Below are 57,671 nucleotides of genomic sequence, written 5' to 3' on the forward strand. Positions count from 1 at the left end.
CACCCAAGCCATCAAGGATCGAGAAGAGTACGCCAAACGATTTGACGTCTTAGAGGATTATGAATCCGGATTGGATTATACCTCTTTGCCTGCTGAGTTGGCATTGATTGAGAAAGATACTACCTTAGGCGAGAATAGAAAGCGCTGGCATAAGAACCTCAGAAGCGATATTTACGTGGAAGAGGCCGTTAGCGTTTTGGAAGACCTGAAGTTAAACAACATTAGACAAGGTAGCTTTGCCAAGATCAAAGACTAAAGACATTTATGGGGAAATCTGATTCCTTAACAGCACAAGCGCTCCGAAAATTCAAAAAGAATTTTTGGGGCGTTTTTAGTTTGGCCATATTGGTGCTTGCTGTGCTGGTGGCGATCTTTGCTTATGGCTTGGCGCCAGATAATTCTCAGAATGCTAATCAAATGCACGTGTCTATCCATTCGCAGTCTCCTGGCTTTGCAGTGGATCTATTAACGCTTCCGTCTGATTTTGTGCAAGAGCAATCGGCTATCAGTGCTTTTTTTACCGGTCGCAAGACCAGTGATTCAGAAATTCCAATTTCCAGTTATTCTCTAACGGATTCTGGCATAGAGATCACCGAGTACGCTCAAGACGGCTTGGAAGGTTTGCAAAAGGAATATCATTTAAAGAAGTTTCCCAAAGCAAGCACGCCAGAAGAAATTGTCACCTACTATATTCGGAATCAGAAGTTCACGTTAGGAACGGATAAATACGGGCGAGACCTGTTGAGTAGGATGCTTGTGGGTATTCGGATTTCATTGGCCATTGGCTTTGTATCTGTTCTGATCTCTTTATTGATCGGGATGTCTCTTGGAGCCATTGCAGGTTATTTTGGAGGTCGTGTAGATACCGCCATCATGTGGATCATTAACGTTACATGGTCCATTCCCACCTTGCTATTGGTCATTGCAATAACCTTGGCCTTAGGCAAAGGCTTTTGGCAGGTTTTTATTGCCGTTGGACTCACCATGTGGGTAGAAGTAGCTCGTGTAGTTCGTGGGCAAGTGATGAGTGTAAAGAATATGCAATACGTTACCGCAGCCAAAGCTTTAGGATATGGCAATTGGCGTGTAATCACTAAGCACATCATCCCCAATATTTTGGCGCCAGTGATCGTAATTTCTGCAGCGAACTTTGCGGCGGCCATACTCATTGAGAGCGGCTTGAGCTTTTTAGGAATAGGAGCACAACCTCCCATGCCCAGCTGGGGTGGTATGATCAAAGATCATTACAACTATATTGTTTTGGGCAAACCCTATTTGGCCATAGTTCCCGGATTAGCCATTATGACCTTAGTGATGGCCTTTATGCTAATTGGGAATGCGCTGAGAGACGCACTCGATGTTAAGATGTAGCTAGAACAACCCACGCAGTTGGTAAAAGAACCGCTCTAAAAGACGCAGATCTTCCGTGACAATATTGGCGGTTCCGTTGAGTTCAGACTTGAAAGGAATAGCAATATCATAAGTGGTCACCAAAGAAGATTCTAAAGAAGCGTTGACCAGATAGAATCCGTTTTCATTAGGAATTGCAGACATGGATTCAATTTTAGCGCTCAGCATGCCGTATTCCTCTTCAGGATAATTGAAAAGCAGTATGTTCACGTCTTGTCCCGTTTTAATTTTGCCAGAATTCGCAATTGGCGCTTTGATCTTAGCTACATAGTTCTGTTGGGTGTCAGGAACTATACTAAAAAGCAATTCTCCTGCTTGTACGTATTGATTCTTGTTCCAAATATTCAGCAGAGAGACCGTCCCGGCCATGTTGGCTTTAAGCAGGTATTTCAGCTCCCAAGTAGTGATGGCTTCCCGCAGGGCAAGAAAGGCCTGTAGAGCATTTTTAAAGCGCTTGGAGTGCTCCAGAGTATGATTGATCTGACTGTCTTTGGTATTCATCTGAGCTTGACTGATCTGCTGATTGAGCTGCGACAGACTGATCTCCAAATTCTTTAAGGCTCGTTGCTTGTCTAAGAAACTGATCTTCTTGGCTTCAAACTCATTTAAAGAGATCACTCCTTTATCATACAAAGTTTTATTCCGCTCAAACTCATTGCTGCTCAGTTCAAACTTCTTTAGGTCGAGTTCGCGTTGGCGCTCCAAATTAGCCTTGCGCAGTTGCAATTCACTCACAGAATATTGATTGACCTGTATTTGATTACTGATGGGATCCAGATCTTTATTGAGCACATAGTCTAAATAATCACTTTCAAAGAGGGTATAAGCTGTAGCGATTTCACCCAAGTTTAGCGCCGGAATAGACTCGATAGGAAATGCAAACGCATCCTTATCCAAGGAAATAGTATCTGTAATGGCCTTGAGCAAAAGCACATCCTTCAAGCTCGCCGTATTTTCAAGCATGGCCAGAATTTCTCCAGATAGAACCTCTTCTTTATCCTTTACTAAAAGGGTGTCTATCTTCCCGCTGATCTGTGCGTATTCTTTTTGTGGTGGTTGTTCTGAGGTGATCAAGGCTTCAGTCTCTATCACATCCGGGTATTTGATAAACCAAGAGAATAAGAAAAACAGCACCAGCATCCCCAGTATGATCAAATTGCCACCAAAAAGCATCCAGTGTGGGGCTTTAGTGAGTATGTCTTTTACCGCTTGCGAACGGTCAATCGTATCGTTTTCCATCAGATTGAATTTTTAAACAAGAGAGGCCAAAGGCCCCTCTTGAAGGTTGTTTATAGAAACCAGAATCCACAACCATTTCCGGTACACTCTGCAGCATAACCGTTGATGGTACATGGGTGATTTTTTGGCTTACCTATGCATACAGAGGCACATCCTTCTGTGAAATGTCCTCCTGTTCCAGAACCGTTGCATCGCGTGGCGGCGAGACCGCTTCCTTTGATGTCTTGAAGTTCAGATTTGTTGAGCTTTTGAGCTCCTTTTAGATTTACTAGCTTTTTCATAGTTATATGAATTAAAAACGTCAATTCGCGAACCATTATAGACAGCCGCGACTCTGTCTTTCCTTGCAAGAATATTTTGTCAGGCACCCAACTCCAGCTGGTTCTTTACTAGCTCGTAGTAATTTTTACGCTGTGCAACCAACTGTTTGTGGGTTCCCTGTTCTATTATTTTTCCTTGATCCAGCACCACAATATTATCTGCGTTTTTTACCGTACTCAAACGGTGCGCAATAACCACCACAGTCTTGTTTTCAAAAAACCGATTTAGGTTTTCCATGATGGTCTTTTCGTTGTTGGTGTCTAGAGCTGATGTAGCCTCGTCAAAAAAGAGGTAATCCGGGTTTTTATATACAGCCCGGGCAATGAGGATTCGCTGTTTCTGTCCGGTACTCAGCCCAATGCCTTCCATCCCTATCTCAGTATCAAATCGCTTGGGTAGCTCTTCTACAAACTCTGTAATATTGGCAACGCCAGCTGCATGATTCAAACGCTCAGTATCTATATGATTATCTCCTACGGCGATATTGCGTGCAATGGAATCGTTGAAAATATAGCCCTCCTGCATCACTACGCCCACTCGTGATCTCCAAGCTCTGCTAGAGATGTTTTCAAAGGGGAGATTGCCTATCTCAATTCGCCCATGGGTGGGCTCGTAAAACTTAAGTAGCATTTTCATTAGGGTGGTTTTGCCACTCCCACTAGTACCGACAATGGCCGTAATTTTATTGGCTGGAATGGTCAAACTCAGATCCTTTAAAACCATATTGGGACTACCTGTGTATCGAAAATCCACTTCGTCTAAATTGATATCCTGATCCTTAGGGGCCTGAGTGAGTTTCCCGCGATCTTGACTGAGTTCGTCTTCTTTGCTGTGAATCTCTGCCAAACGCTCTAAAGAGATCTTAGCGTCTTGCAATTCTCTAATAAAGTTGATGAATTGCTGGACTGGGGCGTTGAGCTGCCCAACGATATACGTAATGGCCAACATCATCCCTAAGGTGATGCTCCCCTTGACCACGAGTTGAGCAGACACAACGACTATAACTATATTCTTAAGCTCATTGATCAGTGAAGAACCCACAGCTTGAAACTGTTCCAGACTCAAGTTTTTTATGGAGATCTTAAAAAGACGGGCTTGAACTCCTTCCCAGTTCCAACGCTTTTGACGTTCTGCATTGTGGAGTTTGATCTCCTGCATGCCGTTGATCATTTCAATGACCTGACTTTGTTCTTTGCTGATCTGCGAGAAACGCTTGTAATCCAGTTCTTTGCGTTTTTTCAAAAAGATGACGATCCACCCAAAATAGGCCACCGTAGCTATGGCAAAGATTCCAAAGATGCTCACATCGTAATAAAGTAGAACCAGAGAGAAGATCACAAAGTTTACGGCAGAGAAAACTGTGGTCAAGGATGAGGTTGTCAATATCTTTTCGATGCGTTGATGGTCATTGATGCGCTGCATGATATCGCCGGTCATCTTGGTGTCAAAAAAGGCGATGGGCAAATTCATCAGTTTGATGAAAAAATCAGAGATGATTGATATGTTGATGCGTGTACTGAGATGAAGCAGGATCCAACTGCGAATGATCTCAATAGTGCTGCGTCCAAAGAATAGTGCGATCTGCGCAAAAAGGATCAGATAGACAAAATCCAGATCTCGATTTTTGATTCCGACATCTACCAAACTCTGCGTGAGAAATGGCACTACTAAGGCTAAAAGGCTTCCGCAGAATAGACCGAGAACCAATTGCCAGATAAATTTCTTATAACGCAAAACGTATTGCGCCAGGTATAAAAAGCCAAATTTTAATTCTTCTTCAGGGTCCTCGCTGTCAAAGTTTTTAAGCTGAGGGGTGGCTTCAAGAAGCAATGCTATTCCTTGATCTTCTTGATGATCTGCATTGGCACCCAACCAGGCTGTTGTGAATTCTTGCTGATTGTATACGATCAATCCGTGGGCCGGATCGGAGACGTAATACTTGCCTTTTCTGATCTTGTATAAGACTACAAAGTGATCGTCGTTCCAATGCAGTACGCACGGAAGATTGGCCTTGTTTAAGGTGTCTAAATTTAGCTTTACACCCAAACTTCTCAATCCGATCTTTTCTGCAGTTTCACTCAAGGCCAATAAGGAGCTGCCTTCACGGGTGGTTTCACTTAAAGCACGCAGTACGGGCAAGGAAATACTTTTTCCGTAGAATTTGGCCACAATGCGCAAGCAAGTTGGTCCACAGTCCTTACTATCGGGTTGTTGGTATGTCGGGAATTTTTTCACAGGGATTGTTTAAAAAGGGGCAGCGTACTGCCCCTTGTGATTATTAGAGGCAGTAGTTTTTACAACGACCTCTGATACAAAGCCAGCATCCTCCTGATCCACAGTCGGTTGCCATGTCACATTGGTAGTCAACAAAACCACCACCTTGTACCGCTTTTTGCTCTGTAGCCGATAGTTTTGTTGCTCCGTTTAGGTTCAATAGATTTTTCATTTTAAATCCTTTTTAAGCGGCCCAAACAAATAAGACACTTGAGCCATGTGTCAAATAGTTGCGGTGTTCTTAGTCCACACACCAGTCACATGGACGTCCTAGTTTAAAAGGACAACCTGTGCGGCATTCTGCGAATCCACCGTTAACAGCTTTCAATTGTTCGTTGCTCAATGCTTGAGCTCCATTTAGGTTCAATAGATTTTTCATCTTGAATGATTTAAGAGATTTGATTTTCGCGATCCTTTTGAGACACTCGCGATATGTGTCTGATAAATCTTATGCGCTTGCAGCAGGGATTTGTCCTGATGTCTCTTGACTAGTCTTTAGGTCTTCTATAAAGCCGATCAGATCTGTGCGTTCGTATTGCTGCGGGTAGTGATAGCCACCAACAATTAAGGCTGGTGTAAAGTTGATCTGATGTTCTCTTGCCCAATGGTCATGATTGGAGATCACCGAGTCATAGGCTGGGTTGCAGTGTATATTGGTTGTGTCTACCCATGCCTTGAGATCTATATCTGTGCTGTAAAGGGCATCCAATAAATGCATCACTGCTTTCTGACCTCTGGTATGATAGACATGTAAGACCTCAGAAGCGATCTTATACATCGCACTTTCTTTATTCTCTCCAACCAAAAAGCGGAGGCTTACAGCTATTTGATCTCCAGCTTGATCTAGGATCTTGTGCAGGTCCTTATGCGCATCTTTGCAATAGAAACAATAAGGACTAGTGACAATTGCTAGTCGTAGCCTTGCATAAGGGTTCCCTAGAACGATTTCATTTTTAACCTCGGGCACAGGACTGAACTTCTGTTGCTGTAACAAGGCAGTGAAGACAGAATAGTTTCTTTTGAATTTGTGGTAGAGGATGCTTGTCTGTCGACCTTTTTTGAGTTGCTGAATCTGAGGCTTGACAATAAACCAAACACTATAGACTACAGTCAAGGCTAGCGCCATCAATGAAATCGACCCCAAAGAAAAAACAATGGACAATCCATACAGACCGCCCATTGCGCCGAGCGCTGCTTGCGCTCCTAATACTGCTACTACTCCCAAACACAATGGACACCATTGTTTAACCACAAAAGCTTGGGTGTATAGCGAATAGATCACCATAGGAATGCCAGCAAAACAGCAGAATATCAATAGTCCTTCTACAGAAATGTTTAAAGCAAGACTTATCAGTGTGAATAGGCTAAAGGTTCCAAAGGAAACTAAGCTCAAATCGCTCAATTTGATACGGCCAAATAGTTTGGAACTCGCAGCGTTCAGTACTGAATCACAGTTGGTCTTTTCTCCACTTTGACACAATTTTTCGGTAAGCGTAGATTTGAGTCCCAATTCATGTCTGACTATCAAAATACTGATTGCCAATCCGCATAAACTCAGTGTAAAATAGAAGGCTGTAAATAGAGACCCTTGTTGACTAAAGAACCACAACAGGGTTGCGAAGCCAGCTAGTACAAGTCCTATTTTAGGTAAAAGACTTGGCTGTTTGTACTCCAGGGCTTGGGTTTCATCTTTTTCAATAGCGATGATGATCCCATCCCAACGGTTTAAAAATTCCGCAGTTGAAAGAACCTCTTTCTTATCGGCTCCCGCCACACAGATCAACCGCTGCTTTTTCTTTTGAACAAAAACAAGATCCGAACCTGTTTCCTGTTGCATATTGGCAATGAAGGTTTGCGGCAATTGTTCCAATACTTCTGATGCAGTCGGAACACGCAAAGCAAGGTTGGGTATGTTGAAATGATCGAGTACTCCGGTTACTGCATGAAGGCTTGGATAAGAAGGGTGACTCATGATCTGCAGGTGCAGTTCTTCTGGATTGAGCTGGATTCCGTTTGCTTTGATCAAGCGGTTAACCAGGATGTATAATTGCTCTTTCATGACACTTAGCATTACAGGGATTTCGTGTTTTGTTTTACTAAGGTGCCTTGTATTTACGGGGCTTACAAGGGTCAATGTGCAAGTGTAGCCATCTGTTTCAAATTCGTATAAGCTGGGCTAAAAACTGTTATTAATGAAAAAAGCCACCGCAAGGGTGGCTTTTCTAATGATTTATGGGAGACTTGATTAGTCTAGAAAAAGTGTAAAATCTAAACCACCCAGGTCAGAATAGCTGCAGTTGCTGCCAAAGTAAAATGGGCGTGCTACTATGATATTGGTCTCTGCACTCACGTAGGCAGGATTGACCGTTACACTGGCGGTGTAACCGTCTGAGGTGTAAGGCATGTTCTTGTGTTTGCGTTTAATTCCGGCGTTAAAGGAATCGCTATTCAATGGATGAGCTGTTGTCGTTATATAATTATTAGGGTTGTTTGCAACAAGGCCAAAGGCATTGTAAAAGATTTGTCCATTTGGGAAATACAATTCCAGGCAGTGTTGGTTCTGCAAATAATCCATAAATGCCTCTACTTGTTCGTCATTTGTGTTTAACCCGTCGCCGCCCAAGGTCTCATCTGCTTTGGCCAAGTTGGCTGGGTCTAACACTACATTCTCAATGAATCCATTGCCTCCGGAGCCTCCGATAGGTGGAATCGGCTTGTCTCTATCATGATCAGGATCTGGATGAACAACATAGATCTCTCGCCACAACAGCTCGCGAAACGCGGTCTCGAATCCGGGATTCTGACTGCCAAAAAGATCTTTGAGTTTGATGGTGTTTGCCGCGCTCATCAAATTATTGATCTGGGTGATCTTGCTTGCATCGTTATCTAAGACTTTAGCAGATAGAAAGGCCAACCATTCCATTCTATTTTCTAAGAGTTCGTTGTCTGACATGCTTTTCTCTAAAGCTGTTGTTTTTAATGTGAGGGCTTCAGTGTTCGGATTGATTTCCGTTTGGTCGATAACCTCTTTTTCGCAGGAGCTCACTACCACCAAAAGGAGCAAACTCAGTACAGGGAATAATTTTTTCATGACTTAAATTTTTACGTTAGTGCAAATATTTGGATTGACGTCAAATTGGAAAAGCTACATTATATATACGTAAGCTTTGATTGCAAATTCGTCAGTGCTTATTTCAAATTGGTTTTAATCAAAAATCATCTTCAAGGTGTAATCCTTGCGTCTGCTAGAGACGGGCACCTGAATGTCCATGTGTACAATCAACACGCCTTTTTTGTTGTACTTCAGCACGTGTTGTTTGTTGACAATATAAGACTGATGGCAACGGATAAAGTGAGACTCAGACAAGATCTCTTCTATCTTTTTAAGCGGTTTAGATACTACGATCTTCTCCATCTGCCGCGTGTAAAAGGTGGTGTAATTTCCGTCGGATCGGCAATAGATGATATCATCCTCATAGATCGCATATACGGTATCTGTGGTCTTTAAGATCACTCGTTTCTTTTCACTACCTCGGAAGTATTCTCCAGAGACCTCCAAGAGTTTTTCCAAGTGCGAGTCAGACTGTCTGCTGTTTACACTTTTATCAATCGCAGCAAGGAGCTCATCGTCATCAATAGGTTTTAGAATATAATCCAAAGCGCCTACTTTGATTGCTTTAATAGCGTGCTCGTCAAAACCAGTTATAAAGATCAAATCAAAGTTTTTCTGAGGAATTTTATCCAGCAGGTCAAAGCCGGTACCATCGCCCATATTCACATCCAGAAAGAGCAGATCCGGATCGAATTTTTCAATGGCCTCAAGGCCTTTTTCAACTCCATGGGCTTCTGCGACCACAACAATTTCTTTGGAGTAGTTTTCCTCCAATATCTCACGTACGTGATCGCGCACAAAGGCTTCGTCGTCAATAATAATGGCTTTAATGGTCATCGGTTGTGCTATAGGGGATTTGAATACTTATTCGAGTTCCAGATTCCTCGTCGCCAGATTCCACGACGATATCGGACTTGGTCGTTTTTAATAAAAACTCGCGGATCAATCCGATGGAAGAATTCTCGCGCGTCTCAAACTTTCCTTCACTTAAGCCTTTACCATTATCGGCTATTGTACATTTCAGGATCTTTTGCTCGCGACACAATTGCAACTCGATACGTCCAAGATAATCAATATCCTTAAATCCGTGCTCAATAGCGTTCTCTACAAAGGGTTGAATGAGCATGGGAGGAATGTAAATAGGATCATCTTCTTGAAAATTCTCGTAATTGATTTTGTACTCCAAACCGCGCGTAAGCCGCAGCTTTTGCAATTCGAGATAGCCTTTAAGGGCCGTCATCTCATCTTCGAAAAGCACCCTGTTCTTTAGCGAATTCTCCATCACTTGTCGTAATTGTCTGGAAAATTTGGTAAGCAGGTTAGAGGCCTGCTCCGGACTTTTTTTGATGAGTCTGCCAATAGCGTACAAGGAATTTGAAGTGTAATGCGGATTCATTTGAGTACGTAACAAACGCTGCTGTAGCTGCAATTGCGTGCGTTGAAATTTTGTGTTGCGGTAACGCAAATACCAAAAACCGATAGTCAAGAGAACTAGCGCGATGACCACAGTAATGAGAATACGTGTTTGCAACTGCAGATTCTCTATTTGAGTTGCAGTATTGCGCTGTATCAGGTCTTGTTCGGTCCTAGAGGCTTCGTTCAGCGCTTTGAGTTCATTGGTGAATTTTTGTGTGTATTGATCATCTAGGGCATAGATGACCGAATCTAAAAGGCGCATGACTTCTTTGCTCTCGTTCTCAGTAAGTCGATTGAGGTTGTAGGTGTACTTGAGCAAGCTGCTTTGAACACCTCTATCTATATTGGCAAAGCCTAAGGCCACCGCAGAGTCGAGATATTTTTCAGCTTCTTCATAACGTTCTAAGTCGATCAACACCTCGGCTATATTGGCATAGGGATAGGCTAAAAGTGTTATTTTGTCGGGAGAGTCCGGAGTTTTCTTAGCGGCTTCAAGTCCTTTAATATAATACTTTAAAGCCTCTTGTTTTCTGTCCTCGTAGTATAAGAAAACCCCGTAATTACCGTAAAGTTGTCTTCCTAGTTCCGGAATTTTTTCTACCGAACTCGCCTCAATACTATCGAGAATTGCAAATGTGCCTTCGCTGTCACCAAAATCGTAATAGAGGTATTGTGCACGTGAAATTTTTGCAGGAAAGGTTGAGATTTCGTCCTCTGTGCGCGCTAAGGCTTCAAGGCGCTTCTTATTGTAAAAAAAGGCGCTATCGTACTGTCTTAACCCCTTAAAAGTATTTTCTTTCATGTAATAGAGACTCGCCACTTGCTGATGATCTGAACTCTTGATAAGAGGAGCATATTTGTCACAAATGGTCAGGCAATCTCCGTAGTTTTTAAGCGTGTAATAGGCCTCCCAACCCGAATAAAACAAGCTGTCAAGTCGCTGTTGGGTGTTTTCGCCGGTTAAACTGATTGCGTTATAGAACTGATTGGCAGCACTGTCAATGATACCTCTTTTTCGATAGTACAGCCCCAGCCGGTTAAAATTGTCAATACGTATAGAGTCGTCACCAACTTTTGAGTTTAAAAGTAAGTACCGCGCCTCGAGCAAATATTTGTGTTGCGTTGCACTAACTGCTGTATCGGCGGTTTGGTGCAGCCCATAAATGCGTTTTAGAAGCTTTTCCTCTCGTTGTTGGCAGGAGATCGCGAGGATAGAAATCAGGATCGTTAAAAAGAGTCGCATAGTTCGAAAATAAGCAAATTCAACGCATGCCAGTATCTCCCGATAGTAATTTACAGTGGGAAGTTTTACTTTTACTGCGGATTAGATGCCACATTTATGTCTCGAAAATACGTTTACCCCATTTTAATTGTAGTAGTAACCATTGCCTTGTATTATTTGGAGGATTATATCGATAATAACCCGGTGGGAACAACAGAAGTGTCTGTTGATTCCAGTTCAGATACTTTTGGAGCGACGCTATTTCCCGCTGGAGATGCTTTGGTGTCTCGTGATTATTACACCTTGTCCTATAATGAAACTCATGAGCAGGCCAATTGGGTGGCTTATACCTTACGAGAAGAGCAGGTGGTGAACAACGACTTTGATCGCCCGTATTTTGAGCAGGATCCAAAGGTGAAATCCAAGTCGGCACATTGGCGCAACTATAAGAATTCGGGCTATGACCGTGGACATTTAGTAGCGGCAGCCGATATGGAATTTAGCTACGATGCTTTTAAAGACACTTTCTACACTAGTAACATCAGCCCGCAATTGCATGACTTTAACAGCGGTGTTTGGAATTATTTAGAACAGCGCGTTCGCAGATGGGCCAAGGAAAATGATGACGTCTTTGTCATCACTGGTGGCGTGCTAAAAAACCCAATGGATGCCATTGGTTCTGAGCAGGTGAGCGTTCCTAATGCTTTTTATAAAATTGTGGTGGATAGCTATCGCGGAGAGTATCGCGTCATTGCTTTTTTGATTCCGCATCGGGAGGACATCACGCGCTATTCGGATTATATCGTTTCTGTGGATGAAATTGAGCAGGCCACAGGGATCGACTTTTTTGCAAAACTTCCTTCGTCTCAACAAAAAGAGCTGCAATCCCGTATTGATCGTCTTTACTACGACATTGACTAGCGGTTGATAAAGTTGCTGGAGTCTAGTTTAACAAAGATGAACAGCAAAATCGTAAAGCCCCAAAGGGCAGAACCTCCGTAGGAAAAGAAGGGAAGTGGTATCCCAACGGTAGGGAACAGACCAGTCACCATCCCAATGTTTACAAAGAAGTGAAAGAACAGTATCGCAGCCACGCTGTATCCATAAACGCGGGCAAACTGTTGCTTTTGCCTTTCTGCTAAGATCAGTAGGCGAATGATCAACCATAAAAATAGGATCACCACAAAGATGCTTCCCAAGAAGCCCCATTCTTCACCTACTGTGCTAAAAATATAGTCGGTGTGCTGTTCCGGGACAAAATTTCCTTTGGTCTGGGTTCCTTTGGTCCAGCCTTTACCTAAAAAGCCGCCGCTACCAATAGCAATCTCACTTTGATTGGTGTTGTATCCAATGCCTCGGGTATCTACTTCTTTGCCCAATACAATATTAAAACGGTCCCGGTGGCGCTGTTCAAACACATTGTTGAAGATATAGCTTACAGAAAATGCGAAGGCCACACAGGCTCCAGTAATGATGACATATTTGCCCAAGTTGCGTTTCTTCTTCCTGTTCTTGAACCAAAGCAGCAGGGCAATTACAGCTACGGCTGCAGCCACCCAATAAACCCCAATGAGCAGAGTGGCAATAAATAAGAAGGCCGCAATGAATCCTAAGAGCAGATAAATGAAATGGAGACCTTCTCTGTAGAGCGGAAAGATCAAGGCTGTAAAGATCAAAGCGCTCCCAGGGTCAGGTTGAGGTACGATCAACAAGGCGGGGAGCAGAATGATCAAAAAGGCTTTTAATTGATGGTCGAACAGCTTTACGTTGGTCTGAATATCGCTGAGATATTTACTCAAGGCAAGTGCTGCTGCGGCTTTAGCGAATTCGGACGGTTGTAATCCAAAGGAACCAAAAGAATACCAGCTACGTGCCCCATTGATGTCTTTTCCAAATATAAATAGCCCCAACAGACTGGCTAGGGCTATCAGGTAGATCACGCTGGAGAAGCGTTCGTAAAACTTGGCGTCTACTGCTAGAATAAAAACTATGAGCACCAGACTCAAGCCAATAAAGAACAGTTGCTTGGCGTAAATATTGTCCAGATTAGTAAAAGAGACGGCGGTATCTGAAAGTGAGGCCGAGTAAATATTCATCCAGCCGGCTGCAACCAAAAGCAAGTAAAGGATCACGGTGATCCAGTCGATATTTTGAAGCGTGCTATTGCGTTGCATTATTGATTGATTATAAAGGGCTCGCCAGAGAATGGTTTGGCGTATTCGTCTTCCAAACTGCCGTTGATCACAAAATCCTCCATGTCTTGGCGCGAGATCTCACCGCGTAAATATTTTTCAATCATCAGTCCTGCAATACGCCCTGCCCAACGAGATCCCCAATATCCGTTCTCCACAAACACGGCAATGGCAATCTTCGGGTCGTCTTTAGGCGCGAAGGCCACAAAAATGGAGTGGTCCGTCAATTGTACAACCTCTCCGTCAATTCGGGTAAAGTTCTCTGCAGTACCGGTCTTTCCACAGATTTCAATTCCAGGGATTTGAATATATTCCGCAGTACCTTCATTGTACACGTCAAACATTCCTTCAATCACAGGGTCAAAGTGCTCTGCTGAGATAGAGGTGTAGTGTTTCTCTGTGTATTTCTGAGGTAAGGTGTCCACGCCTTTGATCTGTTTGATGATATGCGGACGGTAGAACCATCCTTTGTTTGCAATCACAGAAGCGGTATGCGCCATTTGCATAGGAGTCATGGTGACCTCTCCTTGACCAATAGCGTTAGAGATGGTGGCTGTTGCGTACCAGCGGTACTTTGGATAATTATAACTGCGGTTATAGAAGCCCGAGTCTGGAATATAACCCTTACGCCCGCTCGGTAAGTCATAGCCCATATAGTTACCCAGTCCAAAACTGGCCAAATGGTTGTGCCAAGCGTCTATCCCTTCTTGAGGACTGTCATACTTTTCAATGGTTCGTCTATAGGCTGTACAGAAGTAGGTATTACAGGAGTTTGCAATTCCTCCAACCATGTCCAAGGGTCCGCGGTGGGCGTGGCATCCAAGTGGTTTGCGTCCGCCGTAATAATAAGCTCCGCTGCAACTGATGCGTTCCTCAGCAGTGATCACTCCTTCTTCTAAGGCGATCAAAGAGGTCAAGGCTTTAAAGGGAGAACCAGGCGCGTATTGACCCTCTAATACACGGTCAAAAAGCGGCTTGGCAATGGAATCGTTGTAAAGCGCAGTATAGTTTTTTGATCGCTTGCGACCCACTAAATAATCCGGGTCGTAAGAAGGCGCGGTGATCAAGGACAGAATCTCTCCAGTCTTGGGCTCAATAGCCACAATGCCGCCGCGTTTATTTTGCATGAGCAGTTGTCCGTAGGCTTGAAGTTCAGAATCCAAGGTCAAGACGATATCGCGTCCAGAAACTGGAATGGTATCAAAGATTCCTTCTTTATACGGGCCAATATCTTTGTTAAATCGATCTTTTTGAATGTATTTGACTCCTTTAACTCCGCGGAGAATTTCCTCATACTGCTTTTCCACCCCCGTCATACCAATATAATCTCCCAAGCGGTAATAAGGATTGCGCTTCATAATGCCATCATTGACCTCTCCAATGAATCCTAAAACATTAGCAGAATGCTGAACTTGATAGTCTCTCAAGGAGCGTTTCTGAATAAAGAAGCCTTTGTATTGATACATCTTCTCTTGCAAGGCGGCAAACTCTTCCTTGGTGAGTTGCGGCATAAATGGCGATGGAATTCGAGGCGAATAGGTCCAAGCTTTGCTCAGTTTTTTGTCAAACTCTTCCCTGCTGATTCCCAAGTCCTCAATAAAAGAAAGGGTGTCCAAGTCTTTGACGTTTCGCGGAATGACCATGATGTCATAGGCCGGTTGATTGGCCACTAAGAGTTCTCCGTTTCTATCAAAGATGAACCCGCGTTCCGGGAAATCATAAACCATTTTAATGGCGTTGTTCTCTGAGAGTTTCTGAAAGCTGGAATCGTAGATCTGCAAATAGAAAAGGCGGGCGGCGAATACCAATCCGCTGCATAGAGTAAGTCCTAAAAGCAAAAGTTTTCTCATCGTTTTTTGGAGCCTAAAAGGATGAAACTTAACAAGATCAATAAACTACTAAAGAGTACTGAGAACAAGGTTGATTTTAAAACCAGCGCCCATTGGCTCAGACTAAAAATCTCTAAACTAAACAGTACAAAATGATGCACAAATACCGCGCCCAAAACATAGGTGATGATCCCGCCCAAAGGCATTTCAATGATCTTCACCACATTGTATTCATAGCTGATCCCAAAAGAGGTTTTTAAGAACAGCGGGCGGCTGTAAGCCATCGTTACACTAGCAACGGCATGAACCCCTCCCGTATTGCTAAAGATGTCCACAAATAATCCTAAAAGAAAACTGCTAATGAGCAAAACAGATCGATTTCCCGTAACCGGGAACCTCAAAATATAGATTACGTAAAGGAACGGAACTATATAACCAAACAAGGCCACATTGTTCAAGACCAACACCTGCAAGAGCAAGAGCAGCACAAACCGAATGCTATTGGAGATCACCTCATTCTTCATCGGGGATGGTTTCTTCTAGTTCCTGAATCTCTGCTGCGTCTGGCATTTTAATGACATATGCCGGACCTAAATTGGTCATGTCGTTAAACAGTTTGATTTGCACCACATAGTAGTTGCCCGATTGGTCCAGCTCATAACTTTCAATGGCTCCGATAGGTATTCCCGCTGGGAAAATGGTAGAACGTCCTCCCGTCACTATACTGTCGCCTATGGCTAATGGTGCAAGGCGTTGCACATCCACCAGCTGTACAATATTCGGGTCTCTGGTGTCCCACTGCAGGGTTCCAAAGTGATTGGATTTAGTGAGTTTAGCGTTGATGCTGGATTGGGTATTTAAGATTGACAAAACTGTGGCATAGCCGTTGGAAGTTTTATCAGTGATTCCTAAAATACCGTTGGGGCTTACTACCCCCATACTGGTTTGTATGCCTAATTTTTCACCACCTTTAATGGTCAGGTAATTTTTTGTTCTGCTGTAGTTGTTGTTGATCACCCGAGCTGGAATATAATCTACCCCTCCCCATAAAGTGTTCTGCGAGGCTTGACTTTGAAATATGGAATCCACATTGCCCACAGCCTCTCTCAATTGACTGTTCTCAATTTGTAGCAGCTCATTTTGCGTCTTAAGATTTAAGTAGTCGCTTATTCCAGAGGTCCAACTGAAAAGTGTTCCGCTAATGCCATTGGCAGCACTGAGGTATTTTCCAGAATGATAGGATCGGGATTGAAAGGTGAAAAAGAGTCCGAGCAGCACCAACACGCAAAACAACAGAAAATGCCTCTTTCGAATAAAGAAATTAATAAGCTGCTGCATGCTTGGGGACTATTACGGGATCAACACACTTTTGTACTTGCTTATGTTTTTTAAACAAATTCCGGTTCCGCGAACTACAGCGCGCAACGGATCTTCCGCGATATAAACAGGCAGGTCTGTCTTCTGCGACAAGCGCTTGTCCAATCCGCGAAGCATAGAACCACCTCCGGCCAAATAGATTCCGGAGTTGTAAATATCGGCTGCCAATTCTGGAGGAGTTTGAGAAAGCGTCTCCATCACGGCATCTTCAATACGCAAGATCGATTTATCCAAAGCTTTGGCGATCTCACGGTATGAGGTCTGGATCTGCTTTGGTTTCCCAGTTAGCAGATCACGTCCTTGCACAGCCATATCGTCTGGTGGCAACTCAAGATCCTCAATAGCAGCTCCGATCTGAATCTTGATCTTCTCTGCGGTGCGCTCCCCAACGTAGAGGTTGTGTTGGGTACGCATATAGTATATGATGTCGTTGGTAAACCCGTCACCTGCGATCTTTACAGACTTGTCACAGACAATTCCACCTAAGGCAATTACGGCGATCTCTGTGGTTCCCCCTCCGATATCTACAATCATGTTTCCTTTAGGCTGCATGATGTCAATCCCAATACCAATAGCGGCGGCCATCGGTTCGTGGATCAGGTAGACTTCTTTACCGTTTACTTTTTCTGCGGATTCTTTAACGGCACGCATCTCCACTTCTGTAATACCACTCGGAATACAGATCACTATGCGCAAACCAGGCTTGAAGAGTTTCTTCTTGATAGCCGGGATGTCCTTGATGAACATATTGATCATCGATTCTGAGGCATCAAAGTCTGCAATTACACCGTCTTTAAGCGGACGGATTGTTTTGATGTTCTCGTGGGTTTTTCCTTGCATCATATTGGCCTCTCGACCTACGGCAATGATCTTACCTGTGGAACGGTCTCTGGCCACGATAGAAGGTGCATCCACAACCACCTTGTCATTGTGAATAATCAGGGTGTTAGCAGTGCCCAGATCGATTGCTATTTCCTCTGTTAAGAAGTCGAAAAATCCCATAAAATTGTGCGTGCAGCTTTAAAATTAGTGGCCTGAAGATCAGTATCACACAAAAGTAATAAAATTAATGAAGTAGCATCGACTTTTACCGCACTTGTCGCGCCGATTTTACCTCTAGTGTTTAAAATGACGAGTACCCGTCATCACCATGGCCAAACCGTGCTCGTTGCAGTAGTCAATACTCAATTGATCCTTGATGGATCCACCGGGTTGAATCACTGCTTTGATTCCGGCTTTATCAGCGATCTCCACACAGTCCGGAAACGGGAAGAAAGCATCACTGGCCATAACCGCCCCGTTGAGGTCAAAATCAAAGCTCTTTGCTTTGTCTATCGCTTGACGTAAGGCGTCTACTCGAGAAGTTTGTCCGGTACCGCTGGCACAAAGTTGTTTTCCTTTGGCCAAAACAATGGTGTTGGACTTGGTGTGCTTGCACACTTTACTAGCGAATAGTAAATCTGCTAACTCAGAATCTGACGGTTTATTGTCGGTAGCCTGTGTTAAATCTTCTGCAGTATCAGTTTTGTGATCTCTGTCCTGTACCAAAGCTCCGTTCAAACAAGAACGAACAATGGTCTCTGGTAAGGCCGTTTGCTTCATTTTAAGCATGATGCGATTTTTCTTCCCTTTGAGGATCTCCAAGGCATCTGCATCAAAATCAGGAGCAATTACTACCTCACAGAAGAGTTTGTGGATCTCCTCAGCAGTAGCTGCATCAATGGTGGTGTTGCAAATCAAAATTCCTCCAAAAGCAGAAACAGGATCACCTGCCAAAGCATCTACATAGGCTTGGTGTACCGTATCGCGCTGTGCGATTCCGCAAGCATTGTTGTGCTTTAAGATCGCGAAGGTTGGCGCCTCTCCCCAAAATTCCAGCATCAAGGTCACGGCTGCATCTACGTCCAGAAGGTTGTTGTAGCTGAGCTCCTTGCCGTGAAGTTTGTCAAACATAGCGTCAAAATCTCCAAAGAAGAATCCACGCTGATGTGGGTTCTCTCCATAACGCAATACCTTTCCTTGGGTTTCACTCACTTTTAGAGCAGCGATCTCGTGATCGGCATTGAAGTAGTTGAAGATCGCTGTATCGTAATGAGAAGATACATTGAACGAGCGCGCTGCAAAGCGCTTGCGGTCTGCAACCGTAGTGCTTCCCCCACTCTTTGTAATTAGCTGCAAGAAGTCGTTGTAGTCTTCCATAGAAGAAACACAAACGGTGTCTTTGAAATTCTTTGCCGCAGCACGGATCAAAGAAATTCCTCCAATGTCAATTTTTTCAATGATGTCTTGCTCGCTAGCACCAGAGGCTACCGTTTTCTCAAAAGGGTAGAGGTCCACGATCACCAAATCCAATTGTGGAATCTCAAACTTGGCCATCTCTTCAATATCACCTTCATGGTCCTGGCGGTTTAGAATACCACCAAAGACCTTTGGGTGTAAAGTTTTTACACGTCCGCCCAAAATAGAAGGGTAGCTGGTCACATCTTCTATCGCCACAACAGGGATTCCCAAGTCTTGGATGAATCGTTCTGTACCTCCTGTAGAATAAAGGGTTACGCCAAACTCGTGGAGTTTTTTAACGATAGGTTCCAGTCCGTCTTTGTGAAATACACTGATCAGTGCCGATTGAATTTGTTTTGTGCCGCTCATTGAAGTAAAATTTTAAAGGGCAAAAGTACGGATTTCATTAGCAAAATTGTAACATATCCTTACTGAAAACGTCTTATCTTCGTATTACAAATAAACCCGCCCATTGCGGGGTTTTTAAAAAGCGCTGATCATCTCATGTTGATATACTTCCGCATCCTAAAAGAAAGCTTTGTGTTCGCTATCAGCGCACTGAAGAACAACAAGCTCAGAACCTTCCTTTCACTCTTGGGAGTGACTATTGGTATCTTTTCGATCATCGCAGTATTGGCGGCAGTAGATTCTTTAAAACGAGATATTGAAGACAGTATTTCTTCTCTAGATAATCGCACCCTATTCTTGGCGCGTTTTTCTTTTGGACCGACAGACATCCCGATCTGGAAACGCGAACAGTTCCCAGATGTTACTTATGAGGAATATCAAATGATCTTAAGACAGGTGCCGGATGTTTACGGAGCTTCTTATCAGATCAATGTGGCTCCAGAAACGGTGCGTTTTGAAGAGAACTTCATTGAGAATGTAGAAATGATCTTTGTGACCGATCAGCAAACACGGATTGAAGATGTGAAACTGCAAGCAGGTCGTTTCTTTAACGAATCAGAATCCGTTCGTGGAGCTCCCGTTATTGTTATTGGAGATGAGGTAGCTAACACGCTGTTTGGCGGAGCTGATGAAGCGCTGGGGAAACGTTTACGTGTGTACGGACGCAGATTGAGCGTTATTGGAGTTATGGAAAAAGAGGGTCGCGGGCTCTTTGGCGGCAGTAAGGATGTTGCTTCTTTTTTACCGGTGAACATTGGCCGTCGGATCTTTGGAGACAACAACAAATCCGTATTCCCATTTATAGTGATCAAACCTAAGACGGGTGTGGATCAAGGCGAATTCAACGCAGCCTTAACCGCTAAAATGAGGAATTTTAGAGGGCTCCGTTCAGACGACAGCAACAACTTCTTTTTAAATCAACTGCAAGGCTTCTCAGATGCCATTGACAATATTACCGGCCAGCTCAACGTGATTGGTTGGATCATTAGTGGATTCTCCCTCTTGGTAGGTGGATTCGGTATCGCGAACATCATGTTTGTGAGTGTGAAAGAACGCACCAACCTCATTGGAATTCAAAAGTCCTTGGGGGCTAAGAACAAATTCATTCTCTTCCAATTTTTATTTGAAGCGATCATTCTAGCAGTAATTGGAGGAGCTATTGGTCTCTTCTTTGTGTTCCTCGCGTCCATTGCAGCCTCTCAGATCGCAGGTGACTTTGAGTTTATTCTCTCTCCTTGGAATATGTTTATCGGAACCGGTATTTCGGTCTTCATTGGATTGATCTCCGGAATCATTCCGGCCATCTCCGCATCGCGTTTGGATCCTGTTGAAGCGATCCGAACAGGTATGTAATTTTGAACTCGCATTCTGCAATAGAAAATTTATTCCGTCTTCAAACTACTTCAAAACAAGTAACTATGTTGCGTTTTTTAATTTTAGCATAGCGCTGCTATGCCTAAAATCAATAAAACGCCTTGTTTTATTGTATTTTAAAGCCTCATTACAAAGTTCTATCACAGAATTCGGGTTGCCTTCTTTATAGTATCTCAGCCAACTGCGTGTTGACCCAAGTCAGGAAGTCTTCGTCAGCAGGGCTAAAAGGGTCAATGCTATTGCTGTCAATATCAATCTGTCCAATATTAACTCCGTCTTTAAATAAAGGAACCACAATCTCTGCCTTTACCGTGATGCTGCAAGCAATATAGTTGTCTTGCGCTTTTACATCGGGTACTACAAAATTGGCATTAGACTCTGCAACCTGTCCGCAGATACCTTTGCCGAAAGGAATGGTCGTGTGATCTGTAGGCTCACCGGCAAACTTTCCTAGATGCAGCAGGCGTTTGTCGTGATCGGCAAAGTAGAATCCCACCCAATCATAATAAGAAACTTCTGCTTGCAGGAGGTCACAAATGCCTTGCATGGCAGTGTCTGGACTGTCTTTGTGAGTTTCAATTATGGTGCTAACGGCGGGTTGTAATGCAGATAAATTCATAGCAAAAATTGTAAAGGTCAAAGGTAAGAAGCACTTTGGATTTTTAATAGTGCTCCACGAGCTTAATTTTAAAATATTCGGGCTCAAACATTTTGTCTAACTTTGACCAATAGGCAGTCGGATGCTTCGCAAACTCTTTACAGAACATCGAGCAGTTTTTAAATTCTTAGGACTCTTTTTTGGGACCTATCTGCTGCTGTCATTGATCTATCTGATCTACATCAGCCTAACTACGGCAGAAAATGCAGTGGATCCATTAACCGGATTGGTGGGCAAACAAGCACAAGCACTTATCAATGGTTGGAGTTACAAGGCGCAAGTACTGCCTACAGGAGGCCAGCCAGAGCTGCAGCTCTTTATTAATGGAGATCTCGTAGCTAGAATCATTGAAGGATGCAACGCGGTCAGCACTATTATTTTGTTTACCGCTTTTGTAGTCGCCTTCAAAAAAACACTCAAAAAAACCCTGGTTTTTATTTTCGCTGGAGCCGTATTGATCTACGGAATTAATCTTTTGCGCATTGGAATCTTAGCTATTGCCCTGTATCATTATCCAGAAAAGGAACCGATCTTGCATCAAGTGGTCTTTCCAGCCTTGATCTACGGCCTAGTGGCACTCTTGTGGATGCTTTGGGTCGGGGTCTTCAAAAAAGCTAAAACTCATGGGTAGAGGTCTGCGAATTGGGTTAATTGTGTTGCTGTTCGGCGCTTTAGTTGCACTGCGGATGTATGCTGCGAATTGGTTCTACGATCCTTTGGATAGCTTCTTTAAGGGGCAATACCAAGGTCAAGCTTTGCCAACTTTGGCCATAGGTAAATTATTAGGAGTTATGGCCCTGCGCTTTTGGATTACTGGAGCGATCACCATAGCGATCATTCAACTTTGGTTTGTCAACGCTTCTAAAACCCGATTGACCTTTTGGATACTGCTTGCCGCCTTTTTGCTGTTATTTACATGCTTTTGGGTGTTAATTGCGTTAAAACAACCGCCTCTAGAAGGGTTATTCTACATTAGACGTTTTTTGATACAACCCCTGATTCTTATCTTGCTGATACCCGCATTTTATTATGAAAACAACACCAAAGATGCGGAGGCTTAAAGTATATTTGTAGTATAAAATTCAATGCCATGCGAATCCCATCATTTTTAATCCTTTCTTTCTTGTTGCTTTGTTTTACTGCTTGTAAAGACGAGGCTAAGCAAGCTGAAGATACCACAACTGAGTCCGCAGAACCTCAAGCTGCAGAGACTGCCAAGACAAAATATGAAGCTGCCGCTACCACGGCTAAGTTCAAGGATCCTAAGGTAGGCCCTGTCTTTGATGCCTATATAGCTTTAAAAACTACCTTGGTGAATTCAGATGTGGAGGCTACGTCCCAAGCCGCAGACGCTTTATTGACGGCTTTTTCAAATATGGGAGTGGATGAAGAGACCTTCCTAGCTGCGCAATTCGTTATGGAATCCAAAGAAATTGCAGCACAACGCGATGGATTCAATAAATTAACTCCTATTGTAGAGCAAATGGTGGTAGATAATATTGAAGGAGGAGCCGTTTACAAACAATACTGCCCAATGGCCTTCAATAACACTGGAGCCTATTGGTTGTCCAACAGCAAGGAGATCTATAATCCGTATTTTGGAGATATGATGCTCAACTGCGGACGCGTTTCAGATACTTTTGAAGCTGCAGCGTCAAACTAGACTTACAACAGCATGAATACGTTTAGATCTATCATTCTGTTTTTTACTGCAATACTGCTGATCTCCTGTCAAAATGAGATGGAAGCTGTTGTTGCCGTGCATGATGAGCTCATGCCGAAAATGGTTGATATATCTAGACTGCAAGAGCAGATCTCAGAGGCTATTCCGGACAGTCTCAGAACGGAGGAACAACAAAACACTATTGACCAGCTGGAAGCAGCCAATACGGCGATGATGGATTGGATGCGCGATTTTGGAGCTGCCTTTGACTTTGAAGAGATTAATAAAGGTAAGCCTCTAAATGCCGCTAAGGCCGACAGTTTAAAGAAATATGCGCAGAGTGTTGAGGCGCTTAAAGAGCAGATGCTCAGCGCTATAGAAGAGGGGCAATCGGTATTTGACGCTTTGAAACAGGAGTAGTTAAAGTATTGTTAGCTTCCCTTCACTTTCCGCAGATTTTGTAATTTTGCAGCGTGCAAAGAGTAATTGCTACCATATTATCTGTTTTGATACTGCTGAGCAGTACAGGGCTCACTTATGCGGAACACTTCTGTGGAGAACATAAGATGATGGGTGAGATCACCTTGGGCCATGCGGCTTTGAGCTGCGGTATGGTGATGCCCACTTCTGATTGCGAGACCACAGCGCCTGTCATGGATTGTTGTGATAACGAGTACTTGCAGGTAGATCTGGATGATGATTACTCCAAAGTAGCTTTTGATTTTGACTTTGAGCTAGACTTTGTTTGGGTTGGTCCTGTTTTTTACTGGGACTTCAATGCTGATGAAATTGCTCAAGCACCAACAGGTTTGCCATTTTATAGGCCGCCTCCAGAAGACACACCTTTATTTCTTCTCTACGAGACCTACCTCATTTGATGTATAGGCTTGCACTTGCAAGCACTAACGAAGATCCATTGATCTATTGTTAACTACTATACATTACCAATGTCAACACAATTAATACACATACAAGGCATGACCTGCCTGGGTTGTGTCAAAAACGTAAAAACCTCCTTGGAAGCATTGCCGGGAGTCACAAGCGCTTCAGTTTCCTTAGAAGATGGTACTGCCGTTATAGAAGGGGCTAAAGCGCAACCGCAGATGATACTGCAACAAGCCTTAGGAGAGAAGTACAGCATCAATCCTGACGCTGAGGTAAAACCGATTAAATCCTCAAAGCTTAAACAACTCAGACCGTTACTGATCATTTTTGCAGGTCTGTTATTGGCTACTGCTTTATTAAATTACAAAGCCTTTGATCTAAAGGAGGCTATGATGGATTTTATGGGGCTCTTCTTTTTGGTCTTCGGATTTTTTAAACTCCTAGATCTAAAAGGTTTTCCTGAAAGTTTTGCCATGTACGATCCCTTAGCCAAAGCGTTTCGCGCTTACGGTTGGGCCTATCCGTTTATAGAACTCGGATTGGGTGCGTTACTCTTATTGCGAATAGGGCTAGTGCCTGTTTTTGTGATTACCTTAATCTTACTAAGCATCACAACCGTTGGAATCTTACGGTCTATTTTGGATAAAAGAGAGATCCGTTGTGCCTGTTTAGGTACTTGGCTCAATCTGCCGATGACCGAGGCTACCTTAATTGAAAATGCGATCATGATCGTCATGGCCGTTTATATGTTAACCCAAACAATTGCCTTATGAAAAAGTGGTTTTTAATTTTAGTATTGGCTCCACTTTCTGTTATGGGGCAAGAGCTGGTAACCGGGCAGATCCTAGACGGAGGTGCAGATAATGAGGTCGGCCTAGGAGGTGCCAACATCATTTGGTTAGACACTCAGGTAGGTGCAGTGGCTGACTTTGACGGTGATTTTGAGTTACCCTACAAGCCGGAATACAATCAGTTGGTCATTAGTTATGTAGGCTATAAAGACGATACCTTGACCGTGACTGGGCCAGGTCGAATTGTGCATACCTTAGAACCAGACAGCAGTTTGGACGCCGTAACCGTAAGTGTTGAAAAGAAAGCAGCGACCCGCTCTTTTCTTCAGGCACAAAATGTGGTTTTGGTAAGTAGTGATGAATTACTTAAAGCCGCCTGTTGCAACCTCTCTGAGAGTTTTGAGACCAATCCGTCCATTGATGTAAACTTCTCTGATGCCGTTACGGGAACTCGTCAGATTAGAATGTTGGGACTCACCAGTCCTTATATACTCATCACTACAGAGAATATTCCGGCCATTCGAGGGGCTGCTCAGACCTACGGTTTGAGTTTTATTCCAGGAACTTGGGTAGAGAGCATCCAGATCACCAAAGGTTCTGGTAGCGTGATCAACGGTTTTGAAAGCATCACTGGACAGATCAATGCAGAACTGCAAAAACCCACTACAGATGTTCCGCTTTTCTTGAATCTTTATGGTAATCTCAGCGGACGTTTAGAAGGTAATTTCCACTGGAATCAAAAGGTGACCGATAAATGGTCAACGGGGCTTTATGTCCACGGCAATGTCCGCAATCAAAAGAATGATCGCAATGATGATGGCTTCTTAGACATGCCTTTGCAAGAGCAGATCAACGTGATGAATCGTTGGCAATACACAGATGCAGAAGAAGGCATTGTGAGCTTTATCAACGTTAGGTTTTTGAATGATAGCAAGCAAACGGGGCAAAAAGACTTTGACCCGAGTCGCGATAGAGGTACGACTAACCTTTGGGGTTCTGAGATTGATACCCGGCGTTTTGATGTTTCTGGAAAACTCGGTTTTGTCAATACAGAACTGCCTTGGCGCAGTTTGGGAATTCAAGGGGCCTTTAGCTATCACAAGCAGGAATCCTACTTTGGTTTGCGTAGTTATGACATCACCCACCGGAGTTTTTACGGAAACGTGATCTACAATTCCATCATAAGTGATTCCAGACACAAGATCAAAACAGGGATCGGCTTTACGCATGATGCTTATGATGAATTGGTTGAAGGAACTAATTACGATCGTATTGAGAATTCCGTTGGTGGATTCTTTGAATACGCCTTTGACAACTTAGATGCCCTTACTTTAACGGCCGGCCTACGTGTAGATAATCACAACCGATTTGGCTTTTTTGTCACGCCACGATTGCATGCCCGTTATGAGGTCTGGAACAAAGGAGTGTTTAGAATTTCTGCGGGGCGCGGAATCCGATCGGCGAATATATTTACAGAGAATCAGCAGCTGTTTGCAACCAACCGAACCATTGCTATCAATGATGACGGAGGTAGCATTTACGGCTTAGACCCTGAGATCGCCTGGAATTATGGAGTCTCCTTTTTACAAGGTTTTGAACTTTTTGGACGCAAGGCAGACATTGCATTAGATTTTTACCGAACCGATTTTCAAAACCAAGTAGTGGTGGATTGGGAGACCCCAACGGCCATTCGTTTTTACAATTTAGAGGGTAGTAGTTTTGCCAATAGTTTTCAGTTTGAGTTCAACTATGAGCTGGCAGAAAATCTGGATTTCAGATCGGCCTATAAATTCTATGACGTGCAGATCGATTACGACTCTGGCCGCTTAGAACGTCCACTCACGCCGAGAAACCGAATCTTTGCCAATTTGGGATACGAGATCAACAAGGCAGATGACAGTCCTTCTTGGAAGTTCGATCTAACCTACAATTGGCTGGATCAGGCGCGTTTTGCCAATACCTCGCAAAGCCCCGTTGAATTTCAGCGTCCGGAGCGATCCCCATCCATTGGAACCCTTAACGGACAGATAACCAAGGTGTTTTCTGAGTCTTTTGAAGTATATTTGGGAGGCGAAAACATAACGGATCAACGCCAAACAGATCCTGTGATCAGTGCGGAAAATCCCTTTGGAGATAATTTTGATACCACTTTTGTTTACGGCCCGATTTTTGGAAGAATGGTGTATGCGGGCTTACGCTTAAAAATGAATTAAATGAAGAAGTTATTAATTGTATTAGCAATAATGAGTGTTGGAACGACCTTCGCTCAAAACAAGAATGCCAAAGCCAATATTGAAGTTGATGGTGTTTGTGGCATGTGTAAAATGCGCATTGAAAAAGCCGCAGTAGAGACCATTGGTGTTAAAAGAGCTGTTTGGAATTTGGAAACACACGAGTTGAGCCTGATCTTCAACGAGAAGAAAACCTCTGTAGATGCAATAGAAAAGAACATTGCTGCGGTAGGGCATGACACTCCCAATCATAAGGCTACTGATGCAGCTTATGACGCTATTGATATGTGTTGTAAGTATCGTGATCCGTCTGTTGTGGACGATCACAAGAACATGAAAGGTGATGGCGGCAAACGCTAAATTTGACTTATGAAATTGACCAAACGCGTACTTCTATATGCCATGACTGTAGTGGTGACCATAGGAGCTTTTATATGGAACAATCGAGTAGAGCAATGGATGGCTACTCAAGACGACCCTGAAATGGTGGTTCGTACAGACCTTTTGGTGTTATACCCTTTGGTACTGACCTTGATCGCCATTAGCGCTTATTCGCTTTATAAAGACTATAAGCAGCGCAACTCTTAATTTGTGCCGCTTACATTGAGCAAATGGGTGGTGCTAAACGCTCTGCCCATTTGGTCAATTCCTTCTATCAATATTTTCACATTATCCTTTTCTGGGTTGGCAAAACTCAGCCCGATATTTCCCGCAAGATCAATCTCTGCTTGAGGAATCCAATGGTAGCAGCCGTAAGCTTTAAAGCTTGCCGCAGTATACTGGTATTTGGGCGTGTAAAACTCTTTGGATGAAGCATAACCTTTCTCTAGTGTAAAGGTTTTAGCAGTTTTGATCTGATTGCGCGTTTGCCACTCTCTGTTGGTAAAGACTATAAAAGTATGCACCTTCCCAGTACGGTCCGTGTAGATCTCATCCACATCCTGCAGTGAGAGCATCTCTCCAATGATGAGCGGATCATATGGCACACCGTCAACCACAACACTGGGTCGTAAAAAATTGCTGCCTCTTCCGTTGGGATTCATGACCCATTTACCAAAGACTGGCGCGGGGTTATTTTCTAAGAACACGGAATAGTAACCATAGGTGCCCATAAAGACCTTTAAGTTTCCGTAAGATCGTTCAGAAGGTGTCATTTTACGGCCATCCCAGCCTTTAAAGTAGCTTTCGTATTTCAAAGTGGGTTTCTGCACCACGACCACTTCATCGAGTTGCTCAGCATTGGCATCAAATCCAAAATTGCTAAAGCCGTCATCCAACTCACGTTTAGCAAAAGGATTGGCCGTGACCAATTCAAAATTTGATTTTAAGTCTTTAGAGGTTGGCGCTAGGCTAAAAAAGAACTGACTCTGTACGGGAAGTCCATCTTTATCAATAGCGGCTAACTCAAAGGTGGTGCCGGTTGTCCCTTTGATCTCACTGATCTCAAAATCTCCGTTCTTGTCAATTTGCACATATTGTATCTCCTTGTTGACGTTGGAGTAATACAGCAGCTGATCGGGTACATCTTTCGGATCGTTCGGACGTACATATCCCTTCAGTTTGATTCCAGGTCCGTCAAAATAGTAATCGTTTTCTGCACTGTTTTGAGAAGCTGCAAAAACGTTGCGCCATTTGTATTTACTCCATCCTTGATTGAGTAATAACAGATCCAATGCATAGTGTTTTCTACTGTTGAAATCGGTAAAATAAGCGTTGCCATCTTCGATAAATCCATTGATATATGGCTTCAAATTTTTTGACACCAAGATGTTTGGAGCGTCTTGTAGTGCCAGGGACTCATCAGAAACCACAGTGATACTCGCCGTTTTGACTTTGATGGAATCGTTCAATCTGATTTGCAATTTGCCTCTTACAGTATCTTGTTCAAACCGATTGATATTGGCTTGGATCTCACTGCTTATGCGTGTTTCTGGTTTGTAGATCAGCCGTTCTAAAACGGGTTTATTGTCTGCGGTGAAGAGCGTAAAGGTGTTCACTCCCTCAAAGAGTTTGATCGCAGGGAATACTAGCGTCAGTTCTGTATAGCCGGATTCAAATACAACCGGATATTCTCTAAAGCGCTCCCCATTCTGAATGTAGAGCTTGTACTCTTGATCACCCACCAAATTCATGGATTGCTCGTTGGTGTAAACCGTAAGCTGCACGCTGGAGTTTAAAAAGTTCTGTTGCAGGTGCATCCCTATTCCTGTTCTGTCTGCCGCGGGTAGTTGCTGAGAAACCAATTCATCCTTAAAATTGAATTGAAGAAAGTATTGCTTGTCAATTTCTGGGTTGAATACAAACTTACCCATGCCCACAGCATTGGTTCTCAATCCAGACTGTAAAACCTCTCCCTGTTCATTCACTAAAGAGATGTCTCTTACAGCAACCCCCAATCCGGTCGGGTTGATGATCTTTATTCCGTAAGTGTTTGAAGCACTGCTGAGGGCGTGTCCGCCTTCTGGCAAAATCTGAATATCTAAGACCTTATTAGCTGCTGTGGTTGATGGGGTTTCTTCTGATGGGTTCAACAAGGCAATGGGAGCCATAAAGGAATTGTCCTCAGAATAACCGTTCATGCGAGAAGTAAAGGCCTTGATATAAAGTAGCTGACCTTCTTGTTTTTGATCGATCAAAATAGAGCCGTGGGCTCTACCTTCTTTGGTCATTGTTAAAACACTGCTGATCTCTTCCCCAGATTCGTCATACAGGACCACGTTTAAGTTCGCATCCTTATCACTGAGTGAGCCGTCACTGATCTCAAAGAGGTAAGCAGAGAACCATATAGTTTCTCCTGGAAAGTATAAGTTCTTGTTTAAATGCAGATGAATGTTTTGCCTCTCAGATAAATAACTTTTAAGCGCGCCAGAGATCGCTGTTTGGTTGTCCTGTTGCTGGCCAAAGCTCAATAAAGTAAAGAGTGCTAATGCTAGTAAAGTAAAGTTTCTCATCCCCCTTGGTTTTATTTTAAAGATACGATTCACCAAGCGCTTCAGGCGTAAAACTTTATAAAAGCTAACTCGATTTGGCTGAATTTTAAGAAGTTACTTAAGCCTAATCAAGCCCGTCGATCTCAAGCGATTTGCTTATCCCTATAGGATTGCCTGCTGCGTCAAAGCCGTTGACCAGGATCAATACGTCTTGCTTTTCAGGGTTGATGAACTGAAGTTCAACACTGCCGTCTGCCTTTGGTAAGAGCTCAGGAAACCATCCCAAAGTCCCTAGAGATTTAAAACTGTCCGATTTGTAATCGTAAAGGGGTTGATAGTATTCTTTGGTAGGACTCAGGCCTTTATCGGTAAGGGTAAAACTTTTGGCCGTACTTTTTTCCTTGGCCGCCAAACTGAAATCCTCCTCCAAGAAGACCATGAAAATGTGAATTCTATTGGCCAAAACGTTGTTTACACTCCGTTCAGGGCGCTTCACATAGATCTCCGCAACATCTTGCATACTTATCGCATCCATGGCAAAACCAACAGGGTAGTCCTGTCCGTTGATGATCACCACAGGAGAGACCTCCACAAAACCTCCTTTTGGAGTGGTGGTAAGATTTACCATGCCGCCTCCCTTCCGATAGTAACCGTAGGTACCGATAAAATTTCCCAGATTACCACGTGATTTCTCACCGTTGTCAATCACTCGTGCGTCCCAACCGCGAAAGGACTGTTCATATTTAAGTTTTTTGGCCGTGATAACCACCTCGTCTAAGCGTTCGGCCTCTGGGTCAAAGCCCGTATAATAGAGATCATTGTCCGCGCTGTATTTGATAAAGGGATTAATTCCAGCTATTCCAAAAGGGCTTTTCAGGTCTAAGTGCGTGGGAGAAAGCGTATAAAAGAACTGACAATCCAAGGGTTTACCTGTATTGTCCATAGCGGCTAATTCAAAAGTGGTACCGCGAACGGCTTTGATGTTGTTCACCTCAAATTTCCCTTTAGCATCTATGGGTACGTATTGCACCTGCTCATTTTCTTTAGAATAGAACAACAATTGCTCAGCTTGGGTCCCTTCTGGTGCTCGTAAATACCCTTTTAAGCTAATTCCAGGGCCGTTGTAGTAATAATCCGTCTCTGGTTTTTGGTTGAATATATTGCGCCATTTATACTTGCTCCAGCCTTGATTGAGTAATACGAGATCTAAGGCATACCATTTTTGTGCAGATGGATCAGTAAAGTAGTAATTGGGTTGTTCCAAATGTCCTTTAATATAGGGTAAGACCAAACTTGAAGCGTAGATATTGGGCAGTTGCTGTGCTGCTAGCGTTTCTGCAGGTAGAACGGAAATACTGGTTTGTGTCCAATGCTCTGTTTTTGCCGCGTTGAGCTTAAGTGTGAGCTTGGTAGAGTCTAATCGATGTTCACTTTCGCTGATGAGTTCCGGTAGGGCTTTAAAACTTCCGCTATTGAAAATCAATCGCTCCAAAAGCGGTTCATTGGTGGAATTAAAAAGCGTTATGGTGTTGACTCCCGGGTAGAGCTTTTGTTTTGGGATCGTGAGGCTGAGTTCATTGTAGCCATTCTCAAACTTGACAAAGTAGATCTGACTTTTACTGGCTTTGTGCACCACCAGTTTGAGGCTGTCGTTTTGAATAAATGGTAAGGATTGCTCGTTGGTGTAGACCCGCGCTTGCAAGTCACCACGTACATAGTTTTGATCAATGCGCATTCCAATTCCTCGGGCTAAGGCTTCAGGCAGTGCTTTTTCTACAAGATTTCCATTGTAGTTGAACTGTAGCTGATAGCTCTGATTTGCTCGAGGGGTAAACACAAATTTGGCCATACCAAAGCTGTTGGTTTGCAGGTCTTTAAGCAGGGTGTTTCCTTGGGTGTCTGTGATGGCAATTCCACCAACACGAACCCCCAAACCACGTGCATCTAAGATCTTTATTCCATAATTGTTGGCTACTTCCACTAAGGGATATCCACCCTCCGGCAGAATTTGAATGTCTAGTGCTTTTTGCTCTTCATTATTAGTTACTGATGACTCATTGCCCATGAGTTCAACGGTAGCCAAAAAGGAGTCATCCTCATAATAGCCATTCATTTCAGCGGTATATGCTTTGAGATGCAAAACGCTTCCGGTTTGCTTAGGGCTGATCAAAAATTCTCCATCGGCCTGTCCGTTCTCAGTGATCAAAAGGGTAGTGGCTAAGACCGCTCCGTTTTCATCCAGTAGGGCAACGTTCAAATTGGTCTGTTCTTGACTGATCTTCCCGCTTTCTTGATCAAAGAGATAAGCGGAGAACCAAATGGACTCGCCCGTGAAATAACGGTCTTTATTAAGGTGGAGGTGAATGGTCTTTCTGGCGTCCAAATAGGTGCTCAATCCTTGAGCAATAGGATCGGTTTGTTCCTCTTTTTGAGCTTGAACGCTGAGGAAAAAAATCAGCAATGCGAATGTAAGTAGCTTTCTCATAGCATTTTATTACAAGATACAACGCGCGGTACTTTTCAGGCGTAAAACTTTATAAAAGCTAACTCGATTTTTGTGCTTGAGCTGCAATTCCATCCGCAGTAAAACAAAAAAAGCGCCTCCAAATGGAGACGCTTTTTAAAATTTATGATGTGATGGCTTACATCATGCCTGGCATTCCGCCGCCGCCCATTGGAGGCATAGCTGGAGCATCTTCTTTGATATCTACCAAGGCACATTCTGTAGTAAGGATCATTCCTGCCACAGAAGAAGCGTTCTCTAAAGCGATACGCGTTACCTTCTTAGGATCAATGATTCCTTCTTTAAGCATGTCCACATAAGTATCATTTTTGGCGTTGTAACCAAAGGCTTTTTTGCCTTCCATTACTTTGCTCACTACTACAGAACCTTCACCGCCGGCGTTTTCTACGATCTGACGCAATGGCTCTTCAATAGCACGAGCGATGATCTGAATACCAGTAGTTTCATCCAAGTTCTCTGTGGTAAGCTTGTCCAATACTTTCTTAGCGCGTACCAAGGCTACACCACCTCCGGCAACGATTCCTTCTTCTACCGCTGCGCGCGTAGCGTGAAGTGCATCATCCACACGATCTTTCTTTTCTTTCATTTCAACCTCAGAGGCAGCTCCTACGTAAAGTACAGCTACACCGCCAGCCAATTTGGCCAAACGCTCTTGAAGCTTTTCACGGTCGTAATCGCTTGTGGTAGTTTCGATCTGAGATTTGATCTGATTCACACGTGCTTTGATGTCTGCTTTTTTACCAGCACCATTCACGATAGTTGTGTTGTCCTTGTCAATAGTTACGGTCTCTGCAGTACCTAACATATCGATAGTCGCATTCTCAAGAGTGAATCCGCGCTCTTCAGAGATCACGGTTCCTCCAGTTAGGATAGCGATATCTTCTAGCATTGCTTTTCTGCGGTCTCCGAAACCTGGAGCTTTAACAGCAGCGATCTTTAAAGATCCGCGCAATTTGTTCACTACTAGCGTAGCTAGTGCTTCTCCGTCAACATCTTCTGCGATGATAAGTAGCGTACGGCTCTGTTGTGCGATAGGCTCTAGCACAGGCAGTAGATCCTTCATAGAAGAGATCTTTTTGTCACAAAGCAAGATCATTGGGTTTTCCAACTCCGCGTTCATTTTGTCGCTGTTAGTCACAAAATATGGAGAAAGGTATCCGCGGTCAAACTGCATACCTTCTACAACGTCCACATAAGTTTCCGTTCCTTTGGCTTCTTCAACAGTGATCACGCCTTCTTTACCAACTTTTCCAAAAGCCTCAGCGATCAGTTCTCCAATTACAGGGTCGTTATTGGCAGAGATCGATGCTACTTGCATGATCTTTTCGCTTGAGCTTCCCACTTTGGTAGATTGTTTTTCTAGATCAGCGGTTAAAGCCTCTACAGCCTTGTCAATTCCGCGTTTTAGGTCCATTGGGTTTGCACCTGCAGCTACGTTCTTAAGTCCTTCTTTCACGATCGCTTGGGCAAGAACGGTTGCGGTAGTGGTTCCGTCACCGGCTAGATCGTTGGTTTTGGAGGCAACCTCTTTTACCATTTGTGCTCCCATGTTCTCAAGAGCATCTTCCAATTCAACTTCTTTGGCTACAGTTACTCCGTCTTTAGTGACTTGTGGAGCGCCAAAGGACTTGCTGATGATCACATTACGACCTTTTGGTCCTAAGGTTACCTTCACTGCATTGGCTAGCGCGTCAACACCGCGTTTGATGCTGTCTCTTGCTTCAATATCAAATTTTATATCTTTTGCCATTGTCTTGGTTCTTTAGATTATTGTGGATTAGATAATTGCTAAAATGTCGTCCTCACGCATGATCAAATAATCACGGCCGTCCAACTTGAGTTCGCTACCTGAATACTTTCCGTAGAGCACAGTATCACCAACTTGTACGGTCATATCGTGATCTTTTTTGCCTTTCCCAACAGCAACTACTTTTCCTTGCTGTGGCTTTTCTTTGGCAGAATCAGGAATGTAGATACCCGATGCAGTTTTGGTCTCGGCCTCTTGTGGTTCAATCAAAACCCGGTCAGCCAGGGGTTGAATATTTAAGCCCATATCTATTTGTGTTTTTTTGGTTTAATAAAAATTACGCTTGCCTTAAGGCAGAAATTGTGCCATTGGAATTCTCCCTGACACAATGCAAAAAAAAATGCCAGCTTGTCATAAAAGCTGGCATTTCAATATTGTTGTTCAGAGTTTACTGCTCATCTGTCTGCACTGGAGAACCGTCTGTGGCAGGAAGTTCCGTTTGCGCAGGTGCATCACCGTCAATTGCTTTAGACTCTCCCAATCCACCGCCACCGGCAATTGGAATGTTAGAAAGCAGGATCAATGCTAAAAGCAGTACAGCCAAAGTCCAAGTACTCTTGTCTAGGAAGTCTCCGGTCTTTTTTACACCACCGATCTGCTGACCGCCTCCGCCTCCGAAAGTTGAAGATAGTCCGCCACCTTTTGGGTTCTGTACCATTACTACAACTACGAGTAGGAATGCAATTAAGATGATCAGGATCAGAAATATATTAAACGCTGTCATTGTCTTTTGAATTTTGGGCCATTATTTTCTTTATCGCCCGAATTTGGTCTGCAAAGAAACCACTTTTTTCGGGATTTTTCAAACTTAAAATTTTGTAAGCTTGAATGGCTTTTTTATAGTTTTTCTGTTGAAGGTAAACCTTGGCTAAAGTCTCTGTCATCAAGGCGTCAGAAGACTTTGTAAAAGGTTTGGCCAGATTCTTTGAAGAGCGCGCTTCTTCTTGCGGATCGATCTTTGGGCTGTTGCTCAAAAAGGCATCGATGAGCTTAAAGCGTTCTTCTTTAGGATCAGGCGATGAGGTTTCACTCATTTCATCTTCGCGCTCCACAGGTTGAACCTGGGATAGTTGCAACCAAATGGCAAAGGAATGTTTGTCTTCCTTTTTGAATTCCAAAAGCTCGTCTTCCACCTTTTTCAAAGGTTCTGGCGAACCGACCTTCAAAAAAAGATCGGGGTCTAAAACCGCTTTGGCCTTTTGGAGTTCGGTTTTGAGTTTTTGTTCGAGCTCAAGTGGCGAAGCGCTGACCTCCTCGGCATCTACCAATTCAATCTCGTTCAAATTGGTATGTTGGTGTTTGATCTTGTGGGCTACCTCGTCTTGGGCGAATACTTCAGAGGTGATGTAGTCGAATAAAATGGAACGATCCGTAGTATGCGCAGCCGTACGTTTTAAGGCCTCGTTGTATTTGTAGCTTCCACTATTCTTCAAGGCTTTGAGTTGAAGGGCTCGCGCTGCTTGAAAATAGGGGAAGTCTTGCAATAACTCATCGAGCTGCTGCTGATGGGCTGCTGTGACTTCTGCCGGTCGCTGGGTGAGGTATGTAAATTCTTGTGTGTTCAAATTACCAACGTGCCAAAGTAGCATTAAAAATATCTTGAGTCAATCGCAAGTAGATCTCATCGATCACATCATCACGTCTAGACCCCGTAAGGTTGGCGTCCCCGTCAAAATCAAAATAAAAGCTGAAGCGCTGCTGCAGGTCCTTAGTGTCGTCTGTTTTGTTGTAAAATCGCACTTGTACAGAAATCGTCAATCGGTTTTGTGCCGCGGTGTTCTGCGCAGTCGCAGTAATTGGTGCGATATAGTATTGCACGATCTCTCCTTCATAGGTCAGATCGGCATTGGAGGTAACCAATTCCAAACTGGTTTGGTTCACAATAAGGTCTTGCAGGTCGTTGGTGAACTTCAAATCGATCCCAGGTTCAATGATGGCCGCCTGATTCTGGAAGAAATTCACTTGAAAGGTCTTAGCATTACCCACATCGGCCCCCGTAAAGGAGTAATATTTACAGCTGTTAAAACTCAAACTCACTGCTAAAAGCAATACCCATTGAACTATCCGCATCTTATAAATTGTATTGTTTGATTTTACGGTAGAGGGTACGCTCGGAGATGCCTAATTCTTCTGCGGCAGCTTTGCGTTTACCGTTGTATTTTTCTAATGATTTTTTGATCAGTTCCAGTTCTTTTTCTTGAAGCGAGAGGGTCTCTTCTTCCTGAATGTCCTCTGCGAAGTGGTATTTGTCCTCCGTGTTGGTCACCGCTGGAGTATCGTTATATCCAATGACTTCTACGTCACTAGGAACAATGAGTTCGCGTCTTGCCGGAACTGACTCTGCGTAGGTTTCTTCAGCCTCGTCATCCGCATAGATCTTGTTGATCAGTCCAGAATGTTCGCGTTGCACGGTCTCTGAGTCGTCATTGCGAAGTAACTCTAAAGTCAACTTCTTGAGATCGTTCACATCGCGCTGCATATCAAAAAGTACCTTGTACAAGATCTCGCGTTCTGAAGCAAAATCACTTTCTGACTTTTTATTGTTGATCACTGCAGGCAAATTGCTGCCTACGTCAGGTAAATAACCTCTCAACGTTTCGTAGCTGATCTCGCGATCTTGTTCCAATACAGAGATCTGTTCTGCGATATTTCTAAGCTGACGAATGTTTCCTCCCCAACGGTATTTGAGCAACAACTGCGTGGCCTGTTCATCCAAACGAATGGTGGGCATTTTGTATTTCTGAGCAAAATCCGTAGCAAACTTTCTAAAGAGCAAATGAATGTCCTCTGAGCGTTCGCGCAAGGGCGGTAAGCCGATCTCCACCGTGCTTAATCGGTAGTAAAGATCTTCTCTAAATTTTCCTTTGGCAATGGCATCGGACATGTCCACATTCGTCGCAGCAACGATACGTACGTCAGTTTTTTGGGTCTTGGAGGAACCTACTTTTAAGAATTCTCCGTTTTCCAAAACACGCAACAGACGCACTTGGGTGGGTAGGGGTAATTCCCCAACTTCATCCAAGAAGATGGTTCCCCCATCGGCTACTTCAAAGTAACCGCTACGCGTAGCAGTGGCTCCGGTAAAGGCTCCTTTTTCGTGTCCAAAAAGTTCTGAATCTATAGTTCCTTCTGGAATCGCTCCACAGTTTACAGCAATGTATTTTCCGTGTTTTCTGTGCGAGAGCGAATGTATGATCTTTGGAATACTTTCTTTACCAACACCACTTTCTCCCGTCACCAATACCGAAATGTCGGTAGGGGCCACCTGAATGGCCTTTTCAATGGCGCGGTTGAGCTTGGCATCGTTACCGATGATCCCAAATCGCTGTTTTGTGGCTTGTATTGATTCCATAATAATTCCCATGCAAATGGGAAACTTTTAATTGTTAGTTCTCTATTGATTCTCGCTATATCCAACTGCCTCGCCTAAAAGCGTGGTACTGGTACAGTCGTTGATCTTTACCATTACAAAATCCCCAACCTTATAGTCTTCTTTTGGGAATACTGCAACGGTATTTTGTGAGGTTCGACCGCTCCAATGGGCGTCACTTCTGCGAGATTCCTTTTCAATTAGGATCTCCACAGTCTTGCCCACAAAGTTTTTGGTGCGGTAGGCAGAATGCTTTTGCTGCATGTCAATGATCTCCGTTAGGCGACGTTTTTTAACGGCTTCCGGGATATCGTCCTCCATTTTGCGCGCAGCCATAGTGCCTGGGCGTTCTGAGTAGATGAACATAAAGCCAAAGTCGTATTTGACGTATTCCATTAGGCTCAGAGTATCTTGATGGTCTTCTTCAGTCTCTGTAGGGAAACCGGCTATCATGTCTTGAGAGATTCCGCAGTCGGGAATGATCTCACGCACCTTATCAATAAGCGCCATATACTCTTCTCGAGTATGCTGACGGTTCATTTCCTTTAATATTCTAGTGCTTCCGCTTTGTACCGGCAGGTGAATATAATTACAGATGTTTCTGTGCTCAGCCATGGCGTGTAGCACATCTTCTGTCATGTCCTGCGGATTCGATGTAGAGAAACGTATGCGCAATTTAGGCTGAGCCGTGGCTACCATTCTAAGGAGTTTGGCGAAGTCCGTGGCCGTAGCCTGTTGCATAGGACTGGCCTTTTTGAAATCCTTTTTCAATCCGCCACCATACCAGAGGTAACTGTCCACGTTCTGTCCTAGAAGGGTGATCTCTTTATAGCCTTTGGCTGCTAGATCATTCACCTCGTCTAAAATACTTTTAGGGTCTCTACTGCGTTCGCGTCCGCGCGTGAATGGGACTACACAGAAGGTACACATATTGTCGCAGCCTCTTGTAATGCTTACAAAGGCAGTCACTCCATTTCCTCCTAAACGAACCGGAGTAATGTCTCCGTAAGTCTCTTCTTTAGAAAGGATAACGTTAACGGCTTCGCGGCCGTCATCAACCTCTGCAATAAGGTTAGGAAGGTCTTTATAGGCATCCGGTCCCACCACGAGGTCCACAATTTTCTCTTCTTCCAAGAACTTGCTCTTAAGGCGTTCGGCCATACAGCCCAAAACGCCAACCTTCATGCCTGGGTTTATCTTTTTAACCGCGTTGTATTTTTCCAAACGCTTGCGAACCGTTTGTTCTGCTTTGTCTCTAATACTACAGGTATTCACCAAAACCAGATCGGCATCTTCTAGGTTCTGCGTGGTGTTGAAGCCTTCTTTGGCAAGTATAGAGGCCACGATCTCACTATCGCTAAAATTCATTTGACAGCCGTAGCTCTCAATGAACAGTTTGCGCGAGTTTGCGGTGGTTCCTTCGGTCATTAGGGTTGTTCCCTGCTTGTTTTCGTCTATGATCTTCTCCATGATTGGGTACGGCCCTTTTGGGTATCAATTAGTGTGCAAAGATAGGATTTAATCCAAATTATGACAAAGTGTCAGGGCGCTAAATCCTTCACAAATAATCATAAATTGAACGCAACGTTTTAGATGACGTTGCGTCTAGAAATAAAATAGACTGCTAATCAAACACCACCTAATGAAAAAGTTACTTTTAGTTTTTGTTCTCGCGGCGCTGTGGAGCTGCTCTGATGACACCTACACAGAAGAGGTGCTTATTGCCACTCCTGTGACTACCACAATCGCCGATTTTAGAGCCAGTGTAGGCCCTGGACCGGTGCAACAGATCTCAGAATCTGGTAAGATCTACGCATACCAAGAGTATGTTCTGGTCAACGATAAATACAAGGGGATCCATATTATTGACAATAGTGATCCCGCCAATCCATCTAAGATCGGGTTTTTAAACATCCCGGGAAATGTGGATATGGCTATAAAAAATGATATTCTTTATGCGGATAGCTGGTTGGATCTCTATGTATTTGACTTTAGCAATCCTGCAAGTCCTACTTTAATCAATAGGCTAGAAGAAGTCCTGCCCAAGCGCACTCCAGACTTTGAAGGCAATATTTGGGAAGTAAATTACAGTGAATACGATCCCGACTCAGAAGTTATTGTAGCCTGGGAGTACAGAACAGAGCTGCGTCAATTTGATCGTGGAGACGAAGCTACGATAGACGTGCTTTCCTCAGATTCTGGTGGACAAACTGGTACTGGAGGTTCTTTAGCGCGATTCAATATCACGGGTGATTACCTATATGTCGTAGACTCTTTTAGAATCTTCTCTTTTGATATCAGCAATTTAGACAATCCTCAGCGCAGAGGCGAGACCTTAGTAGATGCTGCTGTGGAAACCATCTTTAGCGATGGTGATTACTTATATATAGGTAGCCCTATTGGAATGTTTATTTATGGCCTGACTGATCCGGGAGATCCGTTTTATCTTTCTCAAGTGACACACATCACCGGTTGTGACCCTGTAGTGGTTCAAGGCGACATTGCCTACGTGACCGTACGCGGTGGTAATTGGTGTGGACAACCCGATAGTCTATTAGATGTGGTAGATGTGAGTGATCGCTCTAATCCATTCATCATAAAATCAGAAACCATGAATGAGCCTTATGGGCTAGGAGTGAAAGGAGATCGACTTTATGTGAGTGATGGGAGCTTTGGTTTGGCGGTTTATGATATCAGTGATCCGCTAGAGGCTTTTCGTATCATTACCTATAACGACTTAGAAATTTTTGATGTTATTCCGATGGAGCAATGGATCATTATGATCGGGAATAATACCTTATATAATTATGAGTATACCGATGAAGGAATCGGTCTAATTGCAAGTTTTAGTTTAAATTAATTTCGCTTTAAATTCCTTCTAAAAGCCCTGTTTTACGCGGGGCTTTTTTAATGCGGAAATACCAGTAAAAAAAATTTGCGCTACTTTTGTAGCCCAAATAAAAAGATATATGGCGAAGAATTTGGTTATTGTGGAGTCTCCTGCAAAGGCCAAAACGATTGAGAAGTTTCTTGGAAAAGAGTACAAGGTTGCTTCGAGTTTTGGACACATTGTGGACCTTCCGTCCAAGGAGTTAGGAGTAGATGTTGAGGGCGATTTTAAGCCGAAATATGTCGTTCCTTCAGATAAGAAGAAATTGGTCAAAGAGCTCAAAGACATGGCTGCCAAGGCAGAGATCGTATGGCTGGCCAGTGATGAGGATCGAGAAGGAGAGGCCATTGCTTGGCACTTGTTTGAGTCTTTAGGGCTTACAGAAGACAAGACCAAGCGCATCGTATTTCACGAGATCACCAAATCTGCCATTCTAAAGGCCATTGCCAATCCGCGTTCCATTGATTACAACTTAGTAAACGCACAACAGGCGCGTCGCGTCTTGGACCGTTTGGTGGGTTATGAGATCTCACCCGTACTTTGGAGAAAAGTAAAAGGCGGACTTTCTGCGGGACGTGTACAATCTGTTTCTGTTAGACTTATCGTTGAGCGCGAACGCGAGATCATGGATTTCAACCCTGTGGCTTCTTATCGTGTGGATGCGATGTTTGAAACCGCAGAGGGTAAAAGTGTAAAAGCCAAGTTGCCACAGAACTTTGACAGTTCAGAAGCAGCGAACGCCTTTTTGCAAAAGAACCTCAATGCAGATTTCTCCATTGCCAGCTTGACTAAAAAGCCAGCGAAGAAATCTCCAGCGGCTCCTTTTACCACTTCAACCTTGCAACAGGAAGCCTCGCGTAAGTTGTATTTCTCGGTGAGTAAAACGATGACCTTGGCCCAACGCTTGTATGAAGCGGGACTCATTACTTATATGAGAACGGACAGTGTAAACCTTTCTGAGGAAGCCAAGTCCGCAGCGCAACAAGAGATCAGCAAATCATACGGGGAGGAGTATTCCAAACCGCGTAATTATAAAGGTAAAGCCAAAGGTGCTCAAGAGGCGCACGAGGCCATTCGTCCAACAGATATGTCGCGTCACGCGGTAGATATCGATAGAGATCAGGCGCGTTTGTACGAACTGATCTGGAAACGTACCATTGCTTCCCAGATGAGTGATGCGCAATTGGAGCGCACCCAAGTGAAGATCGCTGCCAATACGCATAGCGAACTTTTCAGTGCAAACGGGGAGATGATCAAGTTCGATGGATTCCTAAAAGTCTACTTAGAAGGTATTGATGACGATGAGGAAGAACAAGACGGAATGCTTCCTGCATTAGCGGAAGGCGATACCCTAGGAAACAAATACATTACCGCCACTGAACGCTTTACACGTCCGCCGTATCGTTATACAGAAGCATCTTTGGTAAAGAAGTTAGAAGAACTCGGCATTGGTCGTCCTTCTACTTATGCGCCAACCATCTCGACCATTCAAAACAGAAACTATGTGGAGAAAGGTACCGTAGATGGGAGCGAACGCAAATACGAACAGATCACACTAAAAGACGGAAAGATTGTTTCTAAGGAACTCTCGGAAATGGTCGGTTCTGATAAAGGTAAGCTCGTGCCTACGGATATCGGAATCATTGTGAACGACTTTTTGGTGGATCACTTTGACAATATTGTAGACTACAACTTTACCGCAAAGGTAGAGGAGGACTTTGATCAGATCGCCGATGGCGACGAGAAGTGGACGGAAATGATGCGAGATTTCTACAAAGGTTTCCATCCGCAGGTAAAAGATGTGGCAGAGAATGCCGAACGCGAAAGCGGGGAGCGTATCCTCGGAACGCACCCGGATACCGGGAAGACCATTTTGGTGCGCTTGGGTAAATTCGGCCCAATGGCTCAGATTGGAGCTCCAGATGATGAAGAGAAGCAGTTTGCAAGCTTAAGGCCAGATCAGCAGCTAACCACCATTACCTTAGAGGAGACTTTGGATCTCTTTAAGTTGCCAAAGGATCTCGGCCTGTATGAAGGTGAAGACGTTCAAGTCAACAACGGTCGTTATGGCCCTTATGTGCGTTTTGGAAAACAGTTCATCTCCTTACCAAAAGGACAAGATCCTTTAGACGTATCCTTGGATGATGCCATCGAACTCATTGAGGCTAAGAAAAAAGCAGACGCTCCTATATATATGTATCAAGACATGCCTGTGCAAAAAGGCAAGGGTCGATTTGGACCGTTCATCAAATGGAGTGGCATGTTTATCAACGTGAACAAGAAGTACGACTTTGACAACTTGAGCGGGGAAGACATTGAGACCCTCATTGAAGACAAGTTGCAAAAAGAGCGTGACAAACTCATTCACGATTGGGAAGATGCAGGCATTCGTTTAGAGAAAGCCCGTTGGGGACGTTTCAATTTGATCAAAGGTAAAACCAAGATCGAATTGCCAAAAACCACTAAGGCTCAAGAAATGACCTTGGAAGAGGCAGAAGCTATTCTAGAGAAACAAGCTCCTAAAAAGAAGAAGACCACCAAACGCAAAGCAGCCGCCAAGAAGTAAGATGACAGATTTTTTAAGTCCGGTCAGTAAAGCCGTATTAGCCCACAGAGAATTGTTGCCCGAGAATTCTTTGGGCGCCAAAATGCGTATTCACAGTCCCGGAACTGCTTTTCCTGATCTCAGCGGATGTGAGCTGGCAATCATCGGGGTGCAGGAGAATCGTCGTTCTACAGACTTTGTCGGGCGGGCAGTATCTTTTGATAATATTCGCAAAGCCCTATACGGTCTCTATCCGGGCAGCTGGCACGTACAGCTGGCGGACCTGGGAGACATCATGCCGGGGGAGAGCGTTGAGGATACCTACTTTGCTCTGCGTCAAGTGGTGCTTGAACTGCATCAGCAAAACATTATACCTATACTATTAGGAGGAAGCCAGGATCTGGTTTACGCCAACTACCGCGCCTATGACGACCGCGGAGCCATGGTCAATATGGTCAATGTGGACTCCCGATTTGATCTGGGCGATGCAGACCTGCCCATCACCAATAAGTCATATATAGGTAAGATGGTGGTAGACAAGCCGTATAACTTATTCAATTACGCCAATATTGGGTATCAGACTTATTTTAATTCTGCGGATGAGATCGATCTTATTGAGCGGCTTTATTTTGAAGCCTATCGATTGGGATCTGTGGCTGCGGATATATCCTCGGTAGAACCTATTATGCGTGATGCCGATATTGTAGCGGTAGATATCTCCGCAATTAAAAGTACAGAACTCACTCATGACTACGGCTATATGCCAAATGGTTTTGACGGACGTGAAATTTGCGCCATTGCCCGTTATGCCGGAATCAGTAATCGGGTGAGCTCTTTCGGGATCTATGAATTGGAAGGCAATAGAGAGGCCGAACGCGCTGCCATGCTCATCGCTCAGATGGTCTGGTATTTTGCAGAAGGGGTGAATTACCGTATCGATGACGGTAATTTTACCAATGAAAGCGAATATCTCACCTATACCGTTCCTGTTGAAGATCAGACCTTGCGCTTTAAAAAGAGCAAAAAAACGGGTAGATGGTGGATAGAATTGCCATTTATTTCAAATGTTAATAATAAATTAAAAAGACATACGTTATTACCATGCACGTACCGCGATTATGAGGACGCCTGTAATCAGAAAATCCCCGAACGTTGGTACAAGGCAAGACGCAAAAACGAAGTATAACAGACGATTTAACGACTTTGCGATTTTATGGGTTTTTGACATTTTTGTTGTATTTTTCAAATATTATAAATAGGTTTACGCCCTTAAAATCTTGAACTTTTAACCTAAACACCTATGAAAAAGCTATTTGCAATTGTTGCATTTGCTGCTCTTTTGGTATCTTGTAATTCAACCGATCGTGGAGAATTGGTTGGTGCTAAAGGAAAGAAATGGCACCCTGAAAAGCCTTTCGGAATGACCCTAATTCCGGGCGGATCTTTCATTATGGGTAAAGCTGATGACGACATTGTTGCGGTAAACGATGCCCCGACTCGAACGGTTACCGTGCGCTCCTTTTACATGGATGAGACAGAGATTACGAACGCAGAATACAGACAATTTGTAAACTGGGTACGTGATTCAACTGTACGTCTACGTTTGGCTATTTTAGCTGATGAGACTGGCGCAACACCGGGTGATGGTGGGATTGGCGAATTTGCCTTTGTTGACCAAGACAACACAGACGACATGACTCCTTATGAGAAGTATATGTATGACAATTACTTCGGGATGGGAGACGACTACTACGCAGGTCGTAAAATTAACAGAGACATTGATATCCTTTGGGATACCAGCCAGTACCCTGATGAGTACTACGCAGAGGTAATGGATACGATGTACATTCCAATTGAAGAAGCTTACAACGGACAACGTACTATTGACGTGAGCAAATTGAACTTCCAGTATTCTTATATGGATATTCAAGCTGCTGCTCGTGACAAGGACAAACGTCGTAAGGACTTCATCATTAAAGACACTGTGAATGTATATCCAGACACTACAGTGTGGATCAAAGACTTTAACTACTCGTACAACGAGCCTATGCACAACGATTACTTCTGGCACGAAGCTTATGGAGAATATCCTGTAGTTGGTGTGAATTGGAAGCAAGCGAAAGCTTTCTGTGCTTGGAGAACTTTATACAAGAACGCTTATCAAAAATCGCGTCGCCGTCAGTACGTGAACAGTTTCCGTTTGCCTGGAGAGGCTGAGTGGGAATACGCTGCACGTGGTGGATTGGAATCTGCGACCTTCCCTTGGGGTGGTCCTTATGCCAAGAACGATCGCGGATGTTTTATGGCGAACTTTAAGCCGCTTCGTGGTGACTACGCTGCTGATCAAGCATTATACACTGTTGAGGCAGACGCTTACGAACCAAACGATTACAACCTCTACAACATGGCAGGGAACGTATCAGAGTGGGTAGCATCATCTTATGACCCCAATTCTTATGACTACTCTTCTACGATCAACCCTAACGTGAACGACAAGAATAACATGCGTAAAGTGATCCGCGGTGGATCTTGGAAGGATGTTGCATACTTCCTTCAGGTGAGTACCCGTGACTACGAATACGCTGATTCTGCACGTAGCTACATCGGCTTTAGAACCGTGCAGGATTATATGGGAACCGACGTGGTTCTGAACGAACAGTTCGGAGACGGTCGATAAAGACATCACCGGTATATGCTAGCCGGTGTTCATTTGTAAAATGACTAACAGTAGTAACTTAACTTAACTTAATTTATTTATTATGGCACAATCAAAATCATCTAAGAAGCTATTTAACATGGCTTATGGACTAGGAGCCTCAATCGTTATCCTAGGGGCACTATTTAAGATCCTTCACTGGGAGCTAGGACCACTAAACGGTGGTGTACTTCTTGCGATCGGACTTATTACAGAAGCAATCATCTTTGCTATCTCTGCATTTGAACCAGTAGACGACGATCTAGACTGGTCATTGGTTTACCCAGAACTAGCTGGTGGAAAATCAACTGGCAAGAAGAAAGAAGAAAAGCCTCAAGACGCCCAAGGTCTACTATCTCAAAAATTAGACGAAATGCTGAAAGCAGCTAAGATTGATGAAGGTCTTATGACCAGTCTTGGTGACAGCATCCGTTCCTTTGAAGGAGCAGCGAAAAGTATGGCCCCAACTACCGACGCTATGAATTCAACGAAGAAGTACAGTGAAGAAATGGCTTTAGCAGCTGCACAAATGGAGTCGCTAAATTCTCTTTACAAAGTACAGGTTGAATCTACCAGCCGTCAGGCAGAAGTAAACGAGCAAGTTGTTGAAAACGCAGCTCAATTGAAAGCACAAATGGAAAATTTGACTTCTAACCTTTCTTCATTGAACGGTGTATACGGAGGTATGCTTTCTGCAATGAATAGAAACTAAGATAGTTTTTACTTACTAACCCCTTAATCTAAAACAGAAGAAGTTATGGCTGGAGGAAAACTATCTCCGCGGCAGAAGATGATTAACCTGATGTATCTGGTTTTCATCGCTATGCTCGCCCTCAACATCTCTAAGGAAGTACTTACTGCCTTTGGTATGTTGAACGAAAAATTAGAAGACGCAAATGTTGCTTCTACGGAACGTAACGATGCCCTTTTAGCAAGTCTTGCTACTAAGGCTAGTGACTCACCAGAGCAATATGCAGATCTTAAAACTAAGGCTGATCAAGTAAGCACCATCTCTGATGAATTCGACGCAGTTGTTGAAAAAATCAAGAGTCAGATGGAGGCTACTGTAGAAGACCCTAAAGACTACGAAGTAATGGACAAATCTGATTTCTTAGATCAGATGTTCTTTAACGCTGATGGTCTTAAGGCAGAAGGAAAAGCCTTTTTAGACGCAGTAAACAAGTACCGCACACAAATGGTTGCCGCCATTGGTGATGATTATCCAGAAGTTAAAGAGTATGTAGAGAAGAACTTCTCTACAGGACAAGTTGAGGACCGCGATGGTCTTAAGATCGACTGGATGAACTACAACTTTGAGCGTGTGCCGATGGTAGCGTCTTTGACTAAGCTTACACAAATGCAAGCGGACATCAAGACTACCAAAAGTGAAGTACTTGGAAAGATGCTACAAGGTCAGCAGGCAACCCTGCTTTCTATGAGCAACTATAACACATTCATGGACGCACCTAAGTCTGCGTACTATGTTGGAGAGACCTTTGATGGGGAGATCCTACTAGGACGTACAGATGCTTCTACTGTTCCTCAACGTGTTGAGCTTACTTTGGACGGACGTCCACTAAGTGAAGACAAGTATGAGATTGACGGTGGTCGTATCAAATTGAAGGTCGGTGCTGGTGGAGCTGGAGATCACAAGATCGAAGGTAAATTGATCTACGGAGAAGAAGGTAAAGAATTTGAAGTGGAAGTGAACACCGGTTTCGCTACCATTACTAAGCCTAACGCAGCAGTGATCTCTGCCGACAAAATGAACGTAGTATACCGCGGTGTAGACAACCCAATGACGGTTTCTATCCCTGGTATTCCTGATAACAAAGTATCTGCATCCGGAACAGGTTTAACAAAAGTTTCTGGAAGTAAATACGTTATGCGACCAGGACAGGGCCGTGAAGTGACGATCAATGCAAGAGGTACATTGCCTGATGGTCAACCAATCAGCACTCCTGCTACTTTCCGTATCAAGGACATTCCACGTCCAACAGGTACAGTTAGTGGTGAAGATGGAAACGGTGGTGCAGTACGCATGCCAAGATCATCTTTGGAGATCGCTTCTATTGGAGCAGCATTGTTAGACTTTGACTTTGACTTGAACCTATCTGTAACTAGCTTTAGTTTTAAAGTATCCGGTCAGCCTACAGTAGTAGTTAACGGACGTAAACTAGACGACAGAGCCAAAGCAGCCCTACGTAGAGCTAAGCGTGGTGAAACTGTTCAGATCTATGACATCAAAGCTCAGATCCAAGGAAACTCCGGTTACAAACTACAGCGAATCTCTCCGGTATTTGTAGAGTTAACAAACTAGAATAAAAAAAGCTATAGAAATGATGAAGTCAAGAATCGCTTTGGTATTTGTAATGACCTTGATGGTAAGTTTTACCACCTTGGCCCAGCGCAATATACTCAATGCCAAGACTCCCGATGAGATCGGAATGAAGACAGCAGAGCAGATCGCTTATGATAATGACGAGCCGCTACCTTATGGTTACGTAGACGAGCGTGATGTACTGTGGTCTAAAACCACTTGGGAGATCATTGACTTGGACGAGCGTGTAAACTTCCCATTGTACTACCCAATTGACACCAACAATATTGGTGCAGACAGACGTTCTTTATACGATGTATTGGTAAAGAACATCAAAGACGGTACAATTGAGCATGTTTACGCAGACTCTTACTTTACTGAAAAAAGAACGCTAGATGATATCAGTGCTTCTTTGCGTTACACAGACACTACCGATGCCGGTATCCGTCAATTCAACGCAGAAGGCCGTGTGGATGAAGAATACATCCGCAAGTTTGATCTAGGTTCAGCAGATATTTTGGAATGGCACGTACGCGGATACTGGTACCTAGACAAGCGTCAAGGTGAATTGAAGTACCGTTTACTAGGACTGGCTCCGGTTGCACCGGAAGCACGTTCCTTGGCTTTCCCAGATCAAGCAACAGACAAAGTAGAATTGTTTTGGGTTTGGTTCCCGAGTGCACGTAAGGTGTTACACGAGGCTAAGGCGTTCAACCGTTTGAACACTTCCCAACCCATATCGTTCGACCATATCTTAAATTCTAGACGCTTTAATGGTATAATCTATCGCGAGGACAACGTCCAAGGTGACCGTCAGGTTAAGGATTATATCAGTGATAACGCACTCATGCAATTGCTTGAGTCGGATAGAATCAAAGAAAGGATCCGCAATCTAGAAATGGATATGTGGAACTATTAACAGAAGAATTTCCATTAGTAAATTAGGGAAAAGCGCTCTTCAAATGAAGGGCGCTTTTATTTTTGCCCATTTTTAAAGTAGTATTTTTGCTGCGGATGAAAACCGAGGTAGATTATATAGTCGTTGGATTGGGCTTGGCCGGAATCAACTTTGTGGAAAAGTTGCAAGAGGCCGGTAAGTCCTTTGTAGTCTTTGACCAGGGCGAGAATTATTCCTCTTGGGTCTCTGGGGGTTTGTACAACCCTGTGATCTTAAAACGACTCACCTTGTCTTGGAATGCGGCCGATCAGCTTCAAAAAGCGCTTCCCATTTACGAGCGCATTGAGAAACGACTGGGAAAAAGCTTTGATCTGCGAATTCCTGTGCAGAAGAAGTTTCAATCTTATGAAGATCTAAACAACTGGGTGGTGGCTTGTGATAAGCCGCATCTCAAACCCTATTTGAATCCTAATACCATCAGTGATGCTCCGCAGGGTGTCAAAGTTCCCTTTGGAATGGGACAAGTACTCAATACGGGAAAGATAGACACGGCTGCGCTTATGCAAGCCTATGCAGAAGACTTGTTTGATCGAGGTTTGCTTTTCAAAGAGCGATTGGATTATGATCAGCTTGAAATGAATTCAGGTGTTAACTATAAAGGAATCACTGCCAAAAGGATCGTCTTTGCAGAAGGCTTTGGCTTAAAACATAATCCATTCTTCGATTCCTCTAAACTCAAAGGGAATAAAGGAGAACTGCTCATTATTGATGTTCCTAATCTCCAGCTCGATTTTGTTTTAAAGACTGACGTGTTCATTATTCCATTGGGCGGAACCCGTTTCTCTGTTGGAGCTACCTATAACTGGGAAGACAAGACACTTGAACCTACCACAGAAGGAAAGCAAAAACTACTGAAGGCGCTTGAGAAGCTCATTGATCTCGATTATCAGGTCTTGGAACATCGCGTCGGTATCAGACCTACAACAGCAGATAGAAGACCACTCGTCGGCGTGCATCCAAAGCATGCGCAAATGGCCATGCTTAACGGTTTAGGCACGCGTGGGGTGATGATCGGACCCACAGTTGCTCATCAGCTTTACGAGCATTTAGAAAACGAGCAGCCGCTGCCTCAGGAGATAGACATCAGGCGTTTTTATCGTAATTAAAAAAGAAGTTGATCCAGATGTTTCTGGAAAGGCGCAAGATCACCGGTAAACCAAGTACCAGCACCGCTACGATAGCCAAGAAGGCTTGCAGTCGATCCAAACCCAAAAAGAAGTAAGTAACAATAAAGGTAGCCACAGCAAAGGCCACACCCACGCCATAACTCACGTACATAGCACCGTAAAAGAATGAAGGCTCAATCTTGTATTTGGTGTTGCAATGCGAGCAGCGTTCGTTCATTTCCAAAGTCTTTTTAGGCGCGTAAAGTTTGCTGCTGCGGTACATGCTTTCGTTTTGACAAACCGGGCAAGTGCCCGTAAATATGCTATAGATTTTAGCGCCTTTCAACATTTGAAAATGTTTTTGATTTACCTTGCAAAATTAGGGATATTTGCACTACCAAAAATGTGACATAAGTCACTCTTCTATGTTAAACGTACACAATTTATCGGTTTCTTTTCAGGGCGAGGATCTCTTTAGTGAACTTACCTTTAAATTGGGTGGTGGAGACCGTGTGGGTCTTGTGGGGAAGAACGGCGCTGGAAAATCTACGCTGCTCCGAATTTTAGCCCAAGAACAAGAGTACGATACCGGCCAGATAGCCACAGACAAAGAGCTGCGCATTGGCTTTTTAAAGCAGGACATTGACTTTGAAAAGGGATGTAGCGTCAAGGAAGAAGCGCAAAAGGCCTTTGTAAAGATCAAAGAGTTGGAAGCGCGTTTGGAAGGGATCAATCAGCAGTTGGCGGAGCGCACCGATTATGAAAGTGAGAGTTACAACCAACTCATGATCGACCTCAATGAAGTGCAGCAACAGTATGAATTGTTGGGCGGTTATAATTATCAAGGCGATACGGAACGCATTTTAAAAGGTCTCGGTTTTACCGCTGCAGACTTTGACAAGCTGACTTCTACCTTCTCGGGTGGATGGCGCATGCGCGTGGAATTGGCCAAACTCCTTTTGCAGGATAATGATGTGTTGCTGTTGGATGAGCCTACCAACCACTTAGACATTGAGTCCATCCTTTGGCTGGAAGAATTCTTAAAACAATATACAGGCGCGGTGGTGATCGTCTCTCACGACCGTGTTTTCTTAGATACCATTACCAACAGAACCATTGAGATCTCTTTGGGACGTATATATGATTACCCCAAACCTTATAGCGAATACTTGAGCTTGCGCGGAGAGTTGCGCACCCAACAATTGGCAGCGCAAAAGAATCAGCAGAAACAAATCGCGCAGACGGAGAAACTTATTGAAAAGTTTCGTGCTAAGGCTTCCAAGGCTACCATGGCGCAATCGCTGATCAAGAAGCTGGACAAGATTGATAGAATTGAAGTGGATCAAGACGACAATGCCGTGATGAGTGTGCGCTTTCCGGTATCGGTTACTCCAGGTAAAGTGGTCTTGGAGTTAGAAGATGTAGCCAAAAGCTATGGAGACAAGCGCGTTTTGAATCCACTGGAAATGCTTGTAGAGCGCGACAGTAAGATCGCCTTTGTGGGTCAGAATGGGCAGGGTAAAACTACCTTAGCCAAGATCATTGTGGGTGAGATCGCTCATCAAGGAAAGGTCAATTTGGGGCACAACGTGCAGCTGGGTTATTTTGCACAAGACCAAGCCGATCATTTAGACGGTTCCAAAACGGTGCTGGATACCATGATCGATGCGGCTAATGAAAAGAACCGCACCAAAGTTCGCGATATTTTAGGAGCTTTCCTGTTTAGAGATGAGGCGGTAGATAAGTATGTACGCGTCCTGTCTGGAGGAGAACGCAATCGTTTGGCCTTGGCCAAATTACTTTTGCAGCCGTTCAATGTGCTTATTATGGATGAGCCGACGAATCACCTAGACATTAAATCCAAGAACGTTTTAAAGGAAGCCCTAGCCAACTATGAAGGGACCTTGATCTTGGTTTCTCACGACCGTGACTTTCTGCAGGGGCTTACCAATAAGATCTATGAATTTAGAGATCATCAGATCAAAGAATACTTAGGAGATATTGAGTTCTTCTTGGAGCAGCGTAACCTGCGTTCCATGCGTGAGGCAGAAAAGCGCAGCGTGGTCGCTAAGGAGAAAACAGATAAGTCTGCCAATAAGAAGACCTATGAAGAGCAAAAACAGCTTAAATCGCTTAAAAATAAGCTCAGTAAGGTGGAATCGCAGATATCAGCCTTGGAAAAACAAATAAAGGAGTCAGACGTCGCCTTAGAAGTGAATTATGACGAAACGGTGAAAGATCCCAACTTTTTTGACAGCTATCAATCCAAAAAAGACGAACTTGACACTTTGATGCAGCGCTGGGAAGACATCAGCGAGGAAATAGATCAATTGACTTAAGCGAAAACTATGTGGGAATTATTGACCAGTACAGAAGCCTGGGCAGCCTTTTTAACCTTAGTGATCATGGAGATCATCTTGGGTGTTGACAATATTGTCTTCATTTCTATACAGACGGATAAGCTCCCACCAGAGCAGCAGAAGAAAGGGCGCAATATCGGTTTGCTCTTTGCACTGTTTACACGCATAGTCTTACTACTTTCTATTACTTGGGTCATGACCCTGACCACGCCGCTCTTCAATGTCGGAGATTGGTTGGGTGTCAGTGGAGAATGGCACGAACGTCTTTCCATTTCAGGACGTGATTTGATCTTATTGATCGGAGGTCTGTTCTTGATGTACAAAAGTATTAAAGAGATCCATGAAAGTGTGGAGGGAGAATCCCAGCGAGAAGCAGGTAGTAAAAAACCCACCACCTTTTTAAAGACCGTCATTCAAATTGGTCTCTTGGACATTGTCTTTGGATTGGATTCTGTGATCACTGCCGTAGGGATGGCAGAAGATGTGGAGATCATGATTGCCGCTGTGGTGGTGTCTATGATCTTTATGGTCTTTAGTTTGAACTTTGTGAGCCAGTTTGTGAACCAACACCCCAGTGTTAAGATTCTGGCCTTGTCCTTTCTTTTATTGATCGGTATTTCTTTAGTGGCCGAGTCCATTGAGCAGCCTATAGCCAAGGGGTATATCTACTCCGCCATGGCGTTTTCCATCTTTGTTGAATTCTTGGTGATTCGATCTGCGAAGAACAGAGGACAGAAACGCGGCTCCGAATAAATCAGCTCGCAGCCCTTTTGGGGCCTACTTTTATTTATGAATCCTTTAACGCCTGTCCCTAGGTAGTTGCGCTAATTTTGCACAATTAACCGACCGGAACATGCGTAAAGTACTATTATATCTCTTTGGAGCACTACTTCTTGTGGCGGCCTTTTTTGGGGCTAAGGCCATTATTAGTGCAAACAAACAACCAAAACCTGTTGCCAAAGAAGTCATTAAAACTGTCTTCGTAAAACCTGTAAGTAATGCAACAGTTCCCATTACTGTAGCAGCTAATGGAACGCTAATGGCTAAAAATCGCTTGGAGCTCTATGCGGAGGTTCAAGGGGTGTTTAACAGCAGTTCTCGAGACTTTAAACCAGGACAGCAGTACCGAAAGGGAGAGGTACTCTTGCGTTTAGATTCAGACGAGTTCTATGCCTCTGTGCAATCCTCACGCAGTGAATTTTACAACCTGATTACTGCATTGATGCCGGATCTGCGTTTGGATTATCCGGACGCTTTCCCGGTTTGGCAGAACTACTTGTCAAGTATCAATATTGACAAAGCTTTGCCGCCCTTACCAGAGTTTGCCAACGATAAGTTGGGTTATTTCATCAGCGGTCGTGGCATCACTACGGCTTATTACAACATTAAAAATCAAGAGCAGCGTTTGGGCAAATACGTAATGCGAGCGCCTTTTAACGGAACGCTGACTGCTGCATTGGTAAACAAGGGAACCTTAGTGCGCACAGGGCAGCAGTTGGGAGAATTTATTGATCCGAGCAGCTATGAATTGGAGTTGGCAGTCAGTAAAGAATTCAGCGATCTATTGCGCCGAGGCGCTGAGGTGGAATTGGTAAATCTCAATAAAACAAGTAGTTATACAGGTACGGTGAGTAGAATCAATGCCAAGATAGACCAGGCTACACAAACCATTGCTGTTTTTGTAGATGTCACCGCGCCAGATCTCAAGGAAGGCATGTATTTAGAAGCTGCCTTGGCAGCCAGAGCCCAAGAGAATGCGGTCCAGATCAGTAGAAAGCTTTTGGTCAATGAAGCTGAGGTCTACGTGGTACGTGATTCGGTTTTAGATCTAATTAGTGTTGAGCCAGTGCATTTCTCAGATAAAAATGTGGTGATTAGAGGTTTGGAAGATGGCTTGCTCATGCTTTCTAAACCCATTCCGGGTGCGTATCCAGGCATGAAGGTGAAATATATTATGGATCAGGCAGAAGCAGCCGAAACCACAGTTCAGCCTTAGTCATGCGTAAACTCATCAGTTATTTTATAAAGTTCGAGGTTGCTGTAAACATCCTCATCATTGCTTTCATCATTTTTGGGGTTGTTGGCATGTTGCGTTTAAAATCTTCTTTTTTTCCGCTGCAGGAGTCTGAGATCATCAGCATCAGCATTGCCTATCCAGGGGCCGCACCTCAGGAGATTGAAGAAGGGGTCGTGCTCAAAATTGAAGACAACCTCAAAGGGTTGAAAGGGGTGGAACGCGTAACCTCAGTTTCTAGAGAAAATGGCGGGAGTATCACTGTAGAGATCGATTCCGATGAAGACATTGATGTGATGCTTGCTGAGGTAAAGAACGCGGTGGATCGTGTTCCGAATTATCCCACGGGCATGGAGCCCTTGGTAGTCGCCAAGCAAGAACAAGTAAGACAGACCATAGATTTCGCGATCAGTGGAGAAAATGTGGATCTGGCTACACTAAAACAAATAGGGCGTCAAGTTGAAAATGACTTGCGTGCCATAGACGGGATCTCGCAGATCACCGTTTCTGGTTATCCAGAAGAAGAGATTGAGATCGCCGTGAGAGAAAATGATCTCTTGGCGTATAATTTGAGCTTTACTGAGGTGGCCAATGCCGTTGCACAGGCCAATATTCTCAGCAGTGGTGGAAACATCAAGACCGATGCCGAGGATTATTTGATCCGAGCTAATAACCGTTCCTATTATGGCGACGAACTCAACGGGCTCGTAGTACGTGCCAATCCAAATGGAACTGTGGTTCGCTTGGATGATGTAGCCGATGTGCGCGATCGCTTTTCGGAGACCCCAAACGCCTCTTATTTCAATGGGAACGTTGCGGTAAATGTAGGCATCACCAATACCAACAATGAAGACTTGATCTCCTCTGCAGAAGCGGTCAATGCTTATGTGGAGACCTTCAACCAAAAGTATAAAGCAGTGCAGATCGATGTGGTGAGTGATTCCTCCATCAGGCTGAATCAACGTACCGATCTATTGGTGGAGAATGGTGCTATGGGAATTTTACTGGTGCTTTTATTCCTCTCCTTTTTCTTAAATACGCGTTTGGCCTTTTGGGTGGCCTTTGGGTTGCCGATCTCTTTTCTAGGGATGTTCATTTTTGCGGGTCAGTTTGATGTGACCATCAATGTATTGTCGCTCTTTGGAATGATCATCGTGATCGGGATCTTGGTAGATGATGGTATTGTCATCTCAGAAAACATCTATCAGCATTATGAAAAGGGTAAACCCAGAATTCAAGCGGCCATAGATGGAACCATGGAGGTGTTACCACCCATTCTTTCAGCCATCCTTACGACCATTTTGGCTTTTTCAACCTTTATGTTCTTAGACGGCAGAATTGGAGATTTCTTTAGCGAGGTTTCCGTGATTGTTATGCTGACCTTAGGGGTTTCGCTTATTGAAGCTTTAATCATCTTACCTGCGCACATTGCGCATTCTAAGGCATTATTACCGCCAGAAGAGCAAGCCAAAGAGAGTCAATCCGGATTCGGAAAATTCTTCGCAAAGCTCCGCAGCTTTAATGTTTACGGAGATCGTTTTATGCGCTATTGCAGAGACAGATTGTACAGCCCAGTACTTGCCTTTTCTTTGAAGCATCGTTTTTTGACCTTTTCTGTCTTGCTCGCTTTGATGATCTTGACTGTTGGAGCCTTCCAGGGAAATGTGATCAAAAGTTCGTTCTTCCCCAGGATTGCCAGTGACCGTGTGAGTATAGACCTGCTCATGCCAGAAGGGACCAATCCGCGCATCACAGATTCCATCATCAGTCTGGTAGAGCGAGAAGCTTGGAAGGTCAATGAAGACTTTTCCGCCCGTCAAAGTGGAAACAAACAGGTCGTTGAAAATATTATAAAGCGTGTTGGCCCCGGAAACAATAAGGCTTCTTTAGCCGTGAACCTGCTTCCTGGAGAAGAGCGTGACTTTAGCTCTCCAGAGATCACTAACGCCATCAGAAACGCAGTGGGAGAGGTCTATGGCGTGGAACGTCTCACTTTTGGTTCAGGAGGTAACTTTGGAGGAAGTCCAGTCTCTGTTTCCCTTTTAGGGAACAATTCCACCGAACTTGAAGCAGCCAAGACCGAACTGCGCGAGTATATGGACAATAATCCTTTACTTGCGGATGTCACCGATACCGATCCAGAAGGCATTAAAGAGATCAATATAGAACTTAAAGAAAGCGCTTATGCCTTAGGGTTAAACTTAAGAGACGTCATGGGTCAAGTTCGCGCTGGTTTCTTTGGCTTGCAAGCCCAACGGTTTCAACGCGGGCAGGATGAGATCCGAGTTTGGGTGCGCTATGACAGAAGCAATCGGGAATCTATAGAAGATCTGGATCAGATGAGGATATTGACACCGAGCGGAACACGCGTTCCTTTTGGAGAGATCGCAACATACAACGTAAAACGGGGTGTGGAATCCATCAGTCACTTGAACGGGCAACGAGAGATCCAACTCAATGCAGACCTTGCTGATTTAGAGACCAGCCCTACCGAGATTTTGGACGAGGTCAAAAATGTGATCATGCCAGAGATCCTTTCTAAGTATCCAACTGTAACACCGCTTTATGAGGGGCAAAATAGAGAAGCCTTAAAACTACAAAGGTCCGCCAACGCGGTAATCCCAATAGTGTTGTTTTTGATCTATGTGGTGATCGCCTTTACGTTTAGAAGTTACAGCCAGCCTTTGATGCTCATCTTACTCATCCCGTTCAGCTTTATTGCTGTTGCCTGGGGCCACTGGTTGCATAACTTCCCAATCAATATTTTATCCGCTTTAGGAATCATTGCTCTTATTGGGATCATGGTTAACGATGGTTTGGTGCTGATAGGTAAGTTCAACAGTTATCTCAAGGAAGGAATGAAGTTTGACAAGGCCTTATACGAGGCTGGACGCTCGCGCTTTAGAGCGATCTTTTTAACTTCTTTGACCACTATAGCAGGTATTGCACCGTTGCTCCTAGAGAAAAGCAGACAAGCGCAGTTCTTGATCCCAATGGCTATCAGTATTGCTTACGGAATTGCAATAGCGACCGTTTTGACCTTGATCATATTACCGCTCATGCTCTCTGTAGCCAATGATATAAAGACCAATGGATTTTGGTTGATCTCTGGAAAGAAGATCCCGAAAGAAGCTGCAGAGCGCGCAATCAAAGAATTAGAAGTTGAACAGGGCCACAGTCAACCGGCAGCCATCACTGCCACGAGCCCTCAAAGTGTACCCGGTGAATAGATCGATATTATTACTTAGCCTTTTATTCTTGCCGCTTTTTACTTTGGGGCAAGAAGTGTCGGAACTCTCCAAAGAAACTGCAGTTGCTGAGGCTTTGGAAAAGAACTTTGGAATTGTCATTGCGCGCAATGAACTTGAGATAGCTGATGCCAATTCGAGCATATTGAATTCTCGTTTTTTGCCGATCATCAGTGCAACTGCAGGGTTCAACTACAGCAACGAAGACCAAGAGGTAACTTT

General features: G+C 43.9%; 52 protein-coding genes (2 of these 52 cut by a window edge). 26 read left to right on the forward strand and 26 right to left on the reverse strand.

Annotation, left to right across the window (positions count from 1 at the left end; genetic code table 11):
• Both POW22_RS05135 and POW22_RS05140 read left to right on the forward strand, forming a co-directional pair.
• On the forward strand, positions 1–256 hold the 3' end of the coding sequence (locus POW22_RS05135) for a carboxy terminal-processing peptidase (RefSeq protein ID WP_336407703.1). Its footprint begins 1,886 nt before the window's first position; 256 of the gene's 2,142 nt are visible here — the last part of the coding sequence; its start codon lies beyond the left edge, outside the window; it ends in the stop codon at positions 254–256.
• Between the two features lie 8 nt (positions 257–264).
• The gene (locus POW22_RS05140) at positions 265–1,371 is read left to right on the forward strand and encodes an ABC transporter permease (protein WP_272831553.1); all 1,107 of its coding nucleotides are present in this window, start codon (positions 265–267) and stop codon (positions 1,369–1,371) included.
• On the opposite strand, the gene POW22_RS05145 is transcribed toward POW22_RS05140, so the two are convergent.
• The 9 genes from POW22_RS05145 to POW22_RS05185 form a co-directional block, all read right to left on the reverse strand.
• Positions 1,372–2,649 (reverse strand): HlyD family secretion protein, encoded by a 1,278-nt coding sequence (locus POW22_RS05145; protein ID WP_272831554.1) that lies wholly within the window; start codon positions 2,647–2,649, stop codon positions 1,372–1,374.
• Between the two features lie 50 nt (positions 2,650–2,699).
• Complete coding sequence (locus POW22_RS05150; RefSeq protein WP_272831555.1) at positions 2,700–2,930, reverse strand: hypothetical protein; 231 nt, start codon at positions 2,928–2,930, stop codon at positions 2,700–2,702.
• Positions 2,931–3,009: 79 nt separating this feature from the next.
• Positions 3,010–5,205, reverse strand: a complete 2,196-nt coding sequence (locus POW22_RS05155; RefSeq protein ID WP_272831556.1) for a peptidase domain-containing ABC transporter — start codon at positions 5,203–5,205, stop codon at positions 3,010–3,012.
• Positions 5,206–5,248: 43 nt separating this feature from the next.
• Positions 5,249–5,416 carry a hypothetical protein gene (locus tag POW22_RS05160; protein ID WP_272831557.1) on the reverse strand — a complete coding sequence of 56 codons (168 nt, stop codon included), beginning with the start codon at positions 5,414–5,416 and terminating at the stop codon, positions 5,249–5,251.
• A 69-nt stretch (positions 5,417–5,485) separates the two neighbouring features.
• Complete coding sequence (locus tag POW22_RS05165) at positions 5,486–5,623, reverse strand: hypothetical protein (RefSeq protein ID WP_272831558.1); 138 nt, start codon at positions 5,621–5,623, stop codon at positions 5,486–5,488.
• 69 nt (positions 5,624–5,692) lie between these two features.
• Complete coding sequence (locus POW22_RS05170; protein WP_272831559.1) at positions 5,693–7,303, reverse strand: vitamin K epoxide reductase family protein; 1,611 nt, start codon at positions 7,301–7,303, stop codon at positions 5,693–5,695.
• A gap of 186 nt (positions 7,304–7,489) precedes the next feature.
• Positions 7,490–8,335, reverse strand: coding sequence for a hypothetical protein (locus tag POW22_RS05175; RefSeq protein ID WP_272831560.1), 846 nt, complete (start codon positions 8,333–8,335; stop codon positions 7,490–7,492).
• A 114-nt stretch (positions 8,336–8,449) separates the two neighbouring features.
• Positions 8,450–9,193, reverse strand: coding sequence for a LytR/AlgR family response regulator transcription factor (locus POW22_RS05180; protein WP_272831561.1), 744 nt, complete (start codon positions 9,191–9,193; stop codon positions 8,450–8,452).
• Entirely contained in the window at positions 9,183–11,015 is a 1,833-nt protein-coding gene (locus POW22_RS05185; RefSeq protein WP_272831562.1) for a histidine kinase, read from the reverse strand. The genes POW22_RS05180 and POW22_RS05185 overlap by 11 nt, the downstream gene beginning before the upstream one ends.
• Before the next feature lie 96 nt (positions 11,016–11,111).
• On the opposite strand from POW22_RS05185, the gene POW22_RS05190 reads away from it, so the two are divergent.
• Positions 11,112–11,915: a DNA/RNA non-specific endonuclease gene (locus POW22_RS05190; RefSeq protein ID WP_272831563.1), complete on the forward strand. Its 804-nt coding sequence runs from the start codon at positions 11,112–11,114 to the stop codon at positions 11,913–11,915.
• Here POW22_RS05190 and rodA read toward each other — a convergent pair.
• The 6 genes from rodA to purH all read right to left on the reverse strand — a co-directional run bounded on the left by rodA (position 11,912) and on the right by purH (position 19,041).
• Positions 11,912–13,168 (reverse strand): rod shape-determining protein RodA, encoded by a 1,257-nt coding sequence (gene rodA / locus POW22_RS05195; RefSeq protein ID WP_272831564.1) that lies wholly within the window; start codon positions 13,166–13,168, stop codon positions 11,912–11,914. The genes POW22_RS05190 and rodA overlap by 4 nt on opposite strands.
• Positions 13,168–15,036: a penicillin-binding protein 2 gene (mrdA, locus tag POW22_RS05200; protein WP_272831565.1), complete on the reverse strand. Its 1,869-nt coding sequence runs from the start codon at positions 15,034–15,036 to the stop codon at positions 13,168–13,170. Before mrdA ends, rodA begins: the two co-directional genes overlap by 1 nt.
• A complete protein-coding gene (gene mreD / locus POW22_RS05205) occupies positions 15,033–15,539 on the reverse strand; it encodes a rod shape-determining protein MreD (protein ID WP_272831566.1) in 507 nt (168 codons plus the stop codon). Before mreD ends, mrdA begins: the two co-directional genes overlap by 4 nt.
• Entirely contained in the window at positions 15,529–16,353 is an 825-nt protein-coding gene (mreC, locus tag POW22_RS05210; RefSeq protein ID WP_272831567.1) for a rod shape-determining protein MreC, read from the reverse strand. The genes mreD and mreC overlap by 11 nt, the downstream gene beginning before the upstream one ends.
• A gap of 12 nt (positions 16,354–16,365) precedes the next feature.
• Positions 16,366–17,394: a rod shape-determining protein gene (locus POW22_RS05215; protein ID WP_272831568.1), complete on the reverse strand. Its 1,029-nt coding sequence runs from the start codon at positions 17,392–17,394 to the stop codon at positions 16,366–16,368.
• Between the two features lie 114 nt (positions 17,395–17,508).
• Positions 17,509–19,041 (reverse strand): bifunctional phosphoribosylaminoimidazolecarboxamide formyltransferase/IMP cyclohydrolase, encoded by a 1,533-nt coding sequence (purH, locus tag POW22_RS05220; RefSeq protein WP_272831569.1) that lies wholly within the window; start codon positions 19,039–19,041, stop codon positions 17,509–17,511.
• A 135-nt stretch (positions 19,042–19,176) separates the two neighbouring features.
• Here purH and POW22_RS05225 point away from each other — a divergent pair, with 135 nt between their 5' ends.
• The gene (locus POW22_RS05225) at positions 19,177–20,433 is read left to right on the forward strand and encodes an ABC transporter permease (RefSeq protein ID WP_272831570.1); all 1,257 of its coding nucleotides are present in this window, start codon (positions 19,177–19,179) and stop codon (positions 20,431–20,433) included.
• Between the two features lie 184 nt (positions 20,434–20,617).
• Here POW22_RS05225 and POW22_RS05230 read toward each other — a convergent pair whose 3' ends face one another.
• The gene (locus POW22_RS05230) at positions 20,618–21,073 is read right to left on the reverse strand and encodes a GAF domain-containing protein (RefSeq protein WP_272831571.1); all 456 of its coding nucleotides are present in this window, start codon (positions 21,071–21,073) and stop codon (positions 20,618–20,620) included.
• A gap of 121 nt (positions 21,074–21,194) precedes the next feature.
• Between POW22_RS05230 and xrtF the strand changes: the two genes are divergently transcribed.
• The 9 genes from xrtF (at position 21,195) to POW22_RS05275 (ending at position 27,270) form a co-directional block, all read left to right on the forward strand.
• On the forward strand, positions 21,195–21,743 hold the full coding sequence (gene xrtF, locus POW22_RS05235; RefSeq protein ID WP_272831572.1) for an exosortase family protein XrtF: 549 nt from the start codon (positions 21,195–21,197) through the stop codon (positions 21,741–21,743).
• Entirely contained in the window at positions 21,736–22,173 is a 438-nt protein-coding gene (locus POW22_RS05240; RefSeq protein WP_272831573.1) for an exosortase F system-associated membrane protein, read from the forward strand. Before xrtF ends, POW22_RS05240 begins: the two co-directional genes overlap by 8 nt.
• A 29-nt stretch (positions 22,174–22,202) precedes the next feature.
• Entirely contained in the window at positions 22,203–22,775 is a 573-nt protein-coding gene (locus POW22_RS05245; protein WP_272831574.1) for a DUF3347 domain-containing protein, read from the forward strand.
• 12 nt (positions 22,776–22,787) lie between these two features.
• Positions 22,788–23,195: a hypothetical protein gene (locus tag POW22_RS05250; protein ID WP_272831575.1), complete on the forward strand. Its 408-nt coding sequence runs from the start codon at positions 22,788–22,790 to the stop codon at positions 23,193–23,195.
• A gap of 53 nt (positions 23,196–23,248) precedes the next feature.
• On the forward strand, positions 23,249–23,653 hold the full coding sequence (locus tag POW22_RS05255; RefSeq protein WP_272831576.1) for an HYC_CC_PP family protein: 405 nt from the start codon (positions 23,249–23,251) through the stop codon (positions 23,651–23,653).
• 69 nt (positions 23,654–23,722) lie between these two features.
• On the forward strand, positions 23,723–24,433 hold the full coding sequence (locus tag POW22_RS05260) for a heavy-metal-associated domain-containing protein (protein WP_272831577.1): 711 nt from the start codon (positions 23,723–23,725) through the stop codon (positions 24,431–24,433).
• Positions 24,430–26,664: a TonB-dependent receptor gene (locus POW22_RS05265; RefSeq protein WP_272831578.1), complete on the forward strand. Its 2,235-nt coding sequence runs from the start codon at positions 24,430–24,432 to the stop codon at positions 26,662–26,664. The genes POW22_RS05260 and POW22_RS05265 overlap by 4 nt, the downstream gene beginning before the upstream one ends.
• Complete coding sequence (locus tag POW22_RS05270) at positions 26,665–27,042, forward strand: heavy-metal-associated domain-containing protein (RefSeq protein WP_272831579.1); 378 nt, start codon at positions 26,665–26,667, stop codon at positions 27,040–27,042.
• 9 nt (positions 27,043–27,051) lie between these two features.
• Positions 27,052–27,270, forward strand: coding sequence for a hypothetical protein (locus POW22_RS05275; protein WP_272831580.1), 219 nt, complete (start codon positions 27,052–27,054; stop codon positions 27,268–27,270).
• Here the strand turns inward: POW22_RS05275 and POW22_RS05280 are convergent.
• The 9 genes from POW22_RS05280 to miaB form a co-directional block, all read right to left on the reverse strand.
• Positions 27,267–29,633 (reverse strand): hypothetical protein, encoded by a 2,367-nt coding sequence (locus tag POW22_RS05280; RefSeq protein ID WP_272831581.1) that lies wholly within the window; start codon positions 29,631–29,633, stop codon positions 27,267–27,269. The genes POW22_RS05275 and POW22_RS05280 overlap by 4 nt on opposite strands.
• A 103-nt stretch (positions 29,634–29,736) precedes the next feature.
• Positions 29,737–32,097: a hypothetical protein gene (locus POW22_RS05285; RefSeq protein WP_272831582.1), complete on the reverse strand. Its 2,361-nt coding sequence runs from the start codon at positions 32,095–32,097 to the stop codon at positions 29,737–29,739.
• 157 nt (positions 32,098–32,254) lie between these two features.
• Entirely contained in the window at positions 32,255–33,886 is a 1,632-nt protein-coding gene (groL, locus tag POW22_RS05290; protein WP_272831583.1) for a chaperonin GroEL, read from the reverse strand.
• Positions 33,887–33,913: 27 nt separating this feature from the next.
• Positions 33,914–34,189: a co-chaperone GroES gene (locus tag POW22_RS05295; protein WP_272831584.1), complete on the reverse strand. Its 276-nt coding sequence runs from the start codon at positions 34,187–34,189 to the stop codon at positions 33,914–33,916.
• A 142-nt stretch (positions 34,190–34,331) separates the two neighbouring features.
• Positions 34,332–34,667 (reverse strand): preprotein translocase subunit SecG, encoded by a 336-nt coding sequence (gene secG, locus POW22_RS05300; protein ID WP_272831585.1) that lies wholly within the window; start codon positions 34,665–34,667, stop codon positions 34,332–34,334.
• Positions 34,654–35,532: a hypothetical protein gene (locus POW22_RS05305; RefSeq protein WP_272831586.1), complete on the reverse strand. Its 879-nt coding sequence runs from the start codon at positions 35,530–35,532 to the stop codon at positions 34,654–34,656. The genes secG and POW22_RS05305 overlap by 14 nt, the downstream gene beginning before the upstream one ends.
• The gene (locus POW22_RS05310) at positions 35,510–36,013 is read right to left on the reverse strand and encodes an LptE family protein (protein WP_272831587.1); all 504 of its coding nucleotides are present in this window, start codon (positions 36,011–36,013) and stop codon (positions 35,510–35,512) included. The genes POW22_RS05305 and POW22_RS05310 overlap by 23 nt, the downstream gene beginning before the upstream one ends.
• A 1-nt stretch (position 36,014) precedes the next feature.
• Positions 36,015–37,295 (reverse strand): sigma-54 interaction domain-containing protein, encoded by a 1,281-nt coding sequence (locus POW22_RS05315; protein ID WP_272831588.1) that lies wholly within the window; start codon positions 37,293–37,295, stop codon positions 36,015–36,017.
• A gap of 42 nt (positions 37,296–37,337) precedes the next feature.
• Positions 37,338–38,783 carry a tRNA (N6-isopentenyl adenosine(37)-C2)-methylthiotransferase MiaB gene (miaB, locus tag POW22_RS05320; RefSeq protein ID WP_272831589.1) on the reverse strand — a complete coding sequence of 482 codons (1,446 nt, stop codon included), beginning with the start codon at positions 38,781–38,783 and terminating at the stop codon, positions 37,338–37,340.
• 172 nt (positions 38,784–38,955) lie between these two features.
• Here miaB and POW22_RS05325 point away from each other — a divergent pair, with 172 nt between their 5' ends.
• The 8 genes from POW22_RS05325 to POW22_RS05360 all read left to right on the forward strand — a co-directional run bounded on the left by POW22_RS05325 (position 38,956) and on the right by POW22_RS05360 (position 49,827).
• Positions 38,956–40,173, forward strand: coding sequence for an LVIVD repeat-containing protein (locus POW22_RS05325; RefSeq protein ID WP_272831590.1), 1,218 nt, complete (start codon positions 38,956–38,958; stop codon positions 40,171–40,173).
• A 109-nt stretch (positions 40,174–40,282) separates the two neighbouring features.
• Positions 40,283–42,769 (forward strand): type I DNA topoisomerase, encoded by a 2,487-nt coding sequence (topA, locus tag POW22_RS05330; protein WP_272831591.1) that lies wholly within the window; start codon positions 40,283–40,285, stop codon positions 42,767–42,769.
• Position 42,770: 1 nt separating this feature from the next.
• Positions 42,771–43,934, forward strand: coding sequence for a formimidoylglutamase (locus POW22_RS05335; protein ID WP_272831592.1), 1,164 nt, complete (start codon positions 42,771–42,773; stop codon positions 43,932–43,934).
• A 114-nt stretch (positions 43,935–44,048) separates the two neighbouring features.
• Entirely contained in the window at positions 44,049–45,425 is a 1,377-nt protein-coding gene (gene porK / locus POW22_RS05340; protein ID WP_272831593.1) for a T9SS ring complex lipoprotein PorK/GldK, read from the forward strand.
• Between the two features lie 82 nt (positions 45,426–45,507).
• Positions 45,508–46,155 carry a type IX secretion system motor protein PorL/GldL gene (gene porL, locus POW22_RS05345; protein WP_272831594.1) on the forward strand — a complete coding sequence of 216 codons (648 nt, stop codon included), beginning with the start codon at positions 45,508–45,510 and terminating at the stop codon, positions 46,153–46,155.
• Between the two features lie 45 nt (positions 46,156–46,200).
• Positions 46,201–47,763, forward strand: a complete 1,563-nt coding sequence (gene porM / locus POW22_RS05350; protein ID WP_272831595.1) for a type IX secretion system motor protein PorM/GldM — start codon at positions 46,201–46,203, stop codon at positions 47,761–47,763.
• 22 nt (positions 47,764–47,785) lie between these two features.
• Positions 47,786–48,682, forward strand: a complete 897-nt coding sequence (porN, locus tag POW22_RS05355) for a type IX secretion system ring subunit PorN/GldN (RefSeq protein ID WP_272831847.1) — start codon at positions 47,786–47,788, stop codon at positions 48,680–48,682.
• A 95-nt stretch (positions 48,683–48,777) separates the two neighbouring features.
• The gene (locus POW22_RS05360; protein ID WP_272831596.1) at positions 48,778–49,827 is read left to right on the forward strand and encodes an NAD(P)/FAD-dependent oxidoreductase; all 1,050 of its coding nucleotides are present in this window, start codon (positions 48,778–48,780) and stop codon (positions 49,825–49,827) included.
• On the opposite strand, the gene POW22_RS05365 is transcribed toward POW22_RS05360, so the two are convergent.
• Positions 49,805–50,110 (reverse strand): DUF983 domain-containing protein, encoded by a 306-nt coding sequence (locus POW22_RS05365; protein WP_336407704.1) that lies wholly within the window; start codon positions 50,108–50,110, stop codon positions 49,805–49,807. The two genes, POW22_RS05360 and POW22_RS05365, sit on opposite strands and share 23 nt — an antisense overlap.
• A 142-nt stretch (positions 50,111–50,252) precedes the next feature.
• Here POW22_RS05365 and POW22_RS05370 point away from each other — a divergent pair, with 142 nt between their 5' ends.
• The 5 genes from POW22_RS05370 to POW22_RS05390 form a co-directional block, all read left to right on the forward strand.
• Positions 50,253–52,166 carry an ABC-F family ATP-binding cassette domain-containing protein gene (locus POW22_RS05370; RefSeq protein WP_272831598.1) on the forward strand — a complete coding sequence of 638 codons (1,914 nt, stop codon included), beginning with the start codon at positions 50,253–50,255 and terminating at the stop codon, positions 52,164–52,166.
• A gap of 9 nt (positions 52,167–52,175) precedes the next feature.
• Entirely contained in the window at positions 52,176–52,940 is a 765-nt protein-coding gene (locus POW22_RS05375; protein WP_272831599.1) for a TerC family protein, read from the forward strand.
• Positions 52,941–53,040: 100 nt separating this feature from the next.
• Positions 53,041–54,183 carry an efflux RND transporter periplasmic adaptor subunit gene (locus tag POW22_RS05380; RefSeq protein ID WP_272831600.1) on the forward strand — a complete coding sequence of 381 codons (1,143 nt, stop codon included), beginning with the start codon at positions 53,041–53,043 and terminating at the stop codon, positions 54,181–54,183.
• 2 nt (positions 54,184–54,185) lie between these two features.
• Complete coding sequence (locus POW22_RS05385; protein ID WP_272831601.1) at positions 54,186–57,431, forward strand: efflux RND transporter permease subunit; 3,246 nt, start codon at positions 54,186–54,188, stop codon at positions 57,429–57,431.
• A protein-coding gene (locus tag POW22_RS05390) for a TolC family protein (protein WP_272831602.1) crosses the window boundary here: on the forward strand, positions 57,424–57,671 show its 5' portion. It continues 1,072 nt past the right edge of the window; 248 of the gene's 1,320 nt are visible here — the first part of the coding sequence; it begins with the start codon at positions 57,424–57,426; the stop codon falls past the right edge of the window. Before POW22_RS05385 ends, POW22_RS05390 begins: the two co-directional genes overlap by 8 nt.

Source organism: Gilvibacter sediminis, assembly GCF_028561565.1.
Taxonomy (GTDB): domain Bacteria; phylum Bacteroidota; class Bacteroidia; order Flavobacteriales; family Flavobacteriaceae; genus Gilvibacter; species Gilvibacter sediminis.

Bases quoted from the DNA above. Each gene is read 5' to 3' on its own strand.
- POW22_RS05175 (WP_272831560.1), bottom strand. From the start codon at position 8,335: ATGAAAAAATTATTCCCTGTACTGAGTTTGCTCCTTTTGGTGGTAGTG.
- POW22_RS05265 (WP_272831578.1), top strand. From the start codon at position 24,430: ATGAAAAAGTGGTTTTTAATTTTAGTATTGGCTCCACTTTCTGTTATG.
- POW22_RS05275 (WP_272831580.1), top strand. From the start codon at position 27,052: ATGAAATTGACCAAACGCGTACTTCTATATGCCATGACTGTAGTGGTG.
- POW22_RS05370 (WP_272831598.1), top strand. From the start codon at position 50,253: ATGTTAAACGTACACAATTTATCGGTTTCTTTTCAGGGCGAGGATCTC.
- porL (WP_272831594.1), top strand. From the start codon at position 45,508: ATGGCACAATCAAAATCATCTAAGAAGCTATTTAACATGGCTTATGGA.
- POW22_RS05335 (WP_272831592.1), top strand. From the start codon at position 42,771: ATGACAGATTTTTTAAGTCCGGTCAGTAAAGCCGTATTAGCCCACAGA.
- POW22_RS05305 (WP_272831586.1), bottom strand. From the start codon at position 35,532: ATGCTACTTTGGCACGTTGGTAATTTGAACACACAAGAATTTACATAC.
- secG (WP_272831585.1), bottom strand. From the start codon at position 34,667: ATGACAGCGTTTAATATATTTCTGATCCTGATCATCTTAATTGCATTC.
- porN (WP_272831847.1), top strand. From the start codon at position 47,786: ATGAAGTCAAGAATCGCTTTGGTATTTGTAATGACCTTGATGGTAAGT.
- POW22_RS05240 (WP_272831573.1), top strand. From the start codon at position 21,736: ATGGGTAGAGGTCTGCGAATTGGGTTAATTGTGTTGCTGTTCGGCGCT.
- purH (WP_272831569.1), bottom strand. From the start codon at position 19,041: ATGAGCGGCACAAAACAAATTCAATCGGCACTGATCAGTGTATTTCAC.
- POW22_RS05260 (WP_272831577.1), top strand. From the start codon at position 23,723: ATGTCAACACAATTAATACACATACAAGGCATGACCTGCCTGGGTTGT.
- POW22_RS05310 (WP_272831587.1), bottom strand. From the start codon at position 36,013: ATGCGGATAGTTCAATGGGTATTGCTTTTAGCAGTGAGTTTGAGTTTT.
- mreC (WP_272831567.1), bottom strand. From the start codon at position 16,353: ATGCAGCAGCTTATTAATTTCTTTATTCGAAAGAGGCATTTTCTGTTG.
- miaB (WP_272831589.1), bottom strand. From the start codon at position 38,783: ATGGAGAAGATCATAGACGAAAACAAGCAGGGAACAACCCTAATGACC.
- POW22_RS05365 (WP_336407704.1), bottom strand. From the start codon at position 50,110: ATGTACCGCAGCAGCAAACTTTACGCGCCTAAAAAGACTTTGGAAATG.
- POW22_RS05295 (WP_272831584.1), bottom strand. From the start codon at position 34,189: ATGGGCTTAAATATTCAACCCCTGGCTGACCGGGTTTTGATTGAACCA.
- mreD (WP_272831566.1), bottom strand. From the start codon at position 15,539: ATGAAGAATGAGGTGATCTCCAATAGCATTCGGTTTGTGCTGCTCTTG.
- POW22_RS05180 (WP_272831561.1), bottom strand. From the start codon at position 9,193: ATGACCATTAAAGCCATTATTATTGACGACGAAGCCTTTGTGCGCGAT.
- POW22_RS05160 (WP_272831557.1), bottom strand. From the start codon at position 5,416: ATGAAAAATCTATTGAACCTAAACGGAGCAACAAAACTATCGGCTACA.
- POW22_RS05190 (WP_272831563.1), top strand. From the start codon at position 11,112: ATGTCTCGAAAATACGTTTACCCCATTTTAATTGTAGTAGTAACCATT.
- POW22_RS05185 (WP_272831562.1), bottom strand. From the start codon at position 11,015: ATGCGACTCTTTTTAACGATCCTGATTTCTATCCTCGCGATCTCCTGC.
- POW22_RS05140 (WP_272831553.1), top strand. From the start codon at position 265: ATGGGGAAATCTGATTCCTTAACAGCACAAGCGCTCCGAAAATTCAAA.
- POW22_RS05150 (WP_272831555.1), bottom strand. From the start codon at position 2,930: ATGAAAAAGCTAGTAAATCTAAAAGGAGCTCAAAAGCTCAACAAATCT.
- POW22_RS05250 (WP_272831575.1), top strand. From the start codon at position 22,788: ATGAATACGTTTAGATCTATCATTCTGTTTTTTACTGCAATACTGCTG.
- topA (WP_272831591.1), top strand. From the start codon at position 40,283: ATGGCGAAGAATTTGGTTATTGTGGAGTCTCCTGCAAAGGCCAAAACG.
- POW22_RS05245 (WP_272831574.1), top strand. From the start codon at position 22,203: ATGCGAATCCCATCATTTTTAATCCTTTCTTTCTTGTTGCTTTGTTTT.
- POW22_RS05225 (WP_272831570.1), top strand. From the start codon at position 19,177: ATGTTGATATACTTCCGCATCCTAAAAGAAAGCTTTGTGTTCGCTATC.
- mrdA (WP_272831565.1), bottom strand. From the start codon at position 15,036: ATGAGAAAACTTTTGCTTTTAGGACTTACTCTATGCAGCGGATTGGTA.
- POW22_RS05375 (WP_272831599.1), top strand. From the start codon at position 52,176: ATGTGGGAATTATTGACCAGTACAGAAGCCTGGGCAGCCTTTTTAACC.
- porM (WP_272831595.1), top strand. From the start codon at position 46,201: ATGGCTGGAGGAAAACTATCTCCGCGGCAGAAGATGATTAACCTGATG.
- groL (WP_272831583.1), bottom strand. From the start codon at position 33,886: ATGGCAAAAGATATAAAATTTGATATTGAAGCAAGAGACAGCATCAAA.
- POW22_RS05215 (WP_272831568.1), bottom strand. From the start codon at position 17,394: ATGGGATTTTTCGACTTCTTAACAGAGGAAATAGCAATCGATCTGGGC.
- POW22_RS05285 (WP_272831582.1), bottom strand. From the start codon at position 32,097: ATGAGAAAGCTACTTACATTCGCATTGCTGATTTTTTTCCTCAGCGTT.
- POW22_RS05230 (WP_272831571.1), bottom strand. From the start codon at position 21,073: ATGAATTTATCTGCATTACAACCCGCCGTTAGCACCATAATTGAAACT.
- POW22_RS05325 (WP_272831590.1), top strand. From the start codon at position 38,956: ATGAAAAAGTTACTTTTAGTTTTTGTTCTCGCGGCGCTGTGGAGCTGC.
- POW22_RS05165 (WP_272831558.1), bottom strand. From the start codon at position 5,623: ATGAAAAATCTATTGAACCTAAATGGAGCTCAAGCATTGAGCAACGAA.
- POW22_RS05170 (WP_272831559.1), bottom strand. From the start codon at position 7,303: ATGAAAGAGCAATTATACATCCTGGTTAACCGCTTGATCAAAGCAAAC.
- POW22_RS05380 (WP_272831600.1), top strand. From the start codon at position 53,041: ATGCGTAAAGTACTATTATATCTCTTTGGAGCACTACTTCTTGTGGCG.
- porK (WP_272831593.1), top strand. From the start codon at position 44,049: ATGAAAAAGCTATTTGCAATTGTTGCATTTGCTGCTCTTTTGGTATCT.
- POW22_RS05280 (WP_272831581.1), bottom strand. From the start codon at position 29,633: ATGAGAAACTTTACTTTACTAGCATTAGCACTCTTTACTTTATTGAGC.
- xrtF (WP_272831572.1), top strand. From the start codon at position 21,195: ATGCTTCGCAAACTCTTTACAGAACATCGAGCAGTTTTTAAATTCTTA.
- POW22_RS05360 (WP_272831596.1), top strand. From the start codon at position 48,778: ATGAAAACCGAGGTAGATTATATAGTCGTTGGATTGGGCTTGGCCGGA.
- rodA (WP_272831564.1), bottom strand. From the start codon at position 13,168: ATGCAACGCAATAGCACGCTTCAAAATATCGACTGGATCACCGTGATC.
- POW22_RS05315 (WP_272831588.1), bottom strand. From the start codon at position 37,295: ATGGAATCAATACAAGCCACAAAACAGCGATTTGGGATCATCGGTAAC.
- POW22_RS05270 (WP_272831579.1), top strand. From the start codon at position 26,665: ATGAAGAAGTTATTAATTGTATTAGCAATAATGAGTGTTGGAACGACC.
- POW22_RS05145 (WP_272831554.1), bottom strand. From the start codon at position 2,649: ATGGAAAACGATACGATTGACCGTTCGCAAGCGGTAAAAGACATACTC.
- POW22_RS05385 (WP_272831601.1), top strand. From the start codon at position 54,186: ATGCGTAAACTCATCAGTTATTTTATAAAGTTCGAGGTTGCTGTAAAC.